The organism is Curtobacterium sp. MCLR17_034, assembly GCF_003234485.1.
In the GTDB taxonomy this organism is placed as follows: Bacteria; Actinomycetota; Actinomycetes; order Actinomycetales; family Microbacteriaceae; genus Curtobacterium; species Curtobacterium flaccumfaciens.
This window is the reverse complement of record NZ_QKTH01000022.1, coordinates 1-57,671: the sequence shown is the minus strand read 5'-3', so window position 1 is coordinate 57,671 and position 57,671 is coordinate 1. Positions and strand designations below refer to the sequence as shown.

Annotated in this window: 48 protein-coding genes and 1 tRNA gene; 18 read left to right on the top strand and 31 right to left on the bottom strand. The window is 71.8% G+C overall.

Translation table 11 applies throughout. The annotated features are described in order from the left end of the window. Positions 1-21 precede the first annotated feature (21 nt). From DEI98_RS16740 to DEI98_RS16660, 17 genes are all read right to left on the bottom strand, one after another. Positions 22-5,898 (bottom strand): Ig-like domain-containing protein, encoded by a 5,877-nt coding sequence (locus DEI98_RS16740; RefSeq protein ID WP_146243549.1) that lies wholly within the window; start codon positions 5,896-5,898, stop codon positions 22-24. Beyond that, on the bottom strand, positions 5,895-7,307 hold the full coding sequence (locus DEI98_RS16735; RefSeq protein ID WP_111101377.1) for a serine/threonine-protein kinase: 1,413 nt from the start codon (positions 7,305-7,307) through the stop codon (positions 5,895-5,897). The genes DEI98_RS16740 and DEI98_RS16735 overlap by 4 nt, the downstream gene beginning before the upstream one ends. Positions 7,308-7,437: 130 nt before the next feature. After that, complete coding sequence (locus DEI98_RS16730) at positions 7,438-8,259, bottom strand: PP2C family serine/threonine-protein phosphatase (protein WP_017885739.1); 822 nt, start codon at positions 8,257-8,259, stop codon at positions 7,438-7,440. Positions 8,260-8,262: 3 nt separating this feature from the next. After that, positions 8,263-9,081, bottom strand: coding sequence for an FHA domain-containing protein (locus tag DEI98_RS16725; RefSeq protein ID WP_146243548.1), 819 nt, complete (start codon positions 9,079-9,081; stop codon positions 8,263-8,265). 25 nt (positions 9,082-9,106) lie between these two features. Then, entirely contained in the window at positions 9,107-9,664 is a 558-nt protein-coding gene (locus tag DEI98_RS16720; protein ID WP_027465775.1) for a hypothetical protein, read from the bottom strand. A 121-nt stretch (positions 9,665-9,785) separates the two neighbouring features. Further along, positions 9,786-10,538 (bottom strand): YaaA family protein, encoded by a 753-nt coding sequence (locus DEI98_RS16715; protein ID WP_258370650.1) that lies wholly within the window; start codon positions 10,536-10,538, stop codon positions 9,786-9,788. A gap of 14 nt (positions 10,539-10,552) precedes the next feature. After that, positions 10,553-10,816 carry a F0F1 ATP synthase subunit epsilon gene (locus DEI98_RS16710; protein ID WP_027465776.1) on the bottom strand — a complete coding sequence of 88 codons (264 nt, stop codon included), beginning with the start codon at positions 10,814-10,816 and terminating at the stop codon, positions 10,553-10,555. A gap of 1 nt (position 10,817) precedes the next feature. After that, positions 10,818-12,272 carry a F0F1 ATP synthase subunit beta gene (gene atpD, locus DEI98_RS16705; protein WP_017885744.1) on the bottom strand — a complete coding sequence of 485 codons (1,455 nt, stop codon included), beginning with the start codon at positions 12,270-12,272 and terminating at the stop codon, positions 10,818-10,820. A 47-nt stretch (positions 12,273-12,319) separates the two neighbouring features. Then, positions 12,320-13,222: a F0F1 ATP synthase subunit gamma gene (locus DEI98_RS16700; RefSeq protein WP_027465777.1), complete on the bottom strand. Its 903-nt coding sequence runs from the start codon at positions 13,220-13,222 to the stop codon at positions 12,320-12,322. After that, positions 13,223-14,851, bottom strand: a complete 1,629-nt coding sequence (gene atpA / locus DEI98_RS16695) for a F0F1 ATP synthase subunit alpha (protein WP_111101375.1) — start codon at positions 14,849-14,851, stop codon at positions 13,223-13,225. It lies immediately after the preceding gene. A gap of 108 nt (positions 14,852-14,959) precedes the next feature. Beyond that, positions 14,960-15,754 carry a F0F1 ATP synthase subunit delta gene (locus DEI98_RS16690; RefSeq protein WP_027465779.1) on the bottom strand — a complete coding sequence of 265 codons (795 nt, stop codon included), beginning with the start codon at positions 15,752-15,754 and terminating at the stop codon, positions 14,960-14,962. A 2-nt stretch (positions 15,755-15,756) separates the two neighbouring features. Further along, positions 15,757-16,311, bottom strand: a complete 555-nt coding sequence (locus DEI98_RS16685; RefSeq protein ID WP_110859012.1) for a F0F1 ATP synthase subunit B — start codon at positions 16,309-16,311, stop codon at positions 15,757-15,759. Between the two features lie 9 nt (positions 16,312-16,320). Beyond that, positions 16,321-16,557 carry an ATP synthase F0 subunit C gene (gene atpE, locus DEI98_RS16680; protein WP_027465781.1) on the bottom strand — a complete coding sequence of 79 codons (237 nt, stop codon included), beginning with the start codon at positions 16,555-16,557 and terminating at the stop codon, positions 16,321-16,323. A gap of 61 nt (positions 16,558-16,618) precedes the next feature. Beyond that, entirely contained in the window at positions 16,619-17,479 is an 861-nt protein-coding gene (atpB, locus tag DEI98_RS16675; RefSeq protein WP_027465782.1) for a F0F1 ATP synthase subunit A, read from the bottom strand. 107 nt (positions 17,480-17,586) lie between these two features. Beyond that, a complete protein-coding gene (locus tag DEI98_RS16670; protein WP_258370915.1) occupies positions 17,587-18,078 on the bottom strand; it encodes a hypothetical protein in 492 nt (163 codons plus the stop codon). Next, positions 18,075-19,301: an MraY family glycosyltransferase gene (locus DEI98_RS16665; RefSeq protein WP_111101374.1), complete on the bottom strand. Its 1,227-nt coding sequence runs from the start codon at positions 19,299-19,301 to the stop codon at positions 18,075-18,077. Before DEI98_RS16665 ends, DEI98_RS16670 begins: the two co-directional genes overlap by 4 nt. Continuing rightward, the gene (locus tag DEI98_RS16660; RefSeq protein WP_111101373.1) at positions 19,298-19,972 is read right to left on the bottom strand and encodes an L-threonylcarbamoyladenylate synthase; all 675 of its coding nucleotides are present in this window, start codon (positions 19,970-19,972) and stop codon (positions 19,298-19,300) included. Before DEI98_RS16660 ends, DEI98_RS16665 begins: the two co-directional genes overlap by 4 nt. Positions 19,973-20,009: 37 nt before the next feature. Here DEI98_RS16660 and DEI98_RS16655 point away from each other — a divergent pair, with 37 nt between their 5' ends. After that, positions 20,010-20,663 (top strand): HAD family phosphatase, encoded by a 654-nt coding sequence (locus DEI98_RS16655; RefSeq protein ID WP_139196861.1) that lies wholly within the window; start codon positions 20,010-20,012, stop codon positions 20,661-20,663. 338 nt (positions 20,664-21,001) lie between these two features. Here the strand turns inward: DEI98_RS16655 and prmC are convergent, their stop codons facing one another. The 9 genes from prmC to argS form a co-directional block, all read right to left on the bottom strand. Then, positions 21,002-21,799: a peptide chain release factor N(5)-glutamine methyltransferase gene (prmC, locus tag DEI98_RS16650; RefSeq protein WP_375334823.1), complete on the bottom strand. Its 798-nt coding sequence runs from the start codon at positions 21,797-21,799 to the stop codon at positions 21,002-21,004. 103 nt (positions 21,800-21,902) lie between these two features. Then, complete coding sequence (prfA, locus tag DEI98_RS16645) at positions 21,903-22,985, bottom strand: peptide chain release factor 1 (RefSeq protein WP_111101372.1); 1,083 nt, start codon at positions 22,983-22,985, stop codon at positions 21,903-21,905. 3 nt (positions 22,986-22,988) lie between these two features. After that, entirely contained in the window at positions 22,989-25,334 is a 2,346-nt protein-coding gene (gene rho, locus DEI98_RS16640; RefSeq protein ID WP_111101371.1) for a transcription termination factor Rho, read from the bottom strand. 180 nt (positions 25,335-25,514) lie between these two features. Next, a complete protein-coding gene (gene thrB, locus DEI98_RS16635) occupies positions 25,515-26,498 on the bottom strand; it encodes a homoserine kinase (RefSeq protein WP_181438076.1) in 984 nt (327 codons plus the stop codon). A 32-nt stretch (positions 26,499-26,530) separates the two neighbouring features. Next, positions 26,531-27,610 (bottom strand): threonine synthase, encoded by a 1,080-nt coding sequence (gene thrC / locus DEI98_RS16630; protein WP_071404606.1) that lies wholly within the window; start codon positions 27,608-27,610, stop codon positions 26,531-26,533. A gap of 87 nt (positions 27,611-27,697) precedes the next feature. After that, on the bottom strand, positions 27,698-29,005 hold the full coding sequence (locus tag DEI98_RS16625; protein ID WP_071244794.1) for a homoserine dehydrogenase: 1,308 nt from the start codon (positions 29,003-29,005) through the stop codon (positions 27,698-27,700). Between the two features lie 65 nt (positions 29,006-29,070). Continuing rightward, positions 29,071-30,492, bottom strand: a complete 1,422-nt coding sequence (lysA, locus tag DEI98_RS16620) for a diaminopimelate decarboxylase (RefSeq protein WP_111101370.1) — start codon at positions 30,490-30,492, stop codon at positions 29,071-29,073. A gap of 58 nt (positions 30,493-30,550) precedes the next feature. Beyond that, positions 30,551-31,306, bottom strand: coding sequence for an LmeA family phospholipid-binding protein (locus tag DEI98_RS18785; protein WP_111101369.1), 756 nt, complete (start codon positions 31,304-31,306; stop codon positions 30,551-30,553). Between the two features lie 206 nt (positions 31,307-31,512). Continuing rightward, positions 31,513-33,183, bottom strand: coding sequence for an arginine--tRNA ligase (argS, locus tag DEI98_RS16610; protein WP_111101368.1), 1,671 nt, complete (start codon positions 33,181-33,183; stop codon positions 31,513-31,515). A gap of 59 nt (positions 33,184-33,242) precedes the next feature. Between argS and DEI98_RS16605 the strand changes: the two genes are divergently transcribed. The 5 genes from DEI98_RS16605 (at position 33,243) to DEI98_RS16585 (ending at position 41,323) form a co-directional block, all read left to right on the top strand. Beyond that, on the top strand, positions 33,243-33,818 hold the full coding sequence (locus DEI98_RS16605; protein WP_111101367.1) for a hypothetical protein: 576 nt from the start codon (positions 33,243-33,245) through the stop codon (positions 33,816-33,818). 832 nt (positions 33,819-34,650) lie between these two features. Continuing rightward, positions 34,651-34,722 (top strand) — tRNA-Arg (locus DEI98_RS16600). Between the two features lie 222 nt (positions 34,723-34,944). Next, entirely contained in the window at positions 34,945-36,048 is a 1,104-nt protein-coding gene (locus DEI98_RS16595) for a Gfo/Idh/MocA family protein (protein WP_258370914.1), read from the top strand. A 44-nt stretch (positions 36,049-36,092) separates the two neighbouring features. Further along, entirely contained in the window at positions 36,093-39,989 is a 3,897-nt protein-coding gene (locus DEI98_RS16590) for a Pls/PosA family non-ribosomal peptide synthetase (protein WP_111101366.1), read from the top strand. A 14-nt stretch (positions 39,990-40,003) separates the two neighbouring features. Beyond that, entirely contained in the window at positions 40,004-41,323 is a 1,320-nt protein-coding gene (locus DEI98_RS16585; protein ID WP_258370913.1) for a M1 family metallopeptidase, read from the top strand. 71 nt (positions 41,324-41,394) lie between these two features. On the opposite strand, the gene DEI98_RS16580 is transcribed toward DEI98_RS16585, so the two are convergent. After that, on the bottom strand, positions 41,395-41,664 hold the full coding sequence (locus DEI98_RS16580) for a helix-turn-helix domain-containing protein (protein WP_027465796.1): 270 nt from the start codon (positions 41,662-41,664) through the stop codon (positions 41,395-41,397). A 32-nt stretch (positions 41,665-41,696) separates the two neighbouring features. Between DEI98_RS16580 and map the strand changes: the two genes are divergently transcribed. Then, positions 41,697-42,464: a type I methionyl aminopeptidase gene (gene map, locus DEI98_RS16575; protein WP_111101381.1), complete on the top strand. Its 768-nt coding sequence runs from the start codon at positions 41,697-41,699 to the stop codon at positions 42,462-42,464. Here map and DEI98_RS16570 read toward each other — a convergent pair. Then, a complete protein-coding gene (locus tag DEI98_RS16570) occupies positions 42,448-43,002 on the bottom strand; it encodes a 4'-phosphopantetheinyl transferase superfamily protein (protein ID WP_111101364.1) in 555 nt (184 codons plus the stop codon). The two genes, map and DEI98_RS16570, sit on opposite strands and share 17 nt — an antisense overlap. A 72-nt stretch (positions 43,003-43,074) precedes the next feature. Further along, positions 43,075-43,278 carry a hypothetical protein gene (locus tag DEI98_RS16565; protein WP_017885770.1) on the bottom strand — a complete coding sequence of 68 codons (204 nt, stop codon included), beginning with the start codon at positions 43,276-43,278 and terminating at the stop codon, positions 43,075-43,077. Positions 43,279-43,562: 284 nt separating this feature from the next. Between DEI98_RS16565 and DEI98_RS19020 the strand changes: the two genes are divergently transcribed. From DEI98_RS19020 to DEI98_RS16540, 5 genes are all read left to right on the top strand, one after another. After that, complete coding sequence (locus DEI98_RS19020; RefSeq protein ID WP_181438075.1) at positions 43,563-45,401, top strand: TPM domain-containing protein; 1,839 nt, start codon at positions 43,563-43,565, stop codon at positions 45,399-45,401. An 85-nt stretch (positions 45,402-45,486) separates the two neighbouring features. Next, entirely contained in the window at positions 45,487-46,212 is a 726-nt protein-coding gene (locus tag DEI98_RS16555) for a PspA/IM30 family protein (RefSeq protein ID WP_110859024.1), read from the top strand. 44 nt (positions 46,213-46,256) lie between these two features. Next, positions 46,257-47,078: an arginase family protein gene (locus tag DEI98_RS16550; RefSeq protein ID WP_110864040.1), complete on the top strand. Its 822-nt coding sequence runs from the start codon at positions 46,257-46,259 to the stop codon at positions 47,076-47,078. 55 nt (positions 47,079-47,133) lie between these two features. Continuing rightward, on the top strand, positions 47,134-48,537 hold the full coding sequence (locus tag DEI98_RS16545; protein ID WP_027465800.1) for an NAD(P)/FAD-dependent oxidoreductase: 1,404 nt from the start codon (positions 47,134-47,136) through the stop codon (positions 48,535-48,537). A 2-nt stretch (positions 48,538-48,539) separates the two neighbouring features. Beyond that, positions 48,540-48,896, top strand: coding sequence for a Fe-S oxidoreductase (locus DEI98_RS16540; RefSeq protein WP_181438074.1), 357 nt, complete (start codon positions 48,540-48,542; stop codon positions 48,894-48,896). 871 nt (positions 48,897-49,767) lie between these two features. On the opposite strand, the gene DEI98_RS16535 is transcribed toward DEI98_RS16540, so the two are convergent. Continuing rightward, entirely contained in the window at positions 49,768-50,586 is an 819-nt protein-coding gene (locus DEI98_RS16535) for an ABC transporter ATP-binding protein (protein ID WP_111101362.1), read from the bottom strand. After that, complete coding sequence (locus tag DEI98_RS16530) at positions 50,586-51,488, bottom strand: siderophore-interacting protein (RefSeq protein ID WP_258370912.1); 903 nt, start codon at positions 51,486-51,488, stop codon at positions 50,586-50,588. Before DEI98_RS16530 ends, DEI98_RS16535 begins: the two co-directional genes overlap by 1 nt. A gap of 66 nt (positions 51,489-51,554) precedes the next feature. Here DEI98_RS16530 and DEI98_RS16525 point away from each other — a divergent pair, with 66 nt between their 5' ends. Genes DEI98_RS16525 through DEI98_RS16500 form a run of 6 tightly spaced genes read left to right on the top strand, consistent with a single transcriptional unit; the run spans position 51,555 to position 57,632 of the window. Then, entirely contained in the window at positions 51,555-52,565 is a 1,011-nt protein-coding gene (locus DEI98_RS16525) for an alpha/beta fold hydrolase (RefSeq protein ID WP_181438073.1), read from the top strand. Continuing rightward, positions 52,562-54,106, top strand: a complete 1,545-nt coding sequence (locus DEI98_RS16520) for an ABC transporter substrate-binding protein (protein WP_111101359.1) — start codon at positions 52,562-52,564, stop codon at positions 54,104-54,106. The genes DEI98_RS16525 and DEI98_RS16520 overlap by 4 nt, the downstream gene beginning before the upstream one ends. 46 nt (positions 54,107-54,152) lie before the next feature. Beyond that, a complete protein-coding gene (locus tag DEI98_RS16515; protein WP_111101358.1) occupies positions 54,153-55,106 on the top strand; it encodes an ABC transporter permease in 954 nt (317 codons plus the stop codon). Beyond that, positions 55,103-56,014, top strand: a complete 912-nt coding sequence (locus DEI98_RS16510) for an ABC transporter permease (protein ID WP_110864033.1) — start codon at positions 55,103-55,105, stop codon at positions 56,012-56,014. Before DEI98_RS16515 ends, DEI98_RS16510 begins: the two co-directional genes overlap by 4 nt. Continuing rightward, positions 56,011-56,850, top strand: coding sequence for an ABC transporter ATP-binding protein (locus DEI98_RS16505; protein ID WP_181438072.1), 840 nt, complete (start codon positions 56,011-56,013; stop codon positions 56,848-56,850). The genes DEI98_RS16510 and DEI98_RS16505 overlap by 4 nt, the downstream gene beginning before the upstream one ends. After that, complete coding sequence (locus DEI98_RS16500; RefSeq protein ID WP_111101357.1) at positions 56,847-57,632, top strand: ABC transporter ATP-binding protein; 786 nt, start codon at positions 56,847-56,849, stop codon at positions 57,630-57,632. The genes DEI98_RS16505 and DEI98_RS16500 overlap by 4 nt, the downstream gene beginning before the upstream one ends. Positions 57,633-57,671: the final 39 nt, after the last annotated feature.

The following is a 57,671-nucleotide window of genomic DNA, read 5'->3' as shown; positions in this document are numbered from 1 at the left end:
GGTCGGGGCAGGTCGGGGGCGTCAGCCGCCGGGAGCGGGTTCCGGGGCGGGCTGCTCGGGAGCGGGCTGCTCGGGTTCGGGTGCCGCATCGATCGACGCGCTCGGCGGGTTCGGGTCCTGGTGCCCATCGACGACCGCAGCCACTGTGACGTACCCGTCCCGCAGCGTGCTGTCGATCACGGGCAGCTTGTCGGGGGCGTACTGCTGTGGCGGCTCGCAGCCGTCGGAGAGCAGGCGGGGTACGCAGACCTGGACGATGTAAGCCGACGGCTGGAGCCCGGCGTTCTGCGGAGGCGCAGTCACCGTCAGTTGTGTCCCGGCCGTCACGGAGTCCGGCAGCGTGGCACGGGTCTGCACCGGGCGCAGCCCGCCCACCGTGGAGCCGTCCCCGCAGAAGTTGGACGTGCTGTCCGCGCAGGCCACCACGGTCACGCTCACCGTCGAGCCGAACGCGGCACCGGTGACCCAGGAGCCGTTCCCGCCGAAGGACACGAGGCCGCCGCCGTTGACCGAGTAGGCGTAGTGGTCGATCGATCCGTTGGGGCTCGGCTGGGCGCGCGGGTTCCGGATGCGGATCGCGTACGTGCCGTCGTCCTCGCTGAACCGCTCGACGCCGATGTCGGCCGACGCGGTCCCCGGAGCGGAGTACCCCTGCACGGACGCCGCACGGCTCGGCGTGCAGAACAGACCGTTGTCGGCAAGCGCGACGTACTGGAAGTTGCCGTTCGAGTTCAGCGTGTCGTTGGCGCTCCCGCCGTCCCAGCGCTTGTCCGAGCCGGTGGTCGAGCAACCGCTCGGAATGTTCACCCCGGGCGGGTACCGCACGATCGTGAGCGTTCGACCGCCCCCGGCCCAGTCGTTCTCGGCCGCACTGAGCGACACGTTGGTCCGCCCGGGCGACACGTCGCGCGACGCGTTCAGCGTCGGGACGCCCGGCGTCCCGACGGCACTGCCGGTGGCGGACGCAGAGTTCCACTGCACGACGGTGCCGTTGCGGTCGGCGTCGTTGCGAGCGGACACCGTGACCTTGTACTGGGCAGCGCTCTGGGCGCCGGTGAACGAGGTGTTCGTGGCGGTGCCGGTGTGCCGCGTGGTCGACAGGCCGGGGCCCTCGATCGTGACGATGTAGTCGTCGACCGCGCTGCCGTTGTTCGGCGCGGACACCTTGCCCCACTTGACGTCGAGCTGGTTCGGTGTCGCCTTGCTCGGCGTGACCGTGATGCCCTTCGGGGGTGCCGGCACGAAGTCCGCACTCATCGGACCCGAGCGGGACGAGGGCTTCGAGTCGCCGATCGCGTTGGTCGCCACGACCTGGAACCGGTACGACGCCTTCGGGTCGAGTCCGGTCAGCGTGCACACCGTCGCGGTCCCGCAGTTCTTCGAGACGCCGTTGGTCCCGACGACCCGGTAGCCCGTGATGGGCGAGTTGTTGCCCTGCGGGGTCGACCACGTGAGCGTGACCTGACCGCCGTCGTAGGAACCGGTGCGGGTGGGTGCACCCGGAGCGTCCGGGACGTCCTGCACCGAGATGGTGACGTCGCCCCAGACGTACCGGTCGGGATCGTTCGTCGCGTCCGCCACCTGGTACTGCAGGTGGGCGTCGCCGGGCTTCGCGGTGTCGGCGACCGAGACCTGCAGGCGCGTGCGGTCACCGCTCGGCGTGACGGTGACGCCGCTCGGCAGCCCGCCGGACAGCCCGCGGATGTTCACGACGCGCAACCGCTCACCCGGGAACGGGTTGGTCGGCTGGTCGTTCGTGAGCACGTCGATGGTGGTGGTCGCCCCGCGCTTCGTCACCGACCGGTCGGGACCGGGCTGGACCACGGGACGGGTGGAGGCGACGACGCCGACGGTGACGGTGCCGGCGCGACCGGTGTTGGCGTCGTCCGCGACACCGATCCCGATCGACGCGGTGGTGTTCTTCTTCGCGGTGTCGGCGACCGAGATCGTGAGCTGCTGCTTCGCGATCGAGGCGGTCGTCCCCGCGGCGGGCCGGCCGACGATCGAGTACCGGAGCTCGGGCAGGTCTCGGGGGTACGGGTAGTCGGTCAGCTTCGTCAGGTCGATCTTGCGCGTCTCGCCCGGCTGCATCTCGACCGAGGATCCCGTGAACGCCGGCGGCTGGTTCGACCGGGGCGTGACCGTGATCGGGAGCACGAGCGTGGCGACGCGGCCCTTGCCGCCGTTCGCCGACGAGCCGTCGGTGACCTCGAACGAGATCGACGCCTTGCCGTAGTAGAGCTTCGCCGACGTGAACTGCAGCGTCGAGGAGTCCACCACCAGGCTCTGCCCGTTGGCGTGGGTGGCCTTGACCGTGCCTCGGTCGGTGATCTTCGCGGTCTCGCCGTTCGCCGTCACGACGAAGTCCTGCAGCGGGATGCGGACGGTGGCCTCGCTCTTCACCGTGACCGCACCGGCGCTGCGGTTGATCTGGGGCAGGGCGTCGTCGAAGCCCGGCACGTTGATGAAGCCGTAGGAGACGATGTCCGGGTGGTCGGCCCGGGCGACCGAGAACGGGATCACCTGCGAGTCGTCGGTCAACCGGACGGTGATGCGGCCGTCGTCGGTGGGCGTCGCGGTGTCGCCGTAGCCGGGGACGACCCCGACCCGGAGGTCGGCCGCGGTGCCCTCGGCGAAGAAGACGTTGTCGAGCACGTCGACGGTCACGCTCTGCCGGTGCAGGATGTCCTGCAGGTCGAGGGTCGTGTCGTCGACCTCGGGCCGGAGCGGCTGGGCGTCGGGGTCGACGGTCACCGTGAGGAAGGCCGTGCTCGATCCCCCGCTGCTGTTCGCGACGGTGTAGAGCACCGCGAAGTCACCGCTCTTCGCCGACTCCGGAGGCGTGACGCGGATCTGCTGCTTCCGGAGGACCTTGGCAGTGACGTCCTCTGCCGTCGGCTCGGCCTGCGCGACGGTCAGCTGCCCGCCTTCGGGGTCGGAGTCGTTCTGCAGGACGCGCACCGTCACCGACCCACCGGGGCGGATCGTGACGTGGTCGGCCTCGGCCACGGGGTTCGAGGCCTGCTCGGCGCGGGGTGCGATGCCGACCCGCACGGTGCCGGTGGCGCGGGCCCCGAGGGCGTCGACGACGGTGTAGGTGAACTCGTCGGTGCCGGCCGAGTAGTCGCCCGCCTCGTAGGTCAGGGCGTCCGAGCCGACGTCCGAGACCGACCCCTTGTCGGGGTTGGAGCCCACGCCGACCAGCTGGACGGAGTCGCCGTCCGGGTCGATCCCGTTCAACGGCACGCTGACCCGCACCGACGACCCGGCGACGACGCGCGCGGTGACGGTCTGCGGGACGGGCGGGTTGTTCGTGGCGGCGTCACGTTCGCGCACCGAGATCGACACGGCGGCGTCGGCGTACTGGCCGTCCGGGCCGGCGACCCGGTAGACGGTGGTGTAGTTGCCCGGCGTCTTCGGGGCGAGGTACCGCAGGTGGTCGCCGGAGACGAACAGCAGGCCGCCGTCACCGGGGACGTTCTGCACCAGTTCGGGCTGCAGCGTCAACGGCTCGCCCTCGGGCTGGGTGTCGTTGTCGAGCACGTCGATGTTCGCGACGTCGCCGACACGGACGGTCGCGCTGTCCGGTTGGGCGACCGGCGGTTGGATGCGGTCGGGCTTCGGGACCTCGACGACCGTGATCGTGCCGGGTGACGACGCCAGGCCGTTGGTCTCCGTGTACCCGAACGAGACCGGACCGTCGAGGGGCGCCGTGAGCGTGACACGGACCGTGTGCTGGTCGAGGAGGCTCGCCTGCACGCCGCTGCCCCGTGGGGGTCCGTCGAGCGCCGTCACGAGCAGCACCCCGCCCGCCGGGTCGATGTCGGTCGCGGTGACGTCCGTGTCCTTGGTGGACAGGGTGTTCACGAACACCGTCTTCGGCGTGGTGATCGGCGCCGTCGAGGCGTCTGGTGGCGCGAGGACGGTCACCCGGACGATGCCGCTCGAGGTCTTCACGCCGTCGGTCACCGTGTACTCGAGCTGGTGGTCGCCCGCCCGCTCCCCCTGCACCCGGAAGGTCCCGGCGTCGTAGCTCGGGGTGACGGTGAGCCCGGACGCCGACGACACGCTCGTCAGCGTCACGGTGCCGTTGCCACCGCGCACGTGGTCGAGCGGCTCGACCGTGAAGGCCTTGCCGGCGTACCCGGACACCGGGAACGGATCGGCGCGCAGCGGGACGGTGCCCTGCTTGGCGACCCGGACCGTCACAGCTCCCCGGCCGTCGGCGCGACCGTCGCTCACGACCAGCTGCACGGAGCGCTCACCGGTCCGGCCGCTGTCGTTCCGGAAGTCGAGCAGGCCGTCCGGTGTGGTGGACACCCGGTCGCCGTTCGATGCGGTCGCCGACTCCAGGTAGACCGGGTCGCCGTCCGGGTCGACCCAGTCGCCGAGGACGTTCGAGACGACGTGCCCGTTCTGGACGACGTCGGCCGAGGTGTCACGGACCTGCCGCGGCGCCTCGTTCTGACTGTCGGGGCGCACGCTGACCCGGACGGTCGCCGTGTCCGATCCGCCGTTGCCGTCGGTGATCGTGTACGGGAACGTCACGGTCCCGGTGGCGCGCGACGACAGCGTGACCTGCAGCCGTTGGCCGTCGCCGACGATCGCGACGCGGCCGGCGGACTTCGAGATGGTGCCGACCTCGCTCACGATGATCGGGTCACCGTTCGGGTCGTAGTCGTTGAGCAGGACCGGGAGGCTCGTGGTGCGTCCCGGACGAGCGCCCAGTTCGTCGTCCACCGCCACCGGCGGCTTCTGGTCCTTGTCGACCTCGGGGTCGTCGTCGGAGACCTGCTCCTGCTGCTGCTCGTCGTCCTGCTTGATCAGGTCGGCCCAGTTGTCGATGAGCTGCCCGCTCCGGTCGATCGCCCAGGAACGGCCGCTCGTCGGGTCGTTGGCGACCACGGTGTCGCCGTTGTGCAGGATCTGCAGTTCGCTCGTGCCACCGGTGCTCGCCAGCCGCTGCAGCGCGTTGCCGTCACACGTGTCGATCGCCTGCCCGCCCGCCCACGCCGCGTACGTGCAGGAGCCGTCGACGTAGGGCCGCGCGGCTCGTCCGGCCACCTGGAGCGCGGTGGCGTCCACGGTGCCGGAGGCGCTGACGCGGACCAGGCCCGCCGTGCCCGCGACCGTGACCTGGGCCGTGCTGTCGGAGGACCGCTGGAGGGCCGGCGACGACCCGACCCGGTCGCCGAGTTCGACGGTGCGGCCGTCGACCGACAGGGCACCGCTCGTCCGGTCGAGCACGGCGAGGTGCCCGTCGAACGTGGCGACCTGGAAGTCGTCACCCCGGTCCATGTCGACCTTCCACCGTTCGGCGACGGTGAGTGTCGTGCCGACGTCGACCAGCGACGCCGTCCCGGTCTTCGCGGAGTAGACCGCGACGTGGCCGTCGGAGGCGTCGAAGACGGTGTCGGCGCCCAGGGTCAGGTCGGCCTTGGCCGACGCGTCGAACTCGGCGAGGTCGTTCGCGGGGGTCGCCCAGAGCTCGCCCGTGTCGGCGTTGCCGATGACCGCGGTGTCGCCCGCGAAGAAGACCTGCGGCGTCCCCGCCGGCAGCGTGATCGCATCGCCCACGGTGGCGTCGGCGACGTCGACCCGGGCGACCGTGCCCTTGGTCTCGTCGACGCTGTAGACGGTGGAGCCGCGCTGCAGCACGGACAGGTCGTCGCTGGCCGTCTCGACCGCGGTGTTGAGCTGCAGGATGCCGGTGTTCGCCCGACCGACGGCGCCGTACTCGGCCGAGGGCACCCATACCGTGCCGTCGCCGAGGTCGACGCGTTGCGTGTGGTACCCGGTGGAGACGATGGCGGTGGTCGCGACGACGGCGGCGACGAGCACCGAGGCACCGGTCGTCACGGCGGCGGAGCGGTGCTTCGCGAGGAGGGCGCGGATCACCCGGCGCTCCCGATCGTCGCGCACTTCTGCGCGCTCGCGGCACCCGTCTTGCCGTCGCGGTTCACGGCGACGGCGATGCACTCCTCGTCGCCGCGTTCACCGGAGACGACGAACGTCGTGCCGGTCTGCTGGCTCGACGACCCGTTGGACGAGATGACGTACGTGTCGCCGCTGCGCAGCCCCGGGTCGGTCCAGCTGAAGGACACGGACTGCGGCGACGGCTCGGCACGGACCTCGGCCACGACCGGGATCGCCCCGGCGCCGAGCCGACCGACGACGACGACCGTGGCGATCGCGAGGGCGGCGACCACGACGACGGCCAGGGACGTCGCCCAGACCAGGGTCGAACGGGTCCGGCGCCGGGCACGCGTCACAGACCCGGTGCGGTGCACGGTGCCGACGCTGTGCGAACCGCCGGCCACGACCCCGCCCTGCACCGCGCGGCGGGTACGACGACGCCCGCCGACCCGGGTGGGTGGCTGCAGCTCACGGATCACGGTGCGCTCACCGTGCGGGGTCGGCGTCGAGATCGCCCAGGCCTCGACCGCGACGTCGGCGGACGTCTGCGGGATGCCGAGCTCGGCCTCGACCTGCTGGAACCCGCGGACGAGTTCCATCACCGTCGCGGGGCGTCCCTGCGGCTTGCGGGACAGCGCCGAAGCGAGCAGGCGCTCCAGCGAGGGCGGCACGTCGGTGCGACCGGTGGGCTTCACGCCGCCCTTGTCGATCCGGTGCATCAGGTCGTTCGCACCGTTCTTGCCGCCGCGGACCTCGAACGGGCTGCGCCCGGCGAGGAGCGAGTACACCGTCGCCGCGAGTGAGTACACCTCGGACTGGATCGTGCCGCGCGACTCGTCGATCAGGACCTCGGGCGCGGACCACGGGATCGACATGCCGATCGGCTCGTCGGGGTCGGTGCCCCCGATCGTCGCGGCGATGCCGAAGTCGGAGAGCACGGGGTTGCCGTAGGCCGTCAGCAGGATGTTCGACGGCTTGATGTCTCGGTGCAGCACGCCCTCGCGGTGTGCGGTCTCGAGCGCCGACCCGATGCGGATGCCGATCGACAGCACCTCGGACACCGGGATCGGTTCGCGGCGGTAGCGCTCACTGAGGGACGAGGAGCAGAGCTCCATGACCAGGTAGGGCCGGCCGTCGGCGGCGACGCTGGCCTGGAGGACGGTGAGGATCGACGGGTGCGTGCTGAGCCGGGCCATCAGGTTGGCCTCGGCCTGGAACATCTGCCGGACGCGGTCGTCGACGACCTCGTCCAGCAGCACCTTCACCGCGACCTGTCGTCGGGGCATGTCCTGCTCGTAGAGGAAGACGTCGGCGAAGCCACCGGACCCGAGGACGTGCACGGGACTGAAACCGCCGATCACGGGCGGGTTGGACGGTAGGCGTCTCGCCATGGTCCTCTCCTCCCCCGGCCGAGCGGCCAGCTCTCTCGACGTGGCCATGTCATTGTACGAAGCGTGGGTGACCGACATTCCGCACGCCGATCCCCCACAGCTCGACGTGTTCCCCCAGTTCGGGGGCCAGCTAGTGGCGCGGCAGCGTGTCCTCGAGGTCGCCGTCGTCCGGTGCGGCATCGACCTGCAGCACCACCACGGTGACGTTGTCACGACCGCCGGCCACGACGGCGTCGCCGACGAGGCGCTCTGCCAGGTCCTGCGCGCCCGGCTCACGTGCGGCGATGCGCGCGATCCCGGCGTCGCCGAGCTCCTTGGTGAGCCCGTCGGAACAGACGATGTAGCGGTCGCCGGCCCGCAGGGGCAGGGTCCACCAGTCCGGCGCCGGCGGTTCGCCGAAGCCGACCGCACGCGTGATGACGTTGCTGTCCGGGTGCTGCTCGGCGTCCTCGGCACGAAGCAGGCCGGCGTCCACCATCTCCTGCACCACCGAGTGGTCGACGGTGACGCGGCGGAGCACGCCGTCCTCGATGCGGTAGGTGCGGGAGTCACCGACGTTGAACACGAGCGCCGCGGGCTGCCCGAGCGAGGCCACGAGCGCGATCCCGGTGACGGTGGTGCCCGCGCCGATGGCGTTGCCGCCGGCTGCACGCTCGATGTCGGCGGTCGCGAGGAGCAGCGCACGCTGGATGCCCTGACGCGTGGTGAACGGTTCGGCCGTCACCTGCTCGAGCCGACGCACGACCGCGTCACTGGCACGGTCGCCCGCGAGGTGTCCGCCCATGCCGTCGGCGACGACGAAGAACGGCGCGCCCACGATGTAGCTGTCCTCGTTGTGGTCACGCCGCCGACCGACGTCGGTCGCGGCTCCCCACGAGAGTGTCAGGGTGGCGCCGTCGGCACCGGGGACGTCGATGGCGTGCGCAGTGGCTGCTCGGCCGAGTTCGGTCACGTGTCAGGATCGCTCTCTGGTGGGTCGGGGCGTGCCGTGTGCTGTCTGATCGGAGGGCCACGGGGGAACCGGAGGCAGCCCCTCTGCCGTCGGTGCGACCCGGAGGTACGGCGAGAGGACCTCGATGGCGTTGCCGTCACCGATCTCGACTACCGTACCCGTCAGCGCGACGATCGACGCACCCGACGCCATGCGGTAGGCGGGCGCCCCGGCCGGGCGGACGACGGTCCCGTTGGTGGACCGGAGGTCCTGCACGACGACGGCTTCGCCCTCGGCGTGCATCCGGACGTGGGACGACGACACCTGCCCGTACGTCGACCGCACGGTCACGAGTTCGGGCTGCGGGCCACGGGTGACCCGCGGCAGCGACGGCCGTCGCCCGATGACCACCGGGTGGTCGAGCCGGAAGGTGCGGTCGCCGATGCGGATCGAGGGCACGCGTGCCGTGGGGGCGGCGGGCACCGCCGGGACGGCCGGGAGGCCCGGGGCGGCACCCAGGAACGGGCTCGGCCCGGCACCGGGTCGCGCCGGCACCCGGACGACGGTGTCCTCCGGATCGACGTCGTCCACCGCTGCGGGTGGCTGGTCGGTTGCCCCGGCCGCGGGCCGGATGACCGTGTCACCGAGGACCCCGTCGTCGGAACCGGGGTCGGGGTCGGGGTCGGGACCGGCTCCCGGGACGACGGGACCTGCGCGCCGGATGACGGTGTCGTCGACGGCGTCCGCCGTCCGGTCGCCCAGCGATCGTCGGGGTCGCCGGATGACGGTGTCCTCGATGTCGTCGTCGTACAACCGGAGCCCTCCCAGTGTGGTCTCCCCCACCGTAGACGATCCGGTCGACCCCACGTCATCGACGCTCCCACGACGGCCCGCTGCCCGCGACGACCGAGCGCAGGACGAGCCCCGCGAGCGGGTCGTCCGCGCGGGTCTCGAGGGCGTACCGGGCACGCGTCTCCGCCCGGGCCCACGACCCGAGCGCCCACGCACACCAGGCGCCGAGCGACAGGGCGCCGGCAGCGCCCGACGATCCGTCGAACGGGCCGTCCTGCGCCCGCCACACGCGCCATGCATCGGCACACCGGTCACCGGCGAGCCGCACGCGGGCCCGATCGGGAGCCGGGCCGAAACCGTGGAGCGCCGGCGGTGTCGGATCCGCGAAGGGGTCGAACACCCGGATCGACCGGGGATCGGGTGTGCCCTGCGCCGCGATGAACGGCACCAGGGCCATCCGGGGCGCGAGTGCGCCGCACGCGGTCACCACGGCCGTCGCAGCGGCCGTCGACAGGTCGGCGCGACCGGGCGCGACCAGCGCGGCCGCCGCAGCGGGGAGGGTGACCGCCGCGGCGATCTCGCGAGGGAAACGGACTGCGGAGCCGGGGCCGGACTGTGCCGTGAGAGGGATCATGCACGCCATCGAAACGTGCTTGGAGCCTCCAGGCAGGGTCGCCCCGACCATCTGTGGACCGGAGCGAGCCCGCTCACGCCTGTGGAGGACGAGCCGACCCGGCACCCAACCCGGCACCCGCTCAGGCGACGACGGGCTCCAGGCTCTCGGCGACCAGGTCCCAGCCACCCTCGTTGCGCTCGACGACCACGCCGTTCGCGGCCGCCCAACCGACCAGGTCGTCCATGCTGCCGATGCTCGCGCCGGTGCGGGCGAGCAGCGCCACCAGGCGACCCTTCGCGGTCTTGTTCCAGTGGTTCAGCGCACGACGACGACCGGAGCCGTCGACGCTCACCACCCGTGGTGCCACTGCTCCGGACACGGGACCGAGCTGCCGGTACCCCTCGGACCGCAGGTCGAGCACCAGGCCGTCCGCACGGGTCAGCAGGGAACGGGTTGACACCGCGGGCCAGTGCGCGGCCAACCGGATCGAGCCGAGCCGGGAGTCGTGTGAGAGCCGGTACGCCGGGATCGGGTCACCGGCACCGATCGGACCGAACATCGCGGACTGCACGATCACGTGTTCCGCCCACCACGCACGGGTCGCCGCATCCGCGTCCTGCGCGCCCAACGGGTCGTAGAGGACCCCGGTGTACCGCTCGATCGCGGGCATGGTGCCCGAGGTGTCGAGCTCGAGGTTCCGGAGCCGCTCGGCGATCGACTTCGGACCGAGCTTGAGCGCCGTCCTGGCCGAGGACTCCTCGGAACTGACGAAGCGGGCCGCGGTGATCACCGCGGCCCGCTCATCGGCCAGTTCCGGGAACGAGAGCGCACGCAGATCGAGCGTGCGGCTCGTGTCCCCGCCCTCCCGCTTCGTCTCCGAAGGCGGGAGCAGGACGGTCAGTCCGGTCAGGACGCCAGCGCGGCCTGCCGCGCGACGATCGTCACCGTGTCGTGCTCGACCGACAGGAAGCCGTCCTCGGCGTCGACCGCGACGGTCGACCCGTCGGCCCGCGTGATGCGGACCTGACCCTGCGCCAGGATCGCGAGCATCGGCTCGTGTCCGGCGAGGATGCCGATCTGGCCCTCTGTCGTCCGTGCGACGACCATGGTGGTGTCGCCCGACCAGACCTCACGGTCCGCCGAGACGACGCTCACGCTGAGACCCGCCATGTCAGCGGTTCTCCTTCTGGATCTGAGCCCACTTCTCTTCCACGTCGTTGATGCCACCGACGTTGAAGAACGCCTGGGTCGCAACGTGGTCGAACTCGCCGTCGGCGATGGCGCGGAAGGACTCGATGGTGTCCTTGAGCGGCACCGTGGAGCCCTCGACACCCGTGAACTTCTTCGCCATGTAGGTGTTCTGCGAGAGGAACTGCTGGATACGACGAGCGCGCTCGACCGTGATCTTGTCCTCTTCGGAGAGCTCGTCGACACCGAGGATGGCGATGATCTCCTGCAGTTCCTTGTTCTTCTGGAGGATCTGCTTGACGCGCGTGGCCGTCTCGTAGTGGTCGGCACCCAGGTAGCGCGGGTCCATGATGCGCGACGTCGAGGCCAGCGGGTCGATCGCGGGGTACAGACCCTGCGATGCGATCTCACGGGAGAGCTCGGTCGTCGCGTCGAGGTGCGCGAACGTGGTGGCCGGAGCCGGGTCGGTGTAGTCGTCAGCCGGCACGTAGATCGCCTGCAGCGAGGTGATCGAGTGACCGCGCGTCGAGGTGATGCGCTCCTGGAGCACACCCATCTCGTCGGCGAGGTTGGGCTGGTAACCCACGGCGGACGGCATGCGGCCGAGCAGCGTCGAGACCTCGGAGCCGGCCTGCGTGAAGCGGAAGATGTTGTCGATGAAGAGGAGCACGTCCTGCTTCTGGACATCGCGGAAGTACTCCGCCATCGTCAGCGCCGACAGGGCCACGCGGAGACGCGTTCCCGGCGGCTCGTCCATCTGGCCGAACACGAGGGCCGTCTTGTCGAAGACACCCGCCTCTTCCATCTCACCGATGAGGTCGTTGCCCTCACGGGTGCGCTCCCCGACACCGGCGAACACCGAGACACCACCGTGGTCCTGCGCGACGCGCTGGATCATCTCCTGGATGAGGACGGTCTTGCCGACGCCCGCACCACCGAAGAGGCCGATCTTGCCACCCTGCACGTACGGGGTGAGGAGGTCGATGGACTTGATGCCGGTCTCGAACATCGAGGTCTTGGACTCGAGCTGGTCGAAGGCCGGGGCCTTGCGGTGGATCGGCCAGCGCTCGGTGATCTCGAGCTTCTCGTCCGTGTTGAGCACGTTCCCGAGGACGTCGAAGACCTTGCCCTTGGTGACGTCGCCGACGGGGACCGAGATCGGAGCGCCCGAGTCACGGACCTCCTGGCCACGGACCAGGCCGTCGGTCGGCTTCAGGGAGATGGCACGGACGAGGTCGTCGCCCAGGTGCTGCGCGACCTCGAGGCCGATCTCCTGCGACGAGTCACCGATGGTGATGGTCGTGAACAGGAGGTTGTACATCTCCGGGATTGCGTCGTGGGGGAACTCGATGTCGACGACGGGGCCCGTGACACGGGCGATCCGGCCGACACCGGGCGCCGACGACGTCTCGACCGCGGTGGTTGCGGTGTCGGTCATGGCTGGTGCCTTCCTGAGGGTGGGTATCTGTCCGCGAACGACGCGGACTACTTCTTCTTCGACGAGAGGGCGTCGGCGCCGCCGACGATCTCGGAGATCTGCTGGGTGATCTCCGCCTGACGCGCGTTGTTCGCGAGTCGGGTGAAGTCACGGATCAGCGAGTCGGCGTTGTCGCTGGCCGCCTTCATCGCCTTCTGACGCGCGGCGTGCTCGGAAGCAGCCGACTGCAGCATGGCGTTGAAGATGCGGCTCTCGATGTAGACCGGGAGCAGCGAGTCGAGCACCGCATCGGCGTCCGGCTCGAACTCGTAGAGCGGCAGGGGCTCGTTGCCCTCGGGCTCGTCAATGCCCTCGACGACCTCGAGGGGCAGCAGGCGAACGACCTGCGGCTCCTGGGTCGCCAGGCTGATGAACCGGTTGAACACGATGTGGATCTCGTCCACGCCGCCGTCAGCGGTGTCCTGGAGGAACTTCGCCACGACGGCGTCGCCGATCTCCTTGGCCGTAGAGAACTCCGGCTGGTCGGTGTTGCCGACCCACTGCTGCTCGGACGGACGCTCACGGAACGCGAAGTACCCGACGGACTTGCGGCCGACCAGGTAGTAGACGACGTCCTTGCCCTCGCTGCGGAGCAGGGAGGCGAGCTCCTCGCCCTGCTTGAGGACGTTCGTGCTGAACGCGCCGTTCAGGCCGCGGTCCGAGGTGAAGAGCACGACGGCTGCACGGGTCGACGACTCCGGCTCGGTGGTCAGCACGTGGTCGACGTTCGAGAACGTCGCCACGGCCGACACCGCACGCGTGACAGCCCGCGAGTACGGACCGGACGCAGCCATGCGGGCCTGCGCCTTCTGGATCCGCGACGCCGAGATCAACTCCATGGCGCGGGTGACCTTCTTCGTGGTCTTCGCCGACTTGATCCGCTGGCGGTAGACCCGGACCTGCGCTGCCATCTAGCGACGACCCTTGACGATCTGCTCCTGGTCGACGTCCTCGGCCTCAGCCGCGTCGAACTGCTCGGAGCCGAGGGTCTTGCCGTCGCTCGTCTGGAAGCTCTTCGTGAACTCGTCGATCTGCTTGTCCATCTCGGCGACGGTCTCGTCGCTGAGCTGGTTCGTCTCGCGCAGCGTCGTGAGGACGTCGGAGTTGCGACGCAGGTGGTCAAGCAGTTCGGACTCGAAGCGGAGCACGTCCGGCACCGGGACGGTGTCGAGCTTGCCGTTCGTGCCGGCCCAGATCGAGACGACCTGCTCCTCGACCGGGTACGGCGAGTACTGCGGCTGCTTGAGGAGCTCGGTCAGACGCGCACCGCGCTCCAGCTGACGACGCGACGCCTGGTCGAGGTCGGACGCGAACATCGCGAACGCCTCGAGCGAGCGGTACTGCGCCAGCTCGAGCTTCAGCGTGCCGGAGACCTTCTTGATCGACTTCACCTGGGCGTCACCACCGACGCGGGACACCGAGATGCCCACGTCGACGGCCGGACGCTGGTTCGCGTTGAAGAGGTCCGACTGCAGGAAGATCTGGCCGTCGGTGATGGAGATGACGTTGGTCGGGATGTACGCCGAGACGTCGTTCGCCTTGGTCTCGATGATCGGGAGACCCGTCATCGAACCGGCGCCGAGCTCGTCGGACAGCTTCGCGCAACGCTCCAGCAGACGGGAGTGCAGGTAGAAGACGTCACCCGGGTAGGCCTCGCGGCCCGGCGGACGACGCAGGAGGAGCGACACCGCACGGTAGGCCTCGGCCTGCTTCGACAGGTCATCGAAGATGATGAGGACGTGCTTGCCCTGGTACATCCAGTGCTGGCCGATGGCCGAACCGGTGTACGGGGCGAGGTACTTGAAGCCGGCCGGGTCGGAGGCCGGAGCGGCGACGATGGTGGTGTACTCCATCGCACCGGCGTCCTCGAGCGCACCCTTGACGGAGGCGATCGTGGAGCCCTTCTGACCGATGGCGACGTAGATGCAGCGAACCTGCTTCTCCTCGTCGCCGGACTCCCAGTTGGCCTTCTGGTTGATGATCGTGTCGATCGCGATGGCCGTCTTGCCGGTCTGGCGGTCGCCGATGATCAGCTGACGCTGACCACGGCCGACGGGGATCATCGCGTCGATGGCCTTGATACCGGTCTGCAGCGGCTGGTGGACCGACTTGCGGGCCATGACGCCGGGAGCCTGGAGCTCGAGGGCACGACGGCCCTCTGCGGCGATCTCGCCGAGACCGTCGATCGGGGCGCCGAGCGGGTCGACGACGCGACCGAGGAAGGCGTCGCCGACGGGGGCGGAGAGGACCTCACCCGTGCGGGTGACCTCCATGCCCTCCTCGATGCCGCCGAACTCGCCGAGCACGATGGCACCGATCTCGTCTTCGTCGAGGTTCTGCGCCAGGCCGAGCGTGCCGTCCGCGAAACGGATGAGCTCGTTCGCCATGACGCCGGGGAGACCCTCGACGTGGGCGATGCCGTCACCGGCGTCGGTGACGTGCCCGACCTCGGCCGTGGAGGCCTTCGTCGGCTCGTAGTTCGAGACGAAGTCCTTCAGGGCATCACGGATCTCATCGGGGCTGATGGTGATGTCTGCCATGGGATTTTCCTTGTGGTTTTCCGGGGCCCTTCGGCTCCGAGAGGGTGACGCTGCCGGACTCGGCAGTTCCCGTTGTGGACTTGGGGAGGAGCGGCTTCGACCGTACGCCTAGCCGGCGAGCTGGAGCCGGAGCTCCGAGAGTCGCGTGGACACGGTGCCGTCGATGACGTCGCCGCCGATCTGCACCCGGACCCCGCCGACGACCGTGGGGTCGACGACCTGGTTGATGCTGATGTCCTTGCCGTACCGCTCGGACAGACCGCGCGTGACGCGGGCCGACTGGGCGGGGGTCAGCGGCGTCGCCGTGACGACGGTCGCGACGAGCTTGCCGGCCTGCTCGGCCACGATGCGCGAGGCGTCGCGGACGATCTCACCGATGCGGCGGCCGCGGGGCTGCTGCACCAGGGCCGACACGATCGTGATCGTCTGCTCCGAGGCCTTGGCACCGAGGAGCCGCTCGACGAGCGCGCCCTTCTGCTCGGGGCTGCCGAGCTTGGTGCCGAGCGCCAGCTCGAGGCCGGCGTCCGAGCGGACGGCGGTCTCGAAGGCGAACAGCTCCGACTCGATCGACGAGTCCGGACCCGCGGTGGCGGCGACGGCGCGGATGCCCGCGTCCTCGATGCCCGCGAGCAGGTCCTGCTGCGAGGACCAGCGCGAGCCGGCCACCGCGGTCAGGACCGCACGCGTCGCGTCCGACTGTCCGGCGAAGACACGGTCGATGAGGACCTTCTTGCCGGCCGCGTCGGCCGTGGGGTCGGACAGCAGCCCGAGCAGCTGCGGCGCACCGGCGATCGCACGCCCGGAGGCGAGGATCTCGGCACCCGCGGCCAGGCCGGCGCTCGGACCGAGGTCCGACAGCACCGCCCTGGTGGACGCGAGTGCTTCTCTGGTAGCGCTGCGCATGCTCAGTGCTCCCCCGTCTTCGTGGCCTGCGAGGCCTCGAGGTCGGCGAGGAAGCGGTCGACCACTGCGGTCGACTTGGCGTCGTCCTTGAGGGATTCACCGATCACTCCGGACGCGAGGTCCAGCGCGAGGGTGCCCACTTCGGATCGGAGTGCCTGGACGGCGCTCTGGCGCTCGGCCTCGATCTGCGCCTGGGCGTTGGCCGTGATGCGTGCTGCATCGGCGGCCGCCTGCTCGCGGACCTCGTTGCCGATCGCCGTGGCGTCGGCGCGGGCCTGCTCACGGATGCGCGAAGCCTCGGCACGTGCGTCAGCGAGCTGCTTGTTGTACTCGTCGAGCGCAGCGGCAGCCTGCTCCTGAGCGGCCTCGGCCTTCTTGATGCCGCCCTCGATGGCCTCGGTGCGCTCATCGAGCATCTTCGTGATGCGCGGCGTGACGACACGCCACATCACCAGGAAGATGATGACGAAGGCGAGCGCCGACCACACGATGTCGTACACCGGCGGGATCAGCGGATTGTGCGCTTCCTCCGCCGCGATGATGAGTGCGTTCTGCATCGAGGAACCTTAGTTGGTGAAGATGAAGTACGTGGCGATACCGATGAAGGCCAGGGCCTCGGTGAAGGCGATACCGATGTACATGAGGGTCGTCAGGCGGCCCTGGAGCTCGGGCTGGCGAGCGACGGACTCGATCGTCTTACCGACGACGATGCCGACACCGATGGCCGGGCCGATCGCTGCGAGGCCGTAGCCAACCGTCGCGATGTTGCCGTTGATCTCCGCGAGAACGGTCGTTGCGTCCACGTGTTTTCCTTTCGAGGTGCGGGTCCGACGGTCGCCGGTCCCGTAGGGGGTCAGTGAGGAATCAGTGCTCGTCGGCCAGCGCCAGCTGGATGTAGACGGCGGTGAGGAGCATGAAGACGTAGGCCTGCAGCAGCGCGACGAGGACCTCGAAGAAGCTGAACGCGATGCCGAACGCGATGGTCCCGACGCCGAAGGCCTTGAAGCCGAGCGAAGCGTCGAAGAAGAAGAACTGCGTGGCCGAGAAGAACAGCACGAGGAGCAGGTGCCCCACGACCATGTTCATCAGGAGTCGCAGCGTCAGCGTGACGGGACGGAGCACGAAGGTGGAGACGAGCTCGATCGGCGTCACGATGATGTACAGCGGCCACGGCACCCCGGGCGGGAAGAGCGAGTTCTTGAGGAACGTGCCCGGGTGCTTGCGGAGACCGGCGTAGATGAAGGCGAGGTACGCGACGATCGCCAGGATCATCGGCATCGCGATGCGGCTGGTGCCGGCGAGGTTCATGCCCGGGATCAGACCGGTCAGGTTCATGAACAGCACGCCGAAGAAGATCGTCGCCAGGAGCGGCAGGAAACGCTTGCCGTCCTTCTCTCCGAGGTTGTCGAAGGTGTTGCGACGGACGACGTCGAACGCGTACTCGATGAACGCCTGACCGCGGTTCGGCACGAGCTTCAGTGCACGGGTACCCACGAACGCGAACACCAGGAGCACGGCGACGGCGAAGAAGCGGATGAGGACGACCCGATCGATCTCGAACGGCGTCCCGGCGAAGAAGATCGCATCCGGGAAGAACTCGTTGATCGACGGACCATGGAACTCGGCGGCCTTGCTGCTCCCCGCCGCGACGGTGTCAACCGCAGCGGAGAGGGACAGGGGAAGAGCGTGGGATAGCAGCGCTGTCTCCTGTGTCGGCGCGCGCACATCATGGCACGCGATGGTGGACGTTGTGGAGGCTCGTCCGCCCCGAGCGAAAGGCTCCGGTAGCGGACTTCGAGAAGCCTATCAGGTGCGAGAGGCTTCCCGGCTTCTCAGACGCGGGGGGTCGGGTTCCCAGCGTCCGCGGAGTCGTCGAGGCCGTCGCCCGGCAGCCGGACGCCGATCGGGATGCGGGCCTTCGCGACGGCGACGACGTCGATCACCAGGGAGCCGACGACCCCCGCGATGATCACGATCGCGAGCACCGGGAAGTCGACCCAGTCGCGGTCCTTGAGCATGACCAGCAGCACGATGAAGACGATGAACTTGAGCAGCCAGGTGCCCATCACGATGCCGAAGAAGGCACCCGAGATCATCTGCCCCTTCGAGACGCGCAGCGCGACGAGGACACTGACGGCGGTGAGCCCGAGGAACACGACGCTCAGCACCGCGCCGAGCAGTCCCCCGACCAGTCCGGGGCCGTCCGCGACGAGGAACCCGATGAGCCCGCCGACCACCGCCAGGGCGACGGCGAGGACCGCTCCCCAGGTGATGATGCGGCGGAACACCGGCCGGACGTGGTCGAGCGCGTTCGGTGCGGTCACGTGTTGTCTCCAGGGATCGTGCGGTCGTTGGCAGCCCGGTCGAGCGGGTCGAGGCTGGCATCCACCACGGCGGCGGAACGGTTGGCGGTCTGGGCGGCGATCTCCGTGCGCTTCCGGCCGAGCGGCGCGAAGGTCGCGACGGCACACACGGTGAAGCCGACGGACACGAAGACGACGACCCAGTACCAGTCCACGAAGAGGAACAGCAGGCACCCGAAGGCGACGGTCGCGGTCCAGGCGTAGAAGATCAGCACCGCGTGGAAGTGCGAGTGCCCCATGTCGAGCAGGCGGTGGTGCAGGTGCTTCCGGTCGGCCGAGAACGGCGACTTGCCCGCGCTGAGCCGTCGGGTGACCGCGAGACCGAAGTCCAGGATCGGGACGATCAGGATCGCGAACGGCAGCAGGATCGGGATGAACGCCGGCAGCAGCGCCTGGCGTGTCTGCACCGCCGCCGGGTCGATGTTGCCCGTGACCGAGACCGCGCTCGTGGCCATCAGGAACCCGACGAGCAGCGCACCGGCGTCGCCCATGAAGAGCTTGGCGGGGTGCCAGTTCAGGATGAGGAAGCCGAAGCAGGCCCCGACGAGGACGGCGGTGAGCAGCGAGGGCAGGTTGAAGAAGAACTCGGTCTGGACGACCACGCGGTTGATGAAGAACGTGTAGAGGAAGAAGACCCCGCCGGCGATGATCGCGACGCCGGCCACCAGGCCGTCGAGCCCGTCGATGAAGTTCACCGCGTTCATCACGAGCACCACCGCCAGCACGGTGAAGATCAGGCTCATGTACGACGAGCCGACGCCCAGCGTGTTGCCGATGGGCAGCGAGACGATCGCGACGCCCTGCCAGGCGAGGATGCCCGCCGCGATGATCTGCCCGGCGAGCTTCGTCATCCAGTCGAGGTCCCAGATGTCGTCCGCGACGCCGAGGACCACGATGATGGTCGCTCCCCCGAGCACCGCGAGCACGCGACCCGGTTCGGAGAACACGAGCCGGAAGTAGTCGGTCCCCGCTATCGACGGGAACAGGAACCAGGCCGCGAGCAACGAGACGATGACGCCGATGTACATCGCGATGCCACCGAGCCGTGGCGTCGGGGTGCGGTGCACGTCCCGCTCGCGGACCTGCGGGTACCACTTGTACTTCAGCCCGAGCTTCCAGACAATCAGGCTCATCACGAAGCTCACGACCGCGGCGATGGCCCCGGCGAGCAGGTAGTACTTCATGTGACGAGGTCGGCTCCGACGACCCGGATGATCCCCTCGTCGGGGATCACCCCGTGCCGGACGATGCGGAGCTTCCCGCCGTCCGACAGCCCGGTGGCGTCGACGATGGTCGAGCCGGTGCTGGCCTCGAAGCCGTCGTGCACCTCGACGGGTCCGCCGTCCAGGTAGATCGCGACGCTGTCACCGAGCATCCGCTCGGCGGCGTCGACGTCCATCGCGGCCGGGTCACCCGTGGAGTTCGCGGACGAGACCGCGAGGGGCCCGACCTCCTGCAGGAGCTCGAGGGCGATCCGCGAGTCCGGCATCCGCAGCGCGACCGTGCCGCGCGTCTCGCCGAGGTCCCAGTCGAGCGACGGCTGTGCGTGCAGGATGACGGTCAGCCCGCCCGGCCAGAACTCGGCCACCAGGTCGCGAACCGGCTGCGGGACCTCGCTGGCGAGGGCGTCGAGCGTGGGCGGACCGGGGATGAGCACGGGCGGCGGCGACTGCCGCGTGCGGCCCTTCGCGTCGAGCAGCCGCTGCACGGCCGTCGCGCTGAAGGCGTCCGCGGCCAGGCCGTAGACGGTGTCGGTGGGGACCACGACGAGCTCTCCGCGTCCGAGGGCGGCACGTGCGAGCCGCATCCCGGTCAGGAGCCCGTCGGAGTCGGTGCAGTCGTATCGGGATGCCATGACTCGACGATGATAGTGCGACACAATGGTGGACATCGTGAACGAGACGCCCGCACCCCCGCTCCTGTTCCTCTTCGACATGGACGACGTCCTGGTCCGGTACGACTGGCAGGTGCGCATGGCCGCGCTCTCCGAGTTCACCGGACACGAGTTCCAGGAGCTCCGTCGCCGCTGGTGGGACTGCGGTCACGAGATGCGTGCCGAGGCCGGTGGGTTCGCCGACGGCGACGAGTACCTCGCCGCGTTCGAGCGCGCGATGGAGTGCGACGTCCCCGAGGCCGACTGGGCCCGGATCCGCGGATCCGCCATGACCGAGCTGCCGGAACGCATCGAGGCGGTCCGGATCGCGAGCGAGCACGGGCGTGTCGGGCTGCTCACCAACAACGGTCCGCTCGCCGGCCGCTGGATCCACGAGTGGGCGCCGTCCCTGCCCGAGGTCTTCGGCGAGCACCTGGACACGTCGAGCAACTTCGGCGCACGGAAGCCCGAGCCGGAGGTCTTCCAGCGCGCGATCGCCCACCACGGGGTCCCCGCGGAGCGCACCTTCTTCGCCGACGACATGCCCGAGAACATCGCGGGTGCGCGCAGCGTCGGCATCCACGCGGTCCTGGTCGAGCACGACACCGACCTGCGGGAGCACGTCCGCGCTTTCGTCGCGGCGCAGCAGCGCGAGGCCTCCCCCGTCGCGTAGCCCGCCACGCCCGTTCCTTCCCATCGCGGTCGCGCTGGAAAGCAAGAACGGGCACACCTGGTCATCCCGAACGACCCGGTACGCCCGATCCCACCAGGTACGCCCGATCCCACCAGGTACGCTCGGATCCACCCGGCACACGCACGCGCGGGTGAGCGACGGGAGGCCCGCCCCACGCCCGCCACGCCCGTTCCTTCCCATCGCGGTCGCGCTGGAGAGCAAGAACGGGCACACCTGGTCATTCCGAACGACCCGGTACGCCCGATCTCACCAGGTACGCCCGGATTCTCCCGGCACCGCAGCACGGCCGAGCGACGGGAGGCCCGGCTCGACCCCGGCTAGCGCGTCGCGGTGGTCGTGCGGTCGCGCCCCGTCAGGTCGACGTGCGTCTCCGGGGTGCGGAACCCCCGGCGCGCCAGGACCTCCCGGACTCCGGCGCCCTGCGGCTCGGCGTGCTCGACGACCAGGACTCCCCCGGGCACCAGTAACCGCCAGGCCGTCTCGGCGAGAGCCCGGACGGCGTCGAGGCCGTCCGGCCCGCCGTAGAGCGCCATCGCCGGGTCGTGGTCGCGGACCTCGGGGTCGATCGGGATCGCGTCGTCCGGCACGTACGGCGGGTTCGACACGACGACGGACACGGTGCCGTCGAGTTCCGGCAGCGCGTCGGCGAGGTCGCCCTCGACGAGCCGGACCGTCCCACCGTGGGCGTCGACGTTCCGCCGGGTCCAGGGCAGGGCCTCGGCTGACCGCTCGACGGCGTACACCACGGCGTTCGGCACCTCGGTGTCCATCGCGATCGCGATCGCACCGCTGCCGGAGCCCAGGTCCACGGCGATCGGCTCGGGGACCGCGGTCGCCCGCAGCGCGTCGATGCCGAACTGCACGACGCCCTCGGTCTCCGGACGGGGCACGAACACGCCAGGTCCGACGGCAAGGGTGAGCGCACGGAAGTACGCCTGCCCGGTGATGTGCTGCAGCGGCTCACGGGTGGCACGGCGGGCGACGGCATGCCGGAAGCGCTCGACGTGCTCCGGCGCGATGCCGCCACCGATCAGCGCACGGGCCTGGACGGCACCGCGCGAGGTGTCGGTCGCCCACGCGAGCAGCAGCTCCGCGTCGACCCGGGGCGTCGGCACGCCGACGGCGACAAGCGCCGCGGTCGCCTGCTCGAGCAGGCGATCCGCGGCGTACGTGAGGGGCGTGTCGGCGGTGATCCGGGCCTCCAGGCTGGGTGTGCGCTTACGCGTCCTGGTCGCCGATGGCGGCCAGACGTGCCTCTTCGTCCGCCTGGATGGCGGACTGGATGACGGGCTCGAGGGCACCGTTCATCACGCGGTCGAGGTCGTACGCCTTGTAGCCGGTGCGGTGGTCCGCGATCCGGTTCTCCGGGAAGTTGTACGTGCGGATGCGCTCCGAACGGTCCATCCCGCGGATCTGCGACTTGCGCGCGTCCGAGGCGATCGCGTCGAGCTCCTCCTGCTGGCGCGCGAGGATGCGTGCGCGGAGCACGCGCATGCCGGCCTCGCGGTTCTGCAGCTGCGACTTCTCGTTCTGCATCGCCACCGTGATGCCCGTGGGCAGGTGGGTGATGCGGACCGCGGAGTCCGTCGTGTTGACGGACTGCCCGCCGGGGCCGGAGGACCGGTAGACGTCGATCTTGAGGTCGTTCTGGTTGATCTGGACCTCTTCGGGCTCGTCCACCTCGGGGAACACCAGCACGCCGGTGGTCGAGGTGTGGATGCGCCCCTGCGACTCGGTCTGCGGCACACGCTGGACGCGGTGCACACCGCCCTCGTACTTCAGGTGCGCCCAGACGCCCTGGGACGGATCGGTCGTGTTCGACTTGATCGCGACCTGGACGTCCTTGTAGCCACCCAGGTCGGACTCGGTGCGCTCGAGGAGCTCGACCTTCCAGCCCTTGGTCTCGGCGTAGTGCGAGTACATGCGCAGGAGGTCGGCCGCGAACAGCGCCGATTCCTCGCCGCCCTCGCCGCCCTTGATCTCCATGATGACGTCACGGCCGTCGTCGGGGTCGCGCGGGATGAGCAGCCGGCGGAGACGCTCCTGGCGCTCCGACAGCTGCTCCTCGAGCCCGGGGACCTCGTCTGCGAACGCTGCGTCTTCACGCGCGAGTTCCTGGGCGGCGGCGAGGTCGTCCCCCGCCGCCTGACAGGCCTCGTACGCGGACTTGATCTGGTTGAGCTCGGCGTACCGCCGGTTCACCTTCTTCGCCCGGGCCGCATCGGCGTGGAGCGCGGGGTCCGACAGCTGCTGTGTCAGGTCCTCGTGTTCCGCCAGCAGCCCCGCTACCGACTCGAACACGCGTTACTCCTGGTGGCCGTTGTGGTGGGCGCCGGTCGAGGGGACCGACTTCTGCACCTGCACCAGGAACTCGACGTTCGACTGCGTCTCCTTGAGGTTCCGCAGCACGATCTCGAGGGCCTGCTGCGGGTCGAGCCCGGCGAGGGCCCGGCGCAGACGCCAGGTGATCTTGACCTCGTCGGCGGAGAGCAGCTGCTCCTCGCGACGGGTACCAGAGGCGTTCACGTCGACGGCGGGGAAGATCCGCTTGTCGGCGAGGTGCCGGTTCAGGCGGAGCTCCATGTTGCCGGTGCCCTTGAACTCCTCGAAGATGACCTCGTCCATCTTGGAGCCGGTCTCGACGAGCGCGGTCGCGAGGATGGTCAGCGAGCCGCCGTCCTCGATGTTGCGCGCGGCGCCGAAGAAGCGCTTCGGCGGGTAGAGCGCCGCCGAGTCGACGCCACCGGAGAGCACGCGGCCCGACGGCGGGGTCGACAGGTTGTACGCACGGCCCAGGCGGGTGATCGAGTCGAGCAGCAGCACGACGTCGTGGCCCAGCTCCACCAGGCGCTTCGCACGCTCGATGGCGAGCTCCGCGACGGTGGTGTGGTCCTCGGCGGGACGGTCGAAGGTCGAGGCGATGACCTCGCCCTTCACCGTGCGCTGCATGTCGGTGACCTCTTCGGGCCGCTCGTCGACGAGGACGACCATCAGGTGCGCCTCGGGGTTGTTCTTGGCGACGGCGTTCGCGATGGCCTGCAGCACGACGGTCTTGCCGGCCTTCGGCGGGGACACGATGAGACCGCGCTGGCCCTTGCCGATCGGCGACACGAGGTCGATGATGCGGGTCGACAGCTTGCCCGGCTCCGTCTCGAGGCGCAGGCGCTCGTTCGGGTACAGCGGGGTGAGGTCGTTGAAGTCGACGCGGGCCGCGGCCTCGTCGGCGGACTGGCCGTTGATCGACTCGACGGCCACGAGCGCGTTGTACTTCTGGCGGCTCTGCTGCTCGCCGTCACGCGGCTGCTTGATCGAACCGACGACGGCGTCGCCCTTGCGCAGGTGGTACTTCTTCACCTGGCCGAGGGAGACGTAGACGTCGCTCGGGCCCGGCAGGTACCCGGTGGTGCGGACGAACGCGTAGTTGTCGAGGACGTCGAGGATGCCCGCGATCGGGATCAGGACGTCGTCCTCGGTGACCTCGGGCTCGAAGTCGTCGTTCTGGCCGCCGCGGCCGCGCTTGCGGTCGCGCTGGCGACGGCTGCGGCCACTCTCGGCCTCGTCGGCGTGCTGTTGCTGCTGCTGCTTCTGCTGACCGCTGGTCTGCTGCTTCTGCTGACCAGCGTTCTGCTGCTGCTTCTGGTCGGCCTTGTCGTCCTGCTTGGCCTCGGCCTGCTTCGGCTGGTCGTTCTGCTTCTGGCCGCCGTTCTGCTGGCCGTTCTGCTGCTCGGCGCCGTTCTGCTTCTGCTGGCCGCCGTTCTGCTGGCCGCCGTTCTGCTGGTCGGCACCGTTCTGCTTCTGCTGGCCGGCATTCTGGCCGCCGTTGTGCTGCTCGGCGCCGTTCTGCTGCTCGCCGTTCTCGGCGTTCTGGCCACGGCCACGACCGCGACCACGGCTGCGACGACCGCGACGCGAGCCGCCCTCGCCCTGCTCGGAGTTCTGGTCGCCTTGGTCGTTCTGGTCGCCGGACTCGTTCTGGTCCTGGTCGGCCTGCACGGCGGACGTCGGAGCCTGCTGGTCCTGCTGGCCCGCCTGGCTCGGCTGCTCGGCCTCGGCGGGTGCCGACGCCTGCTGGCCCTGGTCGGCGGCGCGCTGCTCGGTGCCACGCTGGTCGGTGCCACGCTGCTCGGCGTTCCGCTGGCCACGGCCGCGACGCTGCGAGCCGGACTGCGCGGCTTCCTGGGCGTCCTTCTCGGCGCGGACCTGGTCGAGCCCGGCGAGGAGGTCCTCGGTGCCGGTCTGGCCGTGGTTGGTGTGCTCGGCGGCCGAGGTCGGCGCCGCGTTCACGGTGCCGCCGGACGATGCGCGGCGCGAACGACGGGCACGGCTCGGGGCTGCCGACTCGGCGGAGGCCTCGGGGTCGGCGCCGGGGGCCTCGGAAGCGGGCTGCGCGGGGGTCTCGGCGGGCTCCGGCAGGGTCGGCTGCTCGGTGGCGGCCGGCTCGGCGGGGGTCTCGGCGACGGCGGCGGCGGCCGGGGCGGCCGGCGTTTCGTCGACGGGACGCTTGTCCTCGATGGAGGCGATCAGGTCGCCCTTGCGGAGCTTGGAGAGCCCGGTGATGCCGAGCGAGGAGGCGATGCGCTGGAGCTCCGGGAGTCGGAGGGCACGCAGGTCGCTGGGGATCTCCACCTGGGCGGAGTTGTTGTCGGTCAAGGTCGGTGTTTCCTTTCGAACCGCAGAACGCGGAGAGTTTCCACCGTCCCGGATGCAGGGTGAGCATCGACCGCCGTTCAGACGACGGATCGGGATTCGGTGATCAGAAAGAGATGCACACTCGCGCACCGGACCCTGCGACGTCGCAGGAGCTGTCCTGAGGACGAGCGATCCGTACGGTTACGCGGGTTCGGCTTCGAGCGCCGAGTGCGCTGCCACTGTAGCACCACCGAGATCGACGGCCAGCATGAGCGGCCGCCAGTCGGATTCGGCGTGTCGCTGCACCAGTTCGGCGGCGGTCAGGCGCTGTGCCGGGTCGCTGCCGAGGACGAGCAGGCTCGGCCCGGCACCGGAGACCACCGCGGCGAGGCCGTGCTGCCGGAGCAACCGGATCAGGGCGTCGGTCTCGGGCATGGCGCTGGCGCGGTACGCCTGGTGCAGCCGGTCCTCGGTCGCGGCGAGCAGCAGCTCGGGGCTCTGGATGAGTGCCGCCACGAGCAGCGCCGAACGGGAGACGTTGAACGCGGCGTCGGCGTGCGGGACCTGCTCGGGCTGCAGGGAGCGCGCGAGCTTGGTCGAGAGCGTCGAGGTCGGCACGAACACCACCGGGGCGACACCGCGGTGCACCAGGAGCCGCTTGTAGGCCGGGCCCTCGGCGGTCATCCACGCGATCGTCAGGCCGCCGAAGAGCGCCGGCGCGACGTTGTCCGGGTGGCCCTCCATCTCGGTGGCCAGGGTCAGGAGCGTCGAGGCGTCCAGGTCGACGATGCCCTCGAGCAGACCACGGGCAGCCATCAGCCCGGCGACGATCGCCGCGGCGGAGGAACCGAGACCGCGGCCGTGCGGGATCGCGTTCGTGGCGTGCAGCTCGAGACCGGGCTGCTCGACACCGGCGTGCTCCAGGCCACGGCGGACCGCACGGACGACGAGGTTCGTGTCGTCCGTGGCGACCTCGCCGGCACCGACGCCCTCGACCGTGACGGTCGCGCCGGGTTCGCGGCGGACGCGCACCACGACCTCGTCGTAGAGCGAGAGCGCGAGGCCGAGCGAGTCGAAGCCGGGGCCGAGGTTCGCCGACGTTGCCGGCACCCGGACGCGGACCGCCGATCCGGTCGGCAGCGCACGGACCGCCCGTCCGGCCGGTACAGCACTGCGGGCGGTCATGCCCTCTCCCGGTCCGGACGAGCGGTCGGAGATCACTGCTCGCTGACCAGACCGAGCACGTCGGCGATCGACTTCGTGTCGACCGGCACGCTCGTCGGGGTGACCTCGCCGCCGTCCGGCGTGCGGAGGGCCCACTGCGGGTCCTTCAGGCCGTGGCCCGTGACCGTGATGACGACCTTCGCGCCCTTCGGCACGACACCGGCGTCGGCACGCTCGAGGAGCCCGGCGACACCGATGGCCGATGCGGGCTCGACGAAGACGCCGACCTCGGCAGACAGGATGCGGTGTGCGGCGAGGATGGCCTCGTCGGTGATGGCGCCGAAGTAGCCGTCGGTCTCCTCCCGCGCCTCGAGCGCGAACTGCCACGAGGCCGGGTTGCCGATGCGGATCGCCGACGCGATGGTGTCGGGGTGCCGGACGACCTCGCCGTGCACGATCGGGGCGGAACCGGCGGCCTGGAACCCGAACATGCGGGGCAGCTTGGTGCTGCGGCCGGCGGCGACGTCCTCGCGGTAGCCGCGCGAGTACGCGGTGTAGTTGCCCGCGTTGCCGACGGGCAGGAAGTGGAAGTCCGGTGCGTCACCGAGGACGTCGACGACCTCGAACGCGGCGGTCTTCTGCCCCTCGATGCGGTCGTTGTTGACGGAGTTGACGAGGTGCACCGGGTAGTTCGCCGCCAGGTCGCGGGCGATGTCGAGGCAGTCGTCGAAGTTGCCCTGCACCTGCAGCAGCTGGGCGTCGTGGGCGACGGCCTGGCTGAGCTTGCCCATGGCGATCTTGCCCTCGGGCACGAGCACCGCAGCGGTGATGCCGGCGTGCGTGGCGTACGCGGCGGCCGAGGCGCTGGTGTTGCCGGTCGAGGCGCAGATGACGGCCTTCGCGCCGTGCTCGACGGCCTTCGAGATCGCCATCGTCATGCCGCGGTCCTTGAACGAACCCGTCGGGTTCATGCCCTCGAACTTCACGTAGACCTCGGCGCCGGTGCGCTCGGAGAGCCGACGAGCCGGGATGAGCGGCGTGCCGCCCTCACCGAGCGTGACGATGGGCGTCGCCTCGGTCACGTCGAGTCGGTCGGCGTACTCGCGCAGGACTCCCTGCCACTGGTGGGCCATCAGGCTTCTCTCTCTGTCCGGTGGGGTGGATCTGGTGGTGGTGCGGCTCGGTGGGCCTGCAGGTCGGCCTGGAGGCCCGTGGTCGCGTCAGCGACCGACGACGCGCAGGACGCTGGTGACGTCCAGGACGACGTCCTCGCCACGGAGGGCGACGACGGTGTCCGCCAGGTCGGCCTCGCGCGCCAGGTGGGTGCCGATGACGAGCGTCGCGGTCCCCTCGGCTGCGCCGGTGGTGGTCTGCTCGACCGTCTCGACGCTGACGCCGTGCTTCGCGAGCACGCCGGCGACCGTCGACAGCACGCCGGGGGCGTCCGTGACGTGCAGGGTGATCTGGTAGCTCGTGCGGACGGTGCCGATCGGGAACACCGGCAGCTCGGACTGCGTCGACTCGGCGACACCCGGGCCGCCGATGACGTGCCGGCGGGCCGCGGAGACCAGGTCGCCGAGGACCGCCGAGGCCGTCTCGACGCCACCGGCACCCGCGCCGTAGAACATCAGGTCGCCGGCGGCCTCGGCCTCGACGAACACCGCGTTCTTCGCACCGTGCACGCTCGCGAGCGGGTGCGACTCGGGCACGAGGGCCGGGTAGACGCGGGCACTGACACCCTCGCGGCCGTGCTCGTCGGTGAGCCGCTCGGCGGTCGCCAGGATCTTCACGACGTAGCCGGCCTTGCGGGCGGCGCGGACCTGGTCGATCGTGACGTGGGTGATGCCCTCGCGGTGCACGGCGGCGAGCGGCACCGAGGTGTGGAACGCCAGCGAGGCCAGGATCGCGGCCTTCTGCGCGGCGTCGTAGCCCTCGACGTCGGCGGTCGGGTCGGCCTCGGCGTAGCCGAGCTCCGTCGCGGTGGCCAGGGCGTCCTCGAACGTGGAGCCCTTGCGGTCCATCAGGTCGAGGATGAAGTTCGTGGTGCCGTTGACGATGCCCATGATCCGGACGATGCGGTCACCGGCGAGCGAGTCGTGCAGCGGACGGATGATCGGGATCGCCCCGGCCACGGCGGCCTCGTAGTAGAGCTGCGCGCCGACCTGCTCGGCCGCGGCGAAGAGTTCCGGGCCGTGGGTCGCGAGCAGCGCCTTGTTGCCGGTGACGACGTCCGCGCCCGACTGCAGGGCCTGGAGCACGAGGGTGCGCGCCGGCTCGATGCCGCCGATGAGCTCGACGACGATGTCCGCGCCGAGGATGAGCGATGCCGCGTCCGTGGTGAAGAGCTCCGCCGGCAGGTCGACGTCGCGCTGCGCGTCCACGTCGCGCACGGCGATCCCGACCAGCTCCAGCCCGGCACCGGCGCGCGAGGCCAGCTCGTCGCCGTGCTCGAGGAGCAGTCGCGCGACCTGGGAACCGACCGAGCCGGCCCCGAGCAGCGCGACACGGACGTTGCGGTATTCGATCATCTGGTAGCGGTTCCTGTCGGTGGGGGTGCGCCCTGCGGGGTGGGCGGACCCGGTCGGGTCGGGGGTCAGCGGCCGGTGCCGTCGGCGGGCACGGCGGCGACCCCGGTGTCACGGGCGAGGAGGTCGTCGATCGTCTCGCCCCGCACGAGGATACGGGCTGTGCCGTCCGCGACGGCGACGACCGGCGGGCGGCCCACGTGGTTGTAGTTGCTCGACAGCGCCCAGCAGTAGGCCCCGGTGGCCGCGACCGCGAGCAGGTCACCGCGCTGCACGTCGCCGGGCAGGTACTCGTCGTTCACCACGACGTCGCCGCTCTCGCAGTGCTTGCCGACGACGCGGCTCAGCACCGCTGGTGCGTCCGAGGTGCGGGCGAGCCGGGCCGTGTAGTCGGCGCCGTACAGGGCGGGACGGATGTTGTCGCTCATCCCCCCGTCGACCGAGACGTACGTGCGGGTCGCGCTGCCGCCGTCGTCGGTCTCGAGCGTGACGGGCTTGATCGTGCCGACGCGGTAGAGCGTCACCCCGGGCGGGCCGATGATGTAGCGGCCCGGCTCGACGGCGATGTCCGGCACCGGGATGCCGCGCTCGGCGCAGGCCTCGCCGATGATCGTGGCCAGTGCGTCGGCGACGTCCTCGGGGGCGAAGGCCGAGTCGGCCTCGGTGTAGTCGATGCCCCAGCCGCCGCCGAGGTTCAGCTCGGGCACCGGCCCGGAGGCCACGAGCGTCGCGTGCACGTCCATGAGTCGACGTGCGGCCTCGCGGAAGCCGGCGTCGTCGAAGATCTGCGAGCCGATGTGCGAGTGCAGCCCGACGAAGGCGAGCGAGGGCTCGGCGCGGACGGCTGCCGCGGCCTCGACGGCCTCGGACAGCGGGATGCCGAACTTCTGGTCTTCGCGAGCGGTCGCCAGGTACTCGTGGGTGGACGCGTGCACGCCGGTGTTGATCCGGATGCGGACGCGCTGCACGACCCCGGCGTCGGCGGCGGCACGGGCGACTCGCTGCACCTCTTCGTGGCTGTCGAGCACGATCGTGCCGATGCCGACCTCGACCGCGCGGGTGATCTCGGCGTCGGACTTGTCGTTGCCGTGGAAGCCGAGCCGGCCGGGGTCGATGCCGCCGGCCAGGGCGACGGCGAGCTCACCGGCGGTGCAGACGTCGACGCGCAGGTCGGCCTCGGCCATCCACGCGACGACCTGCGTCGTCAGGAAGGCCTTGCCGGCGTAGTAGACGTGCGCGTGGCTGCCGATGCGCTCGAACGCCTCGGCGAACGCGTTCCGCACACGGACGGCACGGGACTGGACGTCACGCTCGTCGACGACGTACAGGGGCGTGCCGAACTGCGCGACCAGGTCCGTCGCGCTGATGCCGCCGATCGCCAGGGTGCCGTCGTCGGTCCGCGTCGCGGACGCGGGCCAGATGCGGTCCACCAGTTCGGAGGCGTCCGTCGGGAACCGCAGCCGCGGCGGTGCAAGGGGGTTCTCGCTCACGGGACCCGATCCTACCGACGCGAGCCGTTCCTCCAGGCCGCGTTACGCACCCGTCCGCTCAGCCGCAGCTGCCGACCGTCCGCAGGCCGTCCTCGTTGAGCGGCAGCGCATCCGCGGTGATGCGGACCGTCGCGTCCGACTTCGACACGTCGAGCGAGCGCACGCGCAGCGCCTCGGGTAGGAACTGCGCGGTGCAGACCTGCACCGGGACACCGGTGACGCCCGGGATCGAGTCGACCTTCAGGCCGAGGTCGGAGTTCGTGATCCGGACGCTCTCCGGGGTGATCGAGATGCCGCGGCCGTCGTCCTGCGCGACGACGGCACCCTTGGCCGCGTAGGTGATGTCGTAGCCGAGCACCGATGACGACCCCGTCAGTTCGACGCCGCCGTCGACCAGGTTCAGCCGGTCGAACAGCGGGCTGTACTTCGCCAGGTCCTTGACGCTCGACGACGCCAGGGTGACCGTGCCGTCGACGTCGCGGACGTCGCCCTTGCCGTCCACCGGGACGTCCTGCGCGGTGACGTCGGCGGCGAGCGGGATGCCGTCCACCGTGAGCTTCGCCGAGGAGATCTCGACGCGGTCGAGCGTGCCGCTGATGAGCTGCGGGATGACGATGCCCTCGGCGTGGGCGTCGACCTCGCCGGTCGTGCCGTCCGGCAGCGACTGCTCGACCTGCTGGGCGATGATCCGGTCGACGACGCCGCGCAGCACGAACTCGGCGACGACGACGAGGGCGGCGAGCACGACGACGACCACGAGCAGGACGACGGGCCAGCGGCGGCGCGTGGTGGGGTGTTCGGTGGCTGCGGGCATGCGTCCTACCCTGCCAGCCGGTCCCGGCAGCCTGCCTGGAGGCCCGGTGCGCGTCCGGCGGGCGGGTGCGGCGAGGGCGCGCGGGGCGCGGGGCGCACGCGATCGCGCCCCGCCACGGTCATCGCGCCCCCGCACACCGGGGCGCGATGACCGTCAAGGGGCGCGTTTCGGCAACGGCTCGGCCGTCTGCTCGCGCCGCCGCTCCGCTACATGCGGGACGGAGCCGACACGCCGAGCAGGCCGAGGCCGTTGCGGACGACCTGGCCGGTGGCGTCGTTCAGCCACAGGCGCGTGCGGTGCAGGTCGGTCACGGGCTCGTCGCCGAGGGGCGTGACACGGCAGGAGTCGTACCAGCGGTGGTACAGGCCGGCCAGCTGCTCGATGTACCGCGCGATGCGGTGCGGCTCGCGCAGCTCGGCGGCGTGCCGGACCAGCCGCGGGTACTCGGCGAGGGCTCCGAGGAGCGCACTCTCCGACTCGTGGGTCAGCAGCGAGGCGTCGAACACCGACCGGTCGACCCCGGCCGCCGCGGCGTTCCGGGCCACCGACTGCGTGCGGGCGTGGGCGTACTGCACGTAGAAGACGGGGTTGTCGTTCGTGCGCTTCGTGAGCAGGTCGAGGTCGATGTCGATCGCGGTGTCGCTGGCGAACCGGACCAGGGCGTACCGGCCGGCGTCGACACCGACGGCGTCGACGAGGTCCTCCATCGTGACGATGGTGCCGTTGCGCTTCGACATGCGCATCGGTTCGCCGTCCTTGAGCAGGTTGACCATCTGCCCGATCAGGATCTCGAGGTTCTTGCCGGGCTCGTCCCCGAACGCGGCGCACATCGCCATCATCCGGCCGACGTAGCCGTGGTGGTCGGCGCCGAGCATGATCAGGTTCCGCTCGAACCCGCGCTCGCGCTTGTCGAGGTAGTACGCCAGGTCGCCGGCGATGTACGCGGGCTCGCCGTCCGACTTGATGACGACGCGGTCGCGGTCGTCGCCGAAGTCGGTCGTGCGGAGCCACTCGGCGCCCTCGGCCTCGTACATCACGCCGGCCGACCGCAGTCGGGCGATGGCACGCTCGACGGCCTTCGACTCGTGCAGGGCGTTCTCGTGGAAGTAGACGTCGAAGTCGACGCCGAAGTCGTGCAGTGACGACTTGATGTCGGCGAACATGAAGTCGACGCCCTCGCGACGGAAGAGCTCCTGCGCCTCGTCGCGCGGCAGGTCGCGGACATCGATGCCCGGCTCGAGGGTCGCGATGACCCGTGCCGCGATCTCGGCGATGTAGGCGCCGCCGTAGCCGTCCTCGGGCGTGGGCTCACCGAGGGCGCTGGCGACGAGGGAGCGGGCGAACCGGTCGATCTGCGCGCCGTGGTCGTTGAAGTAGTACTCGCGGGTGACGAGCCCGCCCTGCGCCTGGAACACGCGGGCCAGGCTGTCGCCGACCGCGGCCCAGCGGACGCCGCCCATGTGGATCGGGCCGGTGGGGTTGGCGGAGACGAACTCCAGGTTGATCCGGACGCCGTCGTACAGGTCGCCCGTGCCGAAGGACTCGCCGCCGTCCACGATGGTGCGCGCGATCTCACCCGCGGCGGCCGCCTCGAGCGTGATGTTGATGAAGCCGGGGCCGGCGACGTCGACGGAGTCCACACCGTCGAGCTCGGTCAGCTCGCCGGCGATCTCGGTCGCGAGCTCGCGCGGGTTCGTGCCGAGCCGCTTCGCGAGCTGCATGGCGGCGTTCGAGGCCCAGTCGCCGTGGGCGCGGTTCTTCGGACGCTCGAGCACCACGTGGGACTCCTCGATCGTCACGGTCTCGGACGCGCCTCGGCGCTCGACGATCCCGGTCAGGATCGACAGGTACGCGGCGGAGAGTTCGGCAGGAGTCACGAGGACCGATCCTACCGGGACGCCCAGGTCCGCACCGGTCGATGCAGCATCATGTCGGGATGACCCCCCGCAGCCGTGCCCGGGAGCTCACCGTCGCCACCCTCACCACCGCAGCAGCCGTCGTGCTCGCCGGGTGCTCGGGCGGCGGGTACAGCACTCCGTCGGCCAGCGCGACCCCGGCGGGCAAGCCGGTGTCGCAGACCTGCGCGGAGCTCCTGCCGGCCAGCGCGCTGTCGGTGTACGGGCAGACCTTCGAGCTCGACGACTCCTTCACCCCGGCGAAGGGCTCCCCCGCTGCGACCATCGCGAAGCAACAGGGTCGCGTGTGCCGGTTCGTCAGTACCGACGCGGACGCCACGGCGATCACGCTCGCGGTCGCCGACCTGCCTGAGAAGTCGCTCACCAACCTGAAGGACGCCCTGTACGAGCGGGGCGGATCCGTCCCCACCTACCGGGTGGAGGGGTACTTCGCCCTGAACGGCGACGTCGGCCGCGCCGACGCCTTCGCCGACCCGTACTGGATCACCGCGCAGTCGACGCTGTTCACCGAGCCGGGTGGGGCGCAGCCCGTCGTCGACGCGGTGCGGGCCGCGCTGCAGCCGTCCGCGTCGGCGACGGCCACGCCCGCGGGCTGACGGGCGCGGCCCCGCGCACCGTGCGAGGCCGCCGCCGTCTGGTGCGAGGTTGCGCACGTGGTGCGCTGCTCGCAGCGCTGCACGGAACGCGGAACCTCGCACGGGATCTTGTCGCTCGCACCGTGCGGACGGGAGGCCCGTGGCGGGCCGGCACCGCGCCTCCCGGCCAGCGGCGGCCACGCACGGTGCCGTGTCCGCCATCGGGTGCGAGGTTGCGCACGTGGTGCGCGCTTGCTGCGCCGCACGGAACACGGAACCTCGCACGGGATCTCGACGGACGCACCGTGCGGACGGGAGGCCCGTGGCGGGCCCGCACCGCGCCTCCCGGCCGGCGGCAGCCACGCACGGTTCGGGCTCCGCCGTCCGGTGCGAGGTCGCGCGCGTGGTGCGCGCCTGCAGCGCCGCACGGAACGCGGAACCTCGCACGGGATTGCGACGCTCGCACCGTGCGGACGGGAGGCCCGTGGCGGGCCCGCACCCCGCCTCCAGCCCGGCGGCGGCCACGCACGGTTCGGGGTCCGCCGTCCGGTGCGAAGTTGCGCGCGCGGTGCGCGCTCCGAGCGCCGCACGGAACGCGGAACCTCGCACGGGAACGCGACGCTCGCACCGTGCCGAGTCGGCCGCCCGGTGCGCGGTTGCGCGCGCGGTGCGCGCTCCGAGCGCCGCACGGGACACGGAACCTCGCACCGGCTCGCGACGCTCGCACCGTGCGGCCTGGAGGCCCGTTTCGGGCCCACACCGCGCCTCCAGGCCGCCCGTCGCGACGTCCACGCCGCGACACGCGCTGTCCAGGACCACCCGGCGGACCTGCTACGGTTGTTCACACCCCTTGGCCCCCATAGCTCAGGGGATAGAGCACTGCCCTCCGGAGGCAGGGGCGGAGGTTCGAATCCTCCTGGGGGCACAGTCGCATTTCCGCGCAAGCAGTTGTCTTCGCTTCGCTCAGTCAGCTGCGCGCGATGTCGCCTGCGGCGACCTTTCCCCGTTGAGACTCCTCCGGGTTCGTCGCCGGTCTCGTGGCTGGGTGCCTCGAGGGTGAGCAGCAGGACGGACCATGTGCTCCTCGAGGGTGAGCAACAGGACGGACCGCGCGGCGTGCAACGCGCCCGCCCGGTAGCGTTCCGGCATGACGATGACGTTCCCGGTGCCCGGAGTCCACGCACTGCGGGGCGGCCCCGTGCTCCGGTGGGGTGTGATCGGCCCCGGGGAGATCGCGAACGACTTCACCGCGACGCTGCACGCGAACTCCGACCAGCGCGTGGTCGCCGTGGGGTCCCGCTCCCCCGAGCGTGCCGCGGCCTTCGCCACCCGCCACGGTGTGCCCGGTGTGCACGGGTCGTACGAGGCCCTCGTGGCGGACCCGTCCGTCGACGTGGTCTACGTCGCCTCGCCGCACCCGCAGCACCTCGGGCATGCACTGCTCGCGATCGCCGCCGGCAAGCACGTGCTCGTCGAGAAGCCGATGACGACCTCGGCGGCGGACACGCGCACCCTCGCCGACGCCGCCCGGGCCGCGGGCGTCCTCGCGATGGAGGCGATGTGGACCCGGTACCTGCCGGGCACCACGGTCATCGCCCGTCTGCTCGCGGACGGGGTCCTCGGCGACGTCCGCCTCGCGACGGTCGACGTCGGGTGGCCGCACGACCCGGACCCGGCGGACCGGATGTTCGACCCCGCCGCAGGTGGGGGTGCCCTCCTCGACGCCGGCGTCTACGGGCACTGGTTCGCACGGTTCGCCACCGGCGCCCCGGTGACCAGCAGCACGACGGGGGCGGTCTCGGATCGCGGGGTGGACCTCCAGTCCGTCACGGTGTCGACGGCGGAGGGTGGCGCGCAGGCGGTGGTGACCACGTCGATGACGGCGTGGACGCCGGGGCTGGCGGTGATCGCCGGGAGCCGGGCCACGGTCCGGTACACCGACCACTTCGTGTTCCCGGCGTCGTTCGCGGTGCACCACCGGGGTGGGCAGGACCACTGGGCGGAGCCGACGGAGCTGCGGGGTCGTCAGGGACTCGTGTGGCAGGCGGCGGCGCTCGCGCAGTACGTGGCGGAGGGTCGCACGGAGTCCCCGGTGCACTCGCTGGACGACTCGGTGGGGATCGCGACGGCGCTCGACGCAGCACGCGCGGCGCTCGAGGCGAGCGGTGCGGCACTCGAGCCGACCGGTGCGGCAGTCGAGCCAACCGGTGCGGCACCGTCCGTTCCCGAGCAGGACACCTCGACCCTCTAGGATCACGGGCCGGTCGTCCCGCAAGCGACCGGGAAGAGGCCTCGATGACCATCGGCACCGGGAACGCGCAGCTCGAACTCGCCCGCGGCGGCGACGCACCCGCCCCACGGACCCTGTTCGACGTCCTGGCGGCGACCGCGGCGCCCCACCCGGACGCGACCGCCCTCGAGGACCCCGCCGGCAGCGTCGACTACGCCGCCCTGCTCGACCTCGTGCGCGCGCAGGCCGACGACCTGGCCCGCCGCGGTGTCCGACGGGGCGACCGGGTCGGGGTGCGGATCCCCTCCGGCGGGCGTGACCTGTACCTGTCGATCCTCGCCGTGCTCGCCGCCGGGGCGGCCTACGTGCCGGTCGACGCGGACGACCCCGAGGAGCGCGCCACCCTGGTGTTCGGTGAGGCCGGTGTCGTCGGGGTGATCGGCGCGGGCGGTGTCCTGCGCGACCGCGACGGCACGGAGCTGCCGGTGACGGACCCTGCGGCGAGCGCCGAACTCCCCCGTGAGACCGACGACGCGTGGATCATCTTCACGTCCGGGTCGACCGGGGTGCCGAAGGGTGTGGCGGTCACCCACCGCAGTGCTGCGGCGTTCGTGGACGCCGAGGCGCGGATGTTCCTGCAGGCGGCGCCGATCGGTCCGGGTGACCGGGTGCTGGCGGGGCTGAGCGTGGCGTTCGACGCGTCGTGCGAGGAGATGTGGTTGGCATGGGGGCACGGTGCCGCCTTGGTGCCGGCACCCCGGTCGTTGGTGCGGACGGGGGTGGACCTGGGGCCGTGGCTCATCGCGCACACGATCACGGTGGTGTCGACGGTGCCGACGCTGGCGGCGCTGTGGCCGGACGATGCGCTGGAGCAGGTGCGGCTGGTGATCTTCGGCGGTGAGGCGTGCCCGCCGGAGCTGGCGGCGCGCATCGCGAGTCGTGACCGTGAGGTGTGGAACACGTACGGGCCGACCGAGGCGACGGTGGTGGCGTGCGGGTCCCTGCTCGACGGGAGCCAGCCCATCCGGATCGGGTTGCCGCTGGACGGGTGGGACCTGGCGGTGGTGGACGGTGCCGGGCAGCGGGTGGAGCCGGGCGGCGTCGGTGAGCTCGTGATCGGCGGGGTCGGGCTGGGGCGGTACCTGGACCCGACGAAGGACGCGGAGAAGTACGCGCCGTTCCCGGAGCTCGGGTGGGAGCGGGCGTACCGGAGCGGAGACCTGGTGCGGTACGAGCCCGAGGGGCTGGTGTTCCAGGGGCGTGCGGACGACCAGGTGAAGCTCGGCGGCCGGCGGATCGAGCTCGGGGAGATCGATGCGGCGCTGCAGGCCCTGGACGACGTGGCGGGTGGGGCCGCGGTGGTGCAGCGGACCCCGGCGGGCAACCAGGTGCTGGTCGGGTACGTGGCCTCGGTAGCGGGGGCGACGGTGGACGTGGCCGCGGCGAACGCCCGGTTGCGGCAGGAGCTGCCGGCGGCGCTGGTGCCGTTGGTGGCCGTGGTGGAGTCGCTGCCGACGCGGACGTCGGGCAAGGTCGACCGCGCGGCGCTGCCGTGGCCGTTGCCCGGTGCCTCGGACGCAGCGATGCTGCCGGACACGGTGGCGTGGATCGCCGAGCGGTGGTCGGCGATCCTCGGGGTGCCGGTGGCGAGCGTCGACGACGACTTCTTCGCCCACGGCGGTGGGTCGCTGACGGCGGCGCAGCTGGTGTCGGCCATCCGCGAGCGGTTCCCGACGACGACGGTGGCGGACGTCTACGACCACCCGCGGATCGGGGCGTTGGCGGCGGCGCTGGACGAGTCCGGCCCGGTGGCGGCATCGTCGCGCGACGTCACGCCGGTGCCTCCGACGACGGGGTTGCTGATGACGCTGCTCGGGCTGCCGGTGCAGGTGCTCCGGGGGTTGCGGGTGCTGACGTGGACGGCCCTGGTGGCCGCGGTGCTGCACGCGACGACGCTGCCGTTCCTGCCGGTGCTGCCCTGGCCGGTGCTGGTGCTGGCGCTCCTGGTGTTCGTGACGCCGATCGGCAAGATGGCGCTGACGGTGGTGCTGGCGCGGCTGCTGCTCGCCGGGGTCCGGCCGGGGTCGTACCCCCGTGGCGGTTCGGTGCACCTGCGGGTCTGGCTGGCCGAGCGCATCGCCGAGGCGGTCGACGGCCCCTCGACGGCGGGGGCCCCGTGGATCAGCTACTACGCCCGGGCGCTCGGTGCGCGGATCGGCAGGGACGTCGACCTGCACACGCTGCCGCCGGTGACCGGGATGCTCACGATCGGCAAGCGTGCCTCGATCGAGCCCGAGGTCGACCTGGCCGGGCACTGGCTCGACGGCGACGTGTTCCACCTGGGGCACGTCCGCGTCGACGAGGACGCCGTGGTGCGCAGCCGGACGACGCTGCTGCCGGGGGCGCACGTCGGTGCGGGTGCCGAGATCACGGCGGGTTCCGCCGTCGGCGGCCCGGTGCCCGCGGGCGAACGCTGGGCAGGGGCACCTGCGGAGCGCACCGGGTCGGCTCGTGACGACCGGGAGGCCCGCCCCGCGACCCGACGACGCTGGCTGCTCGCGTACGGGGCCGGGTCCCTGGCCGTGGCCGGGTTGCCGGTGGTCGGTGTCGCGGTCGGACTGCTGGTCGCCCTCGCCCTGGTCGGGCGGGCGTCGACCCTGGGCGACGCGGTGCTCCGTGCGCTGCTGACGGTCCCCCTGGCGACGGTCGTCGCCGGTGCGGTGTACGCGCTGCTGGTGGTGGTCGCGGTGCGGCTGCTCGGCATCGGCCTGCACGAGGGGCGGCACCCGGTGCGCTCCAGGATCGGCTGGCAGGTGTGGTCGACCGAGCGGGTGCTCGACGCGGCGCGCACCCTGCTGTTCCCGCTGTACGCCTCGCTCGTGACGCCGGTGTGGCTGCGGCTGCTCGGCGCCCGCGTCGGTCGGGACACCGAGATCTCGACGGTGCTGCTCATCCCGGCGCTGACGCAGATCGCGTCGGGGGCGTTCCTGGCCGACGACACGATGGTGGCGACGTACGAGCTCGGCGGCGGTCGGGTGCGGATCGGTCGCTCGAAGGTCGGCCGTCGCGCGTTCCTCGGCAACAGCGGGATGACGGGTGCCGGACGCTCGGTGCCGCGCGAGGCCCTGGTGGCGGTGCTGTCCGCTGTGCCGAAGAAGGCCAAGCGCGGGTCGTCGTGGCTCGGGTCGCCCCCGGTGCGGCTGCGGCGCGCGGCGACGGAGTTCGACGAGGCGCGCACGTTCCGTCCGTCCCGGCGGCTCAAGGTCGCCCGCGGCTGCTGGGAGCTGCTGCGCCTGGTCGCCCCGATGGTCTCCGCCGCCATCGCGCTCGGCGTGGCCGGAGCACTGCTGGCGCTCTGGTCGGCCGTCGGGATCGGGTGGACGGTGCTGCTCGCCGGACCGGTGCTCATCGCCGCCGGTGCCGTCGCCGCCGTGGTGTCGACGATCGCGAAGTGGGCGTTCGTCGGTCGGATCACCGCCCGGGAGCACCCGCTGTGGTCGTCCTTCGTGTGGCGCAACGAGGTGCAGGACACCTTCGTCGAGACCGTCGCGCGGCCCTGGTTCGCCGAGCAGGCCACCGGCACCCCCGCGCTGGCCGTCTGGCTGCGGAGCCTCGGTGCGACGATCGGCCGCGGCACCTGGCTCGAGACGTACTGGCTGCCCGAAGCCGACCTGGTCACCATCGGCTCCGGGGCGTCGGTGGCGCGGGGCACGGTCGTGCAGACGCACCTGTTCCACGACCGCGTGATGCAGCTCGACACCGTCCGGATCGACGCGGGTGCGACGCTCGGGCCGCACAGCGTGGTCCTGCCGGCGGCCGGCATCGGTGCCGGTGCGACCGTCGGGCCGTCCTCGCTCGTGATGCGGGGTGAGCAGGTGCCGACGGGCTCCCGCTGGTCCGGCAACCCGATCGCTCCGTGGACATCGGCAGCACCCTCGGTGACCGCCCCACCGGCGCCATGAGGTTGACTGTCCCCGTGCCCTCCGATCCCGCCGCAGACCCGTACACCCCGCACAGCGGCGACCGACGGTGGAGTGCCGAGCACTACGAGCTCCGTCTCGACTACCGCGTCGCCACGAACCGCCTGGACGGCACCGCCACGATCACCGCGCGCGCCCTGGAGCCGCTCGAGAAGGTCGTGATCGACCTGCACGGGCTCACGGTCGACCGGGTCGACGTCGACGGACGCCGGGCGAAGAAGGTCTCGACCGCGACGCACAAGGTGACGGTCACCCCGGCCGACCCCATCGCCGCCGACACCGTGTTCAGCGTGCACCTGCGGTACCGCGGTACCCCGCACCCCGTCCGGAGTGCGTGGGGGCAGCTCGGCTGGGAGGAACTGTCCGACGGTGTCATCGTCGCCGCGCAGCCCACGGGAGCGCCGTCGTGGTTCCCGTGCAACGACCGCCCCGACGACAAGGCCACGTACCGGATCGAGATCGCGGCCGAGGCGGCGTACGACGTCCTGGCGAACGGGGAGCTGCTCGCCAAGGAGCGCGACCGCGTCGGCACACGCTGGACCTACGCCACCACCGAGCCGATGGCGACCTACCTGGCGACCGTGCAGATCGGCCGGTACCGCACCACGAAGCTGCGCACGAGCGGGGTCCCCGTCACGCTGCACCACCCCGCCGACCTCGCCGCCGCCGCGAAGACCGACTTCGGCCAGGTGCCGGAGATGCTCGCGCTGTTCGGTGACCGGTTCGGCCCGTACCCGTTCGCGGCGTACGGCGTCGTGGTGACCGACGACGACCTCGAGATCCCGCTCGAGGCCCACGGCCTGGCGGTGTTCGGCCGGAACCACATCGACGGCGAGCACGGCACCGACCGCCTCATCGCCCACGAGCTCGCCCACCAGTGGTTCGGCAACTCCGTCACGGTCACCCGGTGGCAGGACATCTGGCTGCACGAGGGGTTCGCCTGCTACGCCGAGTGGCTGTGGTCCGAGGACCGCGGCGACGACACCGCCGACCAGCTGGCCGAGCGGTACCGGCAGGGACTGCTCGAACAGCCGGAGGACCTGGTCGTCGGTGACCCGGGCGCGAAGGACATGTTCGACGACCGCGTCTACAAGCGCGGCGCCCTCGCACTGCACGCCGTCCGCCGCACGTTCGGCGACGACGCCTTCTTCGCCGGGCTGCGGAGCATCACCGAGCAGCACCGGCACGGATCCGTCACCGTGCCCGACGTGCTCCGTGCGTTCGCGGACGCCGCCGGCCGTCCCGTCGCGGACGTCGGCGCGGTGACCGGACCCTGGATCGACGAGGCGTCCGTGCCGACGCTGCCCGCTGGCTAGCAGGCGCCGCCGGCGCGTCGATCAGCAGGCTCCGCCGCCGCGCCGGCCAGCAGGCTCCGCCGCCGCGTCGGCTAGCCAGCCAGCTCGCCGTCGGCCGGGTCGCAGCTGACCTCGGACCACACCGCGTCGAGCGACAGCCCGACCACACCCGCGACCGACGCGATGGTCGAGAACGCCGGCGTCGCGATGCGGCCGGTCTCGATCTTCCGGAGCGTCTCCGGCGAGATCCCCGCGGCCAGGGCGGTGTCCACGATCGATCGCGGACCACGGGCACGACGGAGCAGCGCACCGAGGCGACGACCGCGCGCGACCTCGTCGGGGCGGAGTGGGAGACGGACCATGACCACATAGTAATACCGGTATGATCATCCGCGTGATCGAGATCCTGACCCCCGCCGAGGTCGACAAGGGCCGCGCCACCGGAGCCCTCGTCGGCACGATCCTGCAGACCCTGCGCGAACGCACCCGCGTTGGCACGAATCTGCTCGAGATCGACCGGTGGGCGAAGCAGATGATCGAGGCCGCCGGTGCCGACTCCTGCTACGTCGACTACGCACCCTCGTTCGGCCGCGGCCCGTTCGGCCACCACATCTGCACGGCCGTGAACGACGCTGTCCTGCACGGGCTGCCGCACGACCGGGTGCTGCAGGACGGCGACCTGCTGACCCTCGACCTCGCGGTGTCCCTGGACGGCATCGCCGCCGACGCCGCGATCAGCTTCGTCGTCGGTACCGCACGCCCCGAGGACCTCGCACTCATCGACGCCACCGAACGCGCGCTGGCCGCGGGCATCGCCGCCGCCGGACCGGGCGCCCGCATCGGTGACCTGTCCCACGCGATCGGCACCGTGCTCGAAGCCGCGGGCTACCCGGTGAACGTCGAGTTCGGCGGGCACGGAATCGGCTCGACCATGCACCAGGACCCGCACGTGTCGAACACCGGGCGGCCCGGCCGCGGCTACACGCTCCGGCCCGGGCTCCTGCTCGCGCTCGAACCGTGGGTGATGGCGGACACCGACGTCCTGGTCACCGACGCCGACGGGTGGACCCTGCGGAGTGCCACCGGAGCGCGGACCGCCCACACCGAGCACACCATCGCGATCACCCAGGACGGCGCCGAGGTGCTCACGCTCCCCCGCTGACCGCCCCGACGACCTCGACGTGCAGGCCACCCGCCGCGACGACGAGCATGACGTCCGGTGCGGGGTACAGCACGGTGAGCGGTTGTTCGGCACCCTCGAACACGGCGGTGACGGCGGCCACGTCGACCTCCACCGCGAGCGGGTCGACGCGCAGCCCGCGTCCGTCGCGTTTCAGCACCGCTTCCTTCGCCGCCCACGCTGCCGCGAGGAGCACCGGGTCTCCGTCAGCCCGGAGCAGCTCCCCCGGAGTGAATGCGTCGAGCGGCGCGGCGGCGACCCGCGACACCCGTTCGACGTCGACACCGAGTGCCGACGGTCCGACCGCGAGGGCGACGACGCCCGGTGCGCGCGACAGGCTCACGCCGACCGTGACGCCCGCGACGGTCGCCCACGGACGACCGTGGTCGGTCCCCGCGCAGTGCGGGCAGACGCGCCCCGCGCGCACCGCGACCGGCTCGGCGCCGGTCGCCGACACGACGGCGGCGACCAGGGCCTCCCGGTCGTCCGCGCGGTCAGCAGCCGGCGTCCGGAGCGTCACCGTGACGGTCTGGAGGCGCGACCCACCGACCGGGGCAGCGCCCGTCGGTCGTGTGGTCGCGCCCAGAGCGGATCAGGCGTGCGTCAGCGCGATGAGCGCGACGTTCATGGTGCTGTACTGCCCCTCGGAGCGGGTCGCCTGGCGAACTCGTCCGCGCAGGACCTCGTAACGGCCATCGTGCTCGCGCACGAAACCGATCACACCCGTCGCCGGAGTCGACACCCGGTGGTAGCCGTCCTCGAGCGGGACGACCTCGGTGCTCGTGGTGCGTTCCATCGTTCTTCCCCTTCCGTTCATCCTCGAACAGTGGCGCCAGCATACCCCGGTACGGGGGACAAGACGTCCACAGGAAGCACGGTCCGGAGCGTTCCCCCAGAGTCTGGCGGTGCCCCTGCGTGGCCTGGATAGACTCCGGGCGACAGCGCACTCGTGGCGCGGTCCGGTGCGGTGCCACGGGGTACCGGCCGGCGACGGACGGAGGACGGATGCGAGCGGTCCAGCACGGATCGGGCACGGACGGATCGAGCGGGCACAGGGGGACAACGCGGCTGTGGAGCCGTGTGACGGCCGCCCTCGTCGCGATGCTGATCGTCCTGGCTCCGGCAGCGACCGCCCACGCCACGGCGCCCGTCGATCTGGGCGGCGCGTACGTCCTCGACGAGGCCGACGCGCTGACCGCATCCCAGCAGTCGAAGGTCGAGCAGGCCGTGCAGGACCTGTACGCCGAGACCCAGACGCAGCTGTTCGTCGTGTTCGTGCCGTCCTTCACCGACCCCACCGACCACACCGAGTGGGGCCGGGCCGTGCTCGAGCAGAACCAGATCGACACCGACGGCATCCTGCTCTCGGTCGCGGTCGACGAGCGGAACTACGACGTGCAGCAGACGAACGAGACCGCGATCTCCTCGTCCGACGTGGAGAACGCCGTCAACGACTCGCTGCTCCCCGAGCTCAAGCAGGATGACTGGTCCGGCGCCGCCGTGGCCTTCGCCGACGGGCTGACCCAGTCGCAGGCCCCGGTGGACCTGACCTGGCTGTGGATCCTGCTGCTCGTCGTGGTCGTCGGGCTCGTCGTCGTGGTCCTGGTCATCCGGACCCGGAACAAGCGCCGCACCGCCGCAGCGACCGAGGCGCAGGAAGCCTCGCTCGCCGACCTCGAACGCACCGCCGGCGGCGCCCTGGTCACCATCGACGACGAACTCCGAACCGCCGAGCAAGAGGTCGGGTTCGCGAGCGCGCAGTTCGGCCCCGACGCCGCCAAGCCCTTCGCCGACGCCGTGCAGGCCGCCCAGCGCGAGGTCCGCAAGGCCTTCACGATCCGGCAGCAGCTCGACGACGAGATCCCCGACACCCCCCAGCAGCGCGCCGAGTGGGCGAACCAGATCATCGTGATCTGCGAACGGGCGCACGCCGCGATCGAGGAGCAGACCGAGGCGTTCGACCAGCTCCGGTCGCTCGAGGACGGCATCGAGGACGCGGCCGCATCGCTCGCCCAGGCCGTGGCCGCCGCGCCGGCATCGGTCGGGGCCGCCGCCGCGGCACTCGACCGCGTCCGCGCCCGCTACACCGGCCGCACCCTCGCCACCGTGGCGAACAACGTCGACCAGGCCCACCAGGTGCTCGCCTTCGCCACAGAACGCTCGAACGCCGCCACCGCCTCCATCGCCGCCGGCGACAAGGGCGAGGCGGTCGTGGCCGTGCGCGACGCCCAGCACGCGCTCGCCCAGGTGCAGCAGCTCACCGACGGCGCACTCGCCGCCGAGCAGTCCTTCGACGAGGCCACCGCCCGCGCCGAGGCGATGCGCATCGACATCCAGGGCGACGTCGCCGCCGCCCGCAGCCTGCGCTCGGGCGGGCCGGACCTCGCCGCCGCGGTCACCCGCGCCGAGGCCTTGCTCCGCCAGGGGCTCGACCCGAAGGACCCGGTGGCGGCCGTCGACGCGCTGACCCGGGCGAACACCGAGATCGACCAGGCCATCGCCGCGGCACGGGGTGCCGAGGAACAGCGCCAGCGCGCCACCCAGGCGCTCGACGCAGCCCTGCGCGACGCCCGGAACCGGACCAGCCAGGCCCGCGACTACGTCTCCCTGCACCGCGGCGGCATCGGCCCGACCGCCCGGACCCGGCTGTCCGAGGCCCAGCGCGCCTACGACGACGCCGTCGAACTCGCCCCGAGCAACCCCGGCCAGGCGCTCAACGCCGCCCGCGCGGCCGAGCAGTACGCGGCCGCCGCGATGGACGCCGCCAACGACGACCTCGGCGGCTGGGGTGGCGGCCAGGGCGGTGGCGGAGGCGGCGCCCAGCTCGGCGGCCTCGTCACCGGTCTCGTCCTCGGCGGCCTGCTGGGCGGACGCGGCGGCAGCTACGGCGGCGGCTTCTCCGGCGGCGGCCGCTTCTGACCCGACGCACTCCCCCGGCACCCAGAACCAGACACGACCCGACCCGACAACACCGTCCACAGGACTTCCACGAAAGGGAACAGCAATGGCCAAGCAGACCATCTTCGGACGCATCTCCACCCTCGTGCGCGCGAACATCAACCAGATCATCGACGACGCCGAGGACCCGCAGAAGATGCTGGACCAGCTCGTCCGCGACTACACGAACAACATCGCCGACGCGAAGACCGCGATCGCGCAGACCATCGGCAACGTGCGCCTGCTGGAGCAGGACCACGAAGAGGACAAGAAGGCCGCGGTCGAGTGGGGCCAGAAGGCCGCCAACGCCTCCGCCGCCGCCGACAAGTACCGCTCCGAGGGCAAGTCGGCCGAGGCGGACAAGTTCGACAACCTCGCCAAGATCGCGATCGGCAAGCAGATCGCCGCCGAGCAGGAGGTCAAGGACGCGGAGCCGAACCTGGCGTCGCAGAACGAGGCCGTCGAGAAGCTCAAGACCGGTCTCGCCGGCATGGAGCAGAAGCTCGAGCAGCTCCGCGCGAAGCGGGACAACCTCGTCGCCCGCTCGAAGACCGCCGAGGCGCAGTCCCGCGTCAACGACGCCCTCGGCAACATCGACGTACTCGACCCGACGAGCGACCTCGGCCGCTTCGAGGAGAAGGTCCGCCGCGAAGAGGCGAAGGTGCTCGGCCAGCAGGAGCTGCAGTCGTCGAGCCTCGACGCACAGTTCGAGAGCCTCGAGGACGTCGGCAAGGACGCCGAGGTCGAGGCACGGCTCGCCGCGCTGAAGTCCGGCGGATCCTCGAGCATCTGACGAACGCCCTGACGACGCCGGACCCCAGCTGACAGACTGAGACGATGCACTTCCTCGTGGTCGGTCAGTGGCAGGGTTCGGCGTCGTCGCGCGCGATGCGCCTCGGGGACGGTGCGTCGGCGATCGCGGCCGACCTCCCCCGGGCGTCCACCACCGTGGTCGACGTCCCGGCCGGAGCGGGTGACCGCCTCGAGACCGCCGTCGCCCGCTACACCTCGGTGCTCGCCGTCGCCGAACGCGTCGCCGAGGAAACAGCCGTCGCCACCGAACCGGTGCTCGTCGTCGGCGGTGACGGCGCCAGTGTCCTCGGCGCGACCGCCGCCCTCGCACCGGACACCGCGTTCGTCCGGATCTCCGGGTCCAGCGGGTACCGCGCGCTCAACCGGGCCCAGCCCGTCGCCGCCGAGACCGCCGCCCTGCGCCTGCTGGTCGACCGCCCCGACGACCTGTTCCCCGGCCTGCCGGTCGTCCCCGCTTCGTCGGTCGTCGTCGCCGGGGTCCGCGGGGTCGAGGACGCCGAGCGTGCCGCTCTCGACAAGGCCGGGATCGTGCACCTCGACGTCGACGCCGCCACCCCGGACGCCCTCGCCGCAGCGGTCGAGCGGACCGGTGCCTCGTCGGTGTTCGTGCACGTCGACCTCGACGTCCTCGACCCGTCCGAGGTCGACGGGCTGCTCGAACCCGTCCCGTTCGGCCTCGACGGCGCAGCGCTCGTCGAGCGCATCCAGGCCGCGACCCGCGGCCGGCGCCTCGTCGGCGCCGCGCTCACCGGATTCGCCCCCGTCGACCCGGACCGGGCGGTGGACGACCTCGGCGTGATCCTGCGCGTCGTCGGAGCGGTGACCAGCGCCTCCCGGGTGGGCTGACCACGGGCACGACGCGACCGGCGGACCCCCTGCCGGTCCGCGTACGCTCGGCAGCATGACGGACTACGACCTCATCGTGATCGGAGCCGGCGCTGTCGGCGAGAACGTGGCGGACTACGCCAGGAAGCGCGACCTGTCGGTCGCGATCGTGGAGGCCGAGCTCGTCGGCGGCGAGTGCTCCTACTGGGCGTGCATGCCCTCGAAGGCGCTCCTGCGCAGCGGACACGCCCTCGCCGCCGCCAAGCGGCTCGACGGTGCGAAGCAGGCCGTGACCGGCACGCTCGACGCCGCCCACGTGCTCGCCCGCCGCAACTCGTTCACCTCGGACTGGAAGGACGACAGCCAGGTCTCGTGGCTCGAGTCCGCCGGCATCGACCTGATCCGCGGGCACGCCCGCATCACCGGCCCGAAGACCATCGACGTCGACGGCGAGACGCACACGGCGCGCGCCGCCGTCGCGGTCGTCACCGGTTCCCTGCACACGCTGCCCCCGGTGCCCGGTCTCGCCGAGGCGAAGCCGTGGGGCACCCGCGAGGGCACCAGCGCCCAGCAGGTCCCCGAGAGCCTGCTCGTCATCGGCGGCGGTGTCTCCGGCTCCGAGCTCGCGACCGCGTGGGCCTCCCTCGGCGCGAAGGTCACCCTCGTCGCCCGGCACGGTCTGCTCGGCGGCATGGAGCCGTTCGCCGGAGAACTCGTCGCCGACTCCCTGCGCGAACTCGGTGTCGACGTCCGCACCGGCGTCAACCCGGTCCGGGTCGACCGCGACGAGCACGGTCTCGTCACCACGGAGCTCGACGACGGCACCACCGTCATCACGAGCGAGGTGCTCGCCGCCACCGGCCGCGCCGCCCACACGCGTGACCTCGGGCTCGAGACCGTCGGCCTGACCGCGGGCGACTGGCTCGACGTCGACGACACCATGCTCGTGCACGGCACCGACTGGCTGTACGCCGTGGGTGACGTCAACCACCGCGTCCTGCTCACCCACCAGGGCAAGTACCAGGCGCGCGCCGCCGGCGAGGCGATCGCGGCGCGGTACCAGGGCACGCCGCTGCACACCGAGCCGTGGGGTGCCCACGTCGCCACCGCCGACCACGCCGCCTCGCCGCAGGTCACCTTCACCGACCCCGAGGTCGCGAGCGTCGGCCTGACCGAGGCGAAGGCCCGCGAGCAGGGGCTGAACGTCCGCGCGGTCGAGTACGACCTCGGTGCGATCGCCGGGTCCTCGCTGCAGGCCGACGGTTACACGGGCCGCGCGAAGATGGTCGTCGACGAGGACCGCGGGGTCGTCGTGGGCGTCACGTTCGTCGGCCAGGACGTCGCCGAGATGCTGCACGGCGCGACCGTCGCCGTCGTGGGCGAGGTGCCGATCGACCGACTGTGGCACGCGGTGCCGGCCTACCCGACGATGAACGAGATCTGGCTCCGCTTGCTCGAGACGTACGGCCGCCCGGCCTGAGCGTGCGCAACCCGCTGCTCGACTCCCCCGTGTCCCGTGCGGGGTGGGTCTTCGCGACCGCCGTCGGGCTCGCCGTGGGCGTCCCCCTGTCGACCGGGCGGATCCGGGTGGAGGACGGGCTCGTCGTCTGCACGGGGCTGCCGCGCTGGGTGTTCCGGCGCGGCGGCACCTGCGTCGGTTCGGTGTACCTGACGCGCGACAACGACGGCCCTCGGGTGCTCCGGCACGAGCGGGTGCACGTCGAGCAATGGCGCCGGTACGGGATGCTCATGCCGCTGCTCTACGCCGTCGCCGGGCGGGATCCCCTGCGGAACCGGTTCGAGGTCGAGGCCGGCCTGGAGGACGGCGGCTACTGCTGACTGGGGCGGCGGGTGCGGGGCGGGGCGGCTCGGGTGTGCTGCGGTCGCACGATACGCCGCGTACGCATCGCCGTGGTCGCGCGAACTGTCGTCCCGACGCCGGTCGGGCGGCAGATCGTGCGAGCTCGGCGGGCGTGCCGGCGGGGCTCGGTCGGTCACAACACCCCGCCGGGTGCGCGGCGAGCGGTCGCAGACTGTCGTCTGCGGCGCCGCCAGCCGACAGTTCGTGGCCGCTCGGCGCCCGGCCGACGACGAGTCGTGACCACTCGGAGGCGGGCGGCCAGGCGACGGGACGCGACCGGTCGACGGCCCGGAGGCGCGTGGCGGCGCCGCCCCGGGCCTCCAGGCCGCTGCGCCCCACGTCCACCGCGCCCGCCCGCCGGTCGCAACACCCCGCGGGGCGCGGGGAGAGCGGTCGCAGACCGTCGCCTGCGGCGCCGCCAACCGACGGTTCGTGACCACTCGGCGCCCCTCCGACGACGAGTCGTGACCACTCGGCGGCGGGCGGCCAGGCGACGGGACGCGACCGGTCGACGGCCTGGAGGCGCGTGCCGGCGCCGCCCCGCGCCTCCAGGACACCGCGCCCCCCGCCCACTGCACGCGCCGGCCGGTCACAACACCCCGCCTACCCCGCGGCGCGTGGTCGCAGACCGTCGCCTGCGGCGCCGTCAGCCGACGCTTCGTGACCACTCGACGCCCGGCCGACGACGAGTCGTGGCCGCTCGGCGGCGGCACGTGACCGAAGTCGCGCGACACGCCGCGTGCGCATCGTCGTGGTCGCGCGAACCGTCGTCCCGAAGCCGAGCAAGCGGCAGATCGTGCGACCTCGGCCCGGCCCGGCGCACGACGAGTCGTGACCAGCCTCCGCGCGTCAGGCCGCGCGCCGCCGGGGCACCACGAGCGGAGTGCCGGTCTCGGGATCGGGGACGACGACGCACGGCAGGCCGAAGACGTCCTCGACGAGGTCCGCGGTGAGCACCGACGACGGCTTCCCCGCCGAGACGATCGCCCCGTCGCGCATCGCGATGACGTGGGTGGCGTACCGGGCGGCCTGGTTCAGGTCGTGCAGCACCGCGACGACCGTGCGACCGGCGGCGTGCAGTGTGGAGGCCAGTTCGAGCACGTCGTACTGGTGGGCGATGTCGAGGAACGTCGTCGGCTCGTCGAGCAGCACGATGTCGGTCTGCTGCGCGAGCACCATCGCGATCCACACCCGCTGCCGCTGCCCGCCGGAGAGCTCGTCGACGCTCCGGTCCGCCAGTTCCGCCGTCGACGTCTGCTCGAGTGCGGCCTGCACGGCCTGCCGGTCGGACCCGGACGACAGGTGCAGCAGGTCCTGGTGCGGGAACCGGCCCCGGGACACCAGGTCACGCACGGTGATGCCGTCGGGGGCGATCGGGGTCTGCGGGAGCATCCCGACGCGCCGGGCGACGGCCTTCGGGCGGTACGAGTCGATCGGCGCCCCGTCGAGGAAGACCGTGCCGGCACGCGGCTTCAGGGTGCGGGCGAAGGACTTCAGCAGCGTCGACTTGCCGCAGGCGTTGGGCCCGACGATGACCGTCAGTTCGCCGTCCGGGATGTCGACGTCGAGCGTGTCCACCACGACCCGGTCGTCGTACGCCAGGGTCAGCCCACGGGCCCCCAGCGCGGTGGTCGGGACCGGACCGAGCGCGGTGCCCGAGGTCGGCATCAGTGCTCGGCCTTGCCGTGCCGCCAGTAGCCCATGAACGCGACCTGCTTGCGGTCGATGCCGACGCCGCGCACCAGGTGACGGCGGAGTTCCTTGACGCAGCCGGCCTCGCCCGCGATCCACGCGTAGACGGGGCGCTCGTCGACGGGCGCGGGGACGTCCCACAGCACCTGCTCGTCGACGTCGACGTCGGTGAGCTCGGCGGCCGGCTCGCACGCGGCGGCGGACGGCGGCGCGACGGTGGAGGCCCAGGCGTGCACCTGGTCGATCATCCGGACCCCGTGGGTGGCACCGTTGCGGGCGATCCAGCGGACCTCGACCCCGGCCGGCGCGGTGACCGGCAGCCGGTCGGCGTCGGTGGGTACCTCGATGAAGACGTGGCCGACGGTCGAGACGTCGAGGGCTTCGAGGATGGCGCAGATGGCCGGTGCAGCGGTCTCGTCCCCGGCGAGCAGGATCCGGTTCGCGTGCCCGGGAGCGAACTCGGCGGCCCCGGTCGGCAGGTCCTCCGGCGACTCGGGGACCTGCGGCCCGACGATGCGCAGCTCGTCACCGACGCGGCAGGCCGACACCCAGCGCGATGCCGGACCGGTGTCGCCGTGGGCGACGAAGTCGATGTCGAGCTCGCGGGCGTCCGGCCGGAACGAGCGGACCGTGTACGTGCGGAGCGGGTTGCGGGCGTCGTCCGGCAGCGCGCGCCAGGCGGCGTACCAGTCCTCGTCCTCCGGCAGTTCGGAGAAGCCGATGCCGGGCAGGGGCAGCACGATCTTGATCCGCTGGTCGAGACCGACCGAGGAGAAGTCGGCGAGCGCGTCGCCCGTCAATGTCACCCGGACGAAGTTCGGGGTGAGCGACGTGACGGCGGCCACACGGACGGAGAAGACGCGATACCGGGTTGCCACGGAATCGAGTATGGCATGCCTTACCTAACGTCTCCAGGCCCCCGGAACGGTGCGAGGATCGTCCCCGTGTCCGAAGCCCCCGACGACGAATTCGCCGACCTGCCCGCCCTCGCCAGCGCGAGCGGCGTGACCACGCCGCTCCGCGCCTCCAGGCAGGTGGTCCGCACCGCGGACGGGCAGGAGACCTCCGCGATCCGGTGGGGGGACGACGGCCAGGAGGCCCGGATCACCTACCTGCACGGGCTCGGCATCGACGCCCACAGCTTCGACACCACGGCACTCGCCGTGGGCGAGCCGGCGGTCGCCCTCGACCTGCCCGGCCACGGCCGGTCGTCGTGGCGGGAGGACGCCGACTACGCGGCGGCCGCGACGGCGCCGAGCGTGCTCGCCGCGCTCGACGCGCTCGCGGTGCCGCCCGGGATCGTCGTCGGGCACTCGCTCGGTGCCATCCTGTCGGCTCGACTCGCGGCCACCGCGCCGGAGCGGGTCACCGGACTCGTGCTCGTCGACATGTCGCCGGACTTCGCGCAGCGTGCGGTGGACCGGATCGCCCGCGCGCTCGAGGCCGAGGAGCCGTTCGAGTCGCTCGAGCAGGTCATCGACCGGGCGATCGAGGCGCGGGTCGGCGACGACCGGCAGGTGCTGCTGCGCGAGGCTCGGCACACGACGGCCCTCGGTGCGGACGGGCGACTCGTTCGCCGTCACCACTTCCCGCACCTGCCCGCCGGGCGGACGTCGTCGGTGGGACGCTTCGCCGATGCGTGGCCGGACCTCGAGGCACTGCGCGTGCCGATCCTGCTCGTCCGGGGTGACCGCGGGTACGTCTCCCCGAAGCTGCACGCCGGGTTCGCCGAACGCCTGCCGGACGCCGAGATCGTGACGGTCACCTCGCGGCACGCGGTGCAGAACCAGGCACCCCTCGAACTGGCTTCGGCGATCCGGGCATGGGCGGAGCGGCACGGATTGTTGCACCCGATCGAAGAACCGTCGCCGGACGGCACCAGCCGCCGGTACCCTCGTGCGAGCGCGAGGCCCGATCCCAGCCCTCGTGCCCGGAAGGAACCCACCACCCCATGAGTCCGCTCCTGCCCCGTCGCACCGCGCGCACCTCGCGCATCGGGCGCGCTGCCCTCGCCGCCACCGCCGTCGCCGTCGTCTCCGCCCTGGCGCTGACCGGCTGCTCCGGCTCGTCCGACACCACCGGCGGCAAGGACGCCACGGTGCGCGTCGGGCTGGTGCTCGAGCCGACGAGTCTCGACATCCGCACCCAGTCCGGGGCGGCGCTCGACCAGGTGCTCATCGACAACGTGTACCAGGGGCTCGTCGGCCGGACCGCCGACGGCGAGATCCGTGACGTGCTGGCCTCATCGCACGAGGTCTCGAAGGACGGCCTGACCTACACGTTCACGCTGCGGAACGGCACGACGTTCCAGGACGGCAAGCCGGTCACCGCAGCCGACGTCGTCTGGTCGCTCGAGCAGGTCAAGTCGAACGACTCGTACGTCGACTCGGCCAAGCTCGCGGGCGTCACGTCGATCACCTCGCCGTCGGACGACTCCGTCGTGCTGCAGCTGGCGAAGCCGGACTCCGACCTGCTCTGGAACCTGACCGGCCGCTCGGGCCTGGTACTCGAGAAGGCGGCCGACAACGACCTGTCCGACAGCGCCAACGGCACCGGTCCGTTCGAGGTCGCGAGCTGGAAGCAGGGCGACTCGCTCACCTTCGACCGCAACGAGGACTACTGGGGCACGAAGGCGAAGGTCGCGAAGATCGTCTTCCGGTACATCACGGACCCGTCGACCGCCGTCAACGCGATGGCGAACGGTGACCTCGACGTCCTGAACCCGGTCGACGGCACGCTGCAGAGCCAGCTGCAGGGCAACGCCGACATCGCGCTGCACAGCGGCAAGACGACCGACAAGTACACGCTCGCGTTCAACGACCGCAAGGAGCCCTTCACCGACGAGCGCGTGCGCCGGGCGATCCGGCAGGCGATCGACGCGAAGGCGCTCATCAAGGCGATCGGCGGCACCGGCGTGGAGCAGGGCGGCCCGATCCCGGAGCTCGACCCCGGCTACGAGGACCTGACCGACATCGACGCGTACGACCCCGCGAACGCCAAGAAGCTCCTGGCCGCCGCCGGCCAGCAGGACCTGAAGCTGACGCTCACCTACGCGAACATCTACCCGACCACGATCGGCGACGTGCTGAAGTCGCAGCTCGCCGACGTCGGGATCACCCTGACGGTCAAGCGCGTCGACTTCGCCACCTGGCTGTCCTCCGTGTTCCAGGCACCGAAGTCCGGCGAGCGGGACTTCGACCTGTCGATGGTCGACCACGTCGAGGCCCGTGACTTCGGCAACTGGGCGAACCCGGACTACTACTTCGGCTACGACAACCCGAAGGTGCAGGCCCTCTACGCCCAGTCGATCGCGGCGACCGACGAGGCCACGAAGACCGAGGCACTCCGCAAGGCTGCACGCATCGTCAGCGAGGACGCGGCCGGCGAGTGGCTCTACACGGCGACCGAGATCACCGCGGTGCGCTCCGGCGTGACGGGCTTCCCGGTCGACGGCGGCAACTCGCGCCTCGACCTGGCGAAGCTCGCGGTCAAGTGACCCGGAGCGGCCGCGGCGGGGTGTCCGTCCCCGTAGCATCGGTGTCGTGACCCGGTTCCTCATCGGGCGGGTGCTCCTGCTCGTCGTCGGCCTGCTCGTGGCGAGCGTCATCATCTTCGCCACGCTCCGCGTGCTGCCCGGTGACGTCGCCCAGGTCGTCGCCGGCACGCAGTCGACCCCCGCGCAGGTGGAGCAGCTCCGGCAGCAGCTCGGACTCGACCGGCCCGTCGTGGTGCAGTACCTCGACTGGATCGGCGGGGTGTTCCGCGGTGACCTCGGCCGCTCGCTGGTGACGAACGGTGCCGTCGCACCGGAGATCGCGCAGAAGCTCGCGATCACCCTGCCGCTCGCCGCGATGTCCCTGGCGACCGCGCTGGTGATCGGCGTCCCGCTCGGGGTGGTCGCCGCGGTGCTCCGTCGCCGCCCGGGTGGTGCGGTGATCGGGTTCGCGGCGCAGGCGGTCGCCGCCGTGCCCGTCGTGTGGGCAGGCATGCTCCTGATCGCCCTGTTCGCGGTGACGCTGCACTGGCTGCCGACGCAGGGCTTCCCGCTCGACGGCTGGTCCGAACCCGGGCGGGCGTTCGCGTCGCTCGTGCTGCCCGCGCTGACGATCGGTGCCGTCGAGGGCGCCGTGATCCTCCGGTTCACCCGGTCCGCCACGCTCTCCGTCCTCGATGCCGACCACCTGCGCACCGCCGCCGCCGTCGGGCTCACCCGCACGCAGGCGCTGCTCCGCCACGGCCTGCCGAGCGTCGCCCTCACGGTGCTCGCCGTGCTCGGGGTCCAGATCGCCGGGCTGCTCGTCGGTGCCGTCGTCGTCGAGCAGCTGTTCTCCCTGCCCGGGGTGGGCCGGATGCTCGTGACCGACGTCGGCCGCCGCGACATCACGAAGGTGCAGTCGGAACTGCTCGTGCTCACCGGACTCGTGCTGCTCGTCGGGTTCGCCGTCGACGTCGTGCACCGCACCCTCGACCCCCGACAGCGCGAGGTGCAGGGATGATCCGCCGTCTGGTGTCCCGACCGACCGGGGTCTTCGCCGTCGTCGTGCTCGGCCTGCTGCTCGTGCTCGCCGCCGTGTCGCTCGTCTGGACACCGCAGAACCCGTTCCGCGCCGACCCGTTCCACCAGTGGGAGGGGCCGAGCGCCGCGCACTGGTTCGGCACCGACGCCGCCGGCCGCGACATCGCGAGCTACCTGCTCGCCGGCACCCGCACCACCGTGCTCGTCGCCGTCGGCTCCGGGGTGATCGCGAGCGTCGTCGGCATCGTCCTCACCGCGATCGGTTCGCTCACCGCCCGCTGGGTGCGCGAGGGCACCGCGGTCCTGCTCGACATCCTGGTGGCGTTCCCGACCCTGCTCACCGCGATGCTCCTGACCGCGGTGTTCGGCGGATCGCTCGGCGTGGTGATCGTCAGCGTCGGGCTCTCCTTCGGCGTGACGATCGCCCGCGTGGCCCGCGGCGAGATCCGGCGGATCGCCCGGAGCGACTACGTGACCGCGGCCCGGGCGTCCGGCGTCGGCGGTGCCGGGGTGCTCTTCCGTCACCTGGTGCCGAACGCGGCGCCGCTGTTCACCGTGCAGCTGTCACTCGCGATGGCCACGGCCGTGCTCGCCGAGGCCGGGCTGTCCTACCTGGGCTACGGCGCCGGATCGGACACCGCGTCGTGGGGCAGCCTGCTGTCCGACCTGCAGACCTACATCGGTGTCCACCCGTGGAGTGCGACCTGGCCGGGCGCCGCCATCGCCCTCGTCGTCGCGGCACTGTCGTTGCTCGGCGACGCGGTGCGTGACGCCTCGGACCCGCGGCTGACGACGAGCGACCGGAGCGCCGACCCGGCGACGACCGACGGCACCGCGAGCGACCGGAGCGCCGACCCGGCGACGACCACGCCGGGGGTGACCGCATGACCGCCGACGCACGCGACGGATCCGGCCCCACCGACGCAGCCGGCACCACCCACGCCACCGCAGCGTCCGGGCTCGAGGTCCGCGGGCTGTCGGTCCGCATCACGGGACGGACGATCCTCGACGACGTCAGCTTCACCGTGCCTCCCGGCCAGCGCGTCGGCGTGATCGGCGCAAGCGGATCCGGCAAGTCGATGACCTCGCTCGCCCTGATGGGCCTTGCGCCCACCGGCGCCGTCGTGACCGGCAGCGTCCGCCTGGACGGCACCGAACTCGTCGGCCTGCCCGACCGCGAGCGCGCGCGCCACCGCGGGTCGGGCATCGCGATGGTGTTCCAGGAGCCGGGCACCGCGCTCGACCCGCTGCGGCGGGTCGGCGCGCAGATCGCGGAGCCGCTCCGGCTGCACCGCGGACTCGACCGACGCGCGGCGCGCTCGGCGGCCGTCGACCTGGCGGCGTCCGTGGGCCTGCCCGACCCGGAGTCGCTGCTGCGGCAGTACCCGCACCAGCTGTCCGGCGGGCAGCGGCAGCGGATCTGCATCGCGATGGCGATGGCGGGTGAGCCGTCGTACCTGGTGGCCGACGAGCCGACCACGGCGCTCGACGTCACGACCGAGGCCCGCATCCTCGACCTGTTCGAGCACCTGCCGGCGGGCATGGTGTTCGTCACCCACGACCTCGCCGTGCTCGCGCGCATCGCCGACACCGCCGTGGTGCTCGACGCCGGCCGGGTGGTCGAGCAGGGGCGCGTCGCGGACCTGCTCGCCGCACCGCAGCACCCCGCCACCGCTGCGCTCGTCGACGCCGCACGTGCCACCGCCAGGAGGACCGCCCCGTGACCCTCCCCGTCCTCGAGGCCACCGGTCTCCACCGCACCTACCGACTCCCCCGCCGCGGCCCGTTCGAGCCCGGTCCGGTCCGCACCGCCGTCGACGGCGTCGACCTGACGGTCGCCCCCGGCGCACGGCTCGGCATCGTCGGCGAATCGGGATCCGGCAAGTCCACGCTGGTCCGCCTGCTCGCCGGCCTGGAGGCCCCTTCCGCCGGCACCGTCGCCGCCTCCGGCCGTCCGGTGGTCGCGTCCCGGTCCGCGCGTGCGTTGCGCTGGTTCCGTCGCGAGACCGGGGTGGTCTTCCAGGACCCGTACGCGTCCCTCGACCCGCGGATGCGCGTCGGCGCGATCGTCGCCGAGCCGCTGCGGGCCCTGCAGGTCCCGGGGTCGCACGACGAGCTCGTGCGTGCCGTGCTGGAGCGCGTCGACCTGCCCGCCGACACGGTCGACCGGTACCCGCACGAGTTCTCCGGCGGCCAGCGGCAGCGGATCGCGATCGCCCGGGCCGTGGTGCACTCGCCCCGGATCCTGTTCGGCGACGAGCCGATGAGCGCTCTCGACGTGGTGGTCCGCGCCCGGGTGATCGAGCTGTTCCGGTCGCTCGCCGACGACCTCGGGCTGACGCTCGTGCTGGTGTCGCACGACATCGGGGTCGTGCAGCGGCTGTGCGACACGGTCGCGGTGATGTCCGACGGCCGCATCGTCGAGCACGGGCCGGTGTCGCTCCTCGACGCGCCGCAGCACCCGGTGACGCGGGCGTTGGTGGCGGCGGCGCCGACGCTGCCGTAGGCGGGGGGCGGCGCGTCGAGGAGCGACACCGGCCCGTGC

Bases quoted from the DNA above. Each gene is read 5' to 3' on its own strand.
- DEI98_RS16735 (WP_111101377.1), bottom strand. From the start codon at position 7,307: ATGGCGAGACGCCTACCGTCCAACCCGCCCGTGATCGGCGGTTTCAGT.
- DEI98_RS16720 (WP_027465775.1), bottom strand. From the start codon at position 9,664: ATGATCCCTCTCACGGCACAGTCCGGCCCCGGCTCCGCAGTCCGTTTC.
- DEI98_RS16710 (WP_027465776.1), bottom strand. From the start codon at position 10,816: ATGGCGGGTCTCAGCGTGAGCGTCGTCTCGGCGGACCGTGAGGTCTGG.
- atpD (WP_017885744.1), bottom strand. From the start codon at position 12,272: ATGACCGACACCGCAACCACCGCGGTCGAGACGTCGTCGGCGCCCGGT.
- DEI98_RS16700 (WP_027465777.1), bottom strand. From the start codon at position 13,222: ATGGCAGCGCAGGTCCGGGTCTACCGCCAGCGGATCAAGTCGGCGAAG.
- atpA (WP_111101375.1), bottom strand. From the start codon at position 14,851: ATGGCAGACATCACCATCAGCCCCGATGAGATCCGTGATGCCCTGAAG.
- DEI98_RS16690 (WP_027465779.1), bottom strand. From the start codon at position 15,754: ATGCGCAGCGCTACCAGAGAAGCACTCGCGTCCACCAGGGCGGTGCTG.
- DEI98_RS16685 (WP_110859012.1), bottom strand. From the start codon at position 16,311: ATGCAGAACGCACTCATCATCGCGGCGGAGGAAGCGCACAATCCGCTG.
- DEI98_RS16665 (WP_111101374.1), bottom strand. From the start codon at position 19,301: ATGAAGTACTACCTGCTCGCCGGGGCCATCGCCGCGGTCGTGAGCTTC.
- DEI98_RS16660 (WP_111101373.1), bottom strand. From the start codon at position 19,972: ATGGCATCCCGATACGACTGCACCGACTCCGACGGGCTCCTGACCGGG.
- thrB (WP_181438076.1), bottom strand. From the start codon at position 26,498: ATGACCGCCCGCAGTGCTGTACCGGCCGGACGGGCGGTCCGTGCGCTG.
- thrC (WP_071404606.1), bottom strand. From the start codon at position 27,610: ATGGCCCACCAGTGGCAGGGAGTCCTGCGCGAGTACGCCGACCGACTC.
- DEI98_RS16625 (WP_071244794.1), bottom strand. From the start codon at position 29,005: ATGATCGAATACCGCAACGTCCGTGTCGCGCTGCTCGGGGCCGGCTCG.
- DEI98_RS18785 (WP_111101369.1), bottom strand. From the start codon at position 31,306: ATGCCCGCAGCCACCGAACACCCCACCACGCGCCGCCGCTGGCCCGTC.
- DEI98_RS16605 (WP_111101367.1), top strand. From the start codon at position 33,243: ATGACCCCCCGCAGCCGTGCCCGGGAGCTCACCGTCGCCACCCTCACC.
- DEI98_RS16595 (WP_258370914.1), top strand. From the start codon at position 34,945: ATGACGATGACGTTCCCGGTGCCCGGAGTCCACGCACTGCGGGGCGGC.
- DEI98_RS16590 (WP_111101366.1), top strand. From the start codon at position 36,093: ATGACCATCGGCACCGGGAACGCGCAGCTCGAACTCGCCCGCGGCGGC.
- DEI98_RS16580 (WP_027465796.1), bottom strand. From the start codon at position 41,664: ATGGTCCGTCTCCCACTCCGCCCCGACGAGGTCGCGCGCGGTCGTCGC.
- DEI98_RS16565 (WP_017885770.1), bottom strand. From the start codon at position 43,278: ATGGAACGCACCACGAGCACCGAGGTCGTCCCGCTCGAGGACGGCTAC.
- DEI98_RS16555 (WP_110859024.1), top strand. From the start codon at position 45,487: ATGGCCAAGCAGACCATCTTCGGACGCATCTCCACCCTCGTGCGCGCG.
- DEI98_RS16550 (WP_110864040.1), top strand. From the start codon at position 46,257: ATGCACTTCCTCGTGGTCGGTCAGTGGCAGGGTTCGGCGTCGTCGCGC.
- DEI98_RS16545 (WP_027465800.1), top strand. From the start codon at position 47,134: ATGACGGACTACGACCTCATCGTGATCGGAGCCGGCGCTGTCGGCGAG.
- DEI98_RS16535 (WP_111101362.1), bottom strand. From the start codon at position 50,586: ATGCCGACCTCGGGCACCGCGCTCGGTCCGGTCCCGACCACCGCGCTG.
- DEI98_RS16520 (WP_111101359.1), top strand. From the start codon at position 52,562: ATGAGTCCGCTCCTGCCCCGTCGCACCGCGCGCACCTCGCGCATCGGG.
- DEI98_RS16510 (WP_110864033.1), top strand. From the start codon at position 55,103: ATGATCCGCCGTCTGGTGTCCCGACCGACCGGGGTCTTCGCCGTCGTC.
- DEI98_RS16505 (WP_181438072.1), top strand. From the start codon at position 56,011: ATGACCGCCGACGCACGCGACGGATCCGGCCCCACCGACGCAGCCGGC.